This window comes from Nitrospirota bacterium (assembly GCA_035516965.1).
In the GTDB taxonomy this organism is placed as follows: domain Bacteria; phylum Nitrospirota; class UBA9217; order UBA9217; family UBA9217; genus MHEA01.
In genome coordinates, this window is the sequence record DATIZR010000080.1 from 1 (window position 1) to 46,059 (window position 46,059).

Here is a 46,059-nt window from a genome sequence, read left to right on the forward strand (position 1 = left end):
GAGGCCGCATATGACCGTCCCGTTCCTCCGGCGGAAAGAAGCTTCGAGGTTTTTCACTTCGCCCGTTCTTCGGAGGACCTCGACCAGCCTCATCCTGTCGTCGGGGTTTACCCATATGTTCAAGGCGACGGTCGTCTTGCCGACAACTTCCTTCTCGGCATATCCCAGGATGCGCGTGAATCCTTCATTGACGGTGACTAGTCCGCCATCGCTGTACCGGCTCATAATGATCGCATCGGGGCTTGTATGAAATACTTTCCGGAACCGTTCCTCGCTGACCCTCAGCGCCTCCTCCGCCCGCTTGCGCTCGGTGATATCGCGAATGACATGCAATACTTCGTCCTGGTCCAGAAAGACAATGCGGTCATCGTAGAATCGCGCTTCGCCGTGCACGTTTAGTTCGTACTCGAGCGTTCGCGGCTTGCCTGACGCGAACACCTGGCCCATGAGCTCGATCGCCCGGCCGGCGATCGGCGCGGGAAGAACATCCTGGATTTTTTCCCCCAGGAACACGTCGGGCGGAACGTACAATGTCGAAGCGTCGGAGCTGCGATAGTCCCGTATCGTACCCTCGCGGGATATGCGAAACAGCAGGTCGGGAAGCGCGTTGATCAGCATGCGATTTTCCGATTCGCTTCGTTTCAGCGACTCCTCGGCCCGCTTGCGTTCGGTGATGTCCTGAGTGATGGCCATGACGCGGGGAACACCGTTCAGGACGATTCTCTTCAGGGAGATGTCGCGCCAATACGTCCGCCCCTCCCGGTCGAGGTCCTTCCATTCGAAGCGCTGCGGGCCTTCCGCAGCGGCCTTGCGGACCCATCGCGCGACATCCCGGAGGGAATAAGGCTCCGGCAGCCAGTAGTCCATCGCCTTCAGCTCTTCGAAGGAGCTCAGACCGTAGTCCTCAACCGCTTTGCGGTTGGCCTCGATGAGTTCCCCGGTCTCACTGTTGTGAATGAGGAACGAGACAGCGGCGTTTTCGAAGAGCGCCCGGAACCGGGCCTCGCTTTCCGTGAGTCCCTTCATCCCTTATACCTTCTGTCCTCCGAGCCCGGGCTTGCCCAGCTTCCGCTCCACCTCTCGGCTCCGGAGCACGGCGCGCTTGACCTTGCCGCTCACGGTCTTGGGCAGTTCGTCCATGAACTCGATCTCGCGCGGATATTTGTAGGGCGCCGTCTTTGTCTTCACGAAGTCCTGGATCTCCCGGGCGAGGGCGTCCGACGCCTTGTACCCCGGCGCGAGCACGATGAACGTCTTGATGATCTCGCCGCGGATCGGGTCCGGGCTCGCGACCACGGCGTTCTCCGCCACTGCCGGGTGCTCCTGGATCACGCTCTCGACCTCGAAGGGGCCGATGCGGTAGCCCGATGCCTTGATGATGTCATCGCCCCTGCCGACGAACGTGAAGTAGCCCTCATCGTCCTTCGTCGCCTTGTCGCCGGTGCTGTACCAGCCGTGCTGGAAGACCTTCGCGTTCTCTTCAGGGTCCTCGAGGTACCCCTCGAAGATGCCCACGGGTCTCTTTTCGTTCACCCGGACACAGATGTATCCGACCTCTCCGGCAGGTAAGGGCCTGAAGTCCTCGTCCAGGATGTCGATGGTCAGGTCCGGCACCGGCCTGCCCATGGAGCCGGGCTTGACCCTGATGAAGGGATAGTTCGCAACGAGCACGGTGCTCTCGGTCTGGCCGTATCCCTCGCGGATGGTCCTCCCCGTTGCCTCCTCCCAGACCTTGATCACCTCGGGATTGAGGGGCTCGCCGGCCGACATGAAATTCCTCACGCCGGTGTAGTCATAGTTCGCGAGGTTCTCCAGGATCAGCATGCGGTAGACCGTGGGCGGTCCGCAAAAGGCCGTCACTCCCCTCGCGGTCAGCAGTTCGAGGGTCAGCTTCCCGTTGAACCTGCCCTCGGCGTTGTGAACGAACAGCGCCGCCCCGATGGCCCACTGGCCGTAGAGCCCCCAGGCCGATTTGGCCCAGCCCGTGTCCGAGACGACCCAGATCAGGTCCTTGTCTGTGAGCCCGTGCCACAGGCCAGCCGTCCGCAGATGGCCCAGCGGGTAGGAGCAGACATGGTGCACCATCTTGGGATATTTGGTCGTTCCCGACGTGAAGTAGATCAGGAAGGAATCAGTCGCCTTCGTCGGCTCTACATCGCTCCGCCTGAGTTCCGGAGACGCGTCCTGCATTTCTGTTTCGAAGTCGTGCCAGCCTTCCGCTCTGCCGTTCAGCAGGACCCGGTGCCGGAGGAACGGCGCGGCGATCTTCCGGGCGGCCTCGTCCACCTTGGCGTAGTTCGCCCGGTTCGTGATCACCACGTTCGCCCTGCCCTTCATGATCCGGTACTCGATGTCCGGGGGAAGCAGGATGACGGGGGCGGGCATGATCACGGCGCCCAGCTTGTGGCAGGCCACGAGAATGAAGTACCATTCAGGCACGCGGCCGAGCATGATGAAGACCCGGTCCCCCTTTCTGACGCCGATGCTCCTGAGCGCGTTCGCCGCCTGGTTCGAGAGCCGCGAGATGTCCCGGAAGGTGAACTCCTTCTGCTCCTTTCCGGAGGCATCGGTCCAGACCAGCGCCCGCTTGTCCGGGTCCTCAGCGTGCCTGTCGATCACGTCGAAGCCGAAGTTGAACTCCTCCGGCACGGTGATCGCGAACAGGGAGCGTGCATGATCGTAGTCACGTGCGACAAAAGAAAACATAGAGTCCCCCCTTGGTAGAATGAACTTTTGCTTCAGAGGCGTTGCTCCGCAGGCCGCTGCCCGCGGCTGCGGTTGCTGATGTTCCGCATGCACTCCCGTCTCAATCCGTCACCTTGTTCGTTTCTCGCAGCCGCAGCGCCATCTCGCGCAGCATCTCCACGACGAACTCGGGGTATTCGTTCATGAGACTGTTGATATTCTCGTTGTTCAGCGTCACGAGTTCCACGTCCTCGAGGGCTATTGCCGTCGCCACGCGAGGCGACGCGAGGAGGAACGAAAGCCCGCCAAAGCTCATGCCCTGCGATACGACGCCGATCTCGCGGTCGCCTTTCCGGATCGACACCTTCCCGTGCAGCACGGAATACATCTCGTTCCCGGCGTCCCCGTCCCGGAAAATGACGCTCCCCTTCTCAAAGCGCAGGAGAGAGCGGCTCACGACGCCGGCGGGGATGTTCTTCCTGCCTTCGATCAGGGACTTGATATGGACCGCATCGTCCCTGCCGAGGCTCGCGGCAATCTCCGCCCCGAACAGGAAGATGGCCAGCGATATGTAGATCCAGATGACGACCACGAAGAGCGACTTGAACGATCCAAAGGCGAACCCGTATCCCGGGTTGAAGGTGAGAAAGAGGTGAAATGCCGGCCGGAGAGCGAACCAGAACAGCGACGCGGCGAGGGCCCCGGCCAGGAGATGGAGGAACCGCGACCGCTTCGAGAAGATGAAGTAAAGGCTCAGAACGACACCGTTGACGGTGACGAAGAACGCGGTCTCCGCGAGGTAGCCCGGCACCAGCCGCAGATGACGGACCCGCTCCAGGAGCGTGAACACAAGGCCGGCCACGCTCACCGCGGCAAGTCCCACGAGGAATACCATGCTGACCGCGGCATCGAACAGTTTTTCCATCAGGAAGGGGCGGGAGGGCTTCTTGCGGAAGACCGTGCCGAGCGATACGCGCAGGTCCGCGACGAGAGGCGTCGTGCTCCAGAAGAGCACCAGGAGGTTCACGAGCCCGATCGTTCCCTTGTGGCTCGCAATGAAGTCCACTTCCCGCAGGATCACCTGGCTGTAGGCGGGAATGAGCTGCGTCATGAGATCGCTCGTCTCCTGCACCGCCCGCGCCGATGAGCCGATGGCGGCGCTGAGCATGAGGGTAAGCAGGAACAGCGCGGGTATGATCGCGAGCATCGCCGAGAATGCGAGCGACGACGCCAGGGTCAGGCCGTTGTTCCTCCCGAACGATGATGCTGCATCAGCAAGAACGACCCAGGTTTTCTTCAGAAGATCATCAGGCGCTGTTCTCATGTCGGACGCAGATCGGCTGCCCCTGCACAACGGTCGGAAATTGCCGCTCAACAGCCGGCGCAAAACAGTGCTGATCATTATAGAGGGTTAGGCCCGAAATAGCAAGGACGAGGCGGGATTGCCGTCTCGTGATATTGACCTTGACGGGGCGCCTGTTCTCATCTATCATTTTTCCTATGATTCGGCGCCGGCCCCGGTGCGGCAGTTCCTTTCTCGGGATCTGCCTGCCGGCCATGGCCCCTAAGCCTCCGCCCGGGACCGGGGAGACCGCCGAAACCAACCCGATGAAAATTATTTCAGCAGCAGGCACGGACAGAGGCAGGATACGGGAAAACAACGAGGACTCGGTGCTCGCCGAGGACGATATCGCGCTCTATGCCGTGGCCGACGGGATCGGAGGACACCGGGGTGGCGAAGTGGCGAGCCGCTTGGCAATTGAGACGCTCAGGATGATCGTCCGGGAAAGCGTCTCCCGCGGCTTCGACCCCGAAACGGCGGAGGCAACCCTGGACACCGCCTTCACGACCGCCAACGCGAGGATCGTTGAAACCGGCTCGCAGGACCCGTCTCTCGCGGGCATGGGAACAACGATGACGGCCCTGCTCATGACCGGGAAGAGGGCCTACGTCGCCCACCTCGGCGACAGCCGCGCCTATTTGCTGCGCGACGGAAGTCTCCGGCAGGTGACCGAGGACCATGCGGTCGTGGCGGAGCAGGTCCGGGCCGGGTTGATCACGCCGGAACAGGCGAGGCGAAGCCCGCTGCGTCACATCATCACTCGGGCGCTTGGGATCCAGCAGGAAGTGCACGTCGACCACCGGACGATCGAGCTCGGACCGGCTGACGTGTTCCTGCTCTGTACCGACGGGCTGACCGAGATGGTCGAGGGCCCGGAGATCGAAAGCATTCTGATCCGGGACAGCCCGGCTGAAGCGGTCGTAAAGTTGATCGCAGCTGCGAACGATTACGGCGGGGCGGACAATATAACCGTTGTGGTGGTCGCCAGGGGCGAGCTGCCGTGAGCAGAGGGAGAGGCGGGAAACCGGGTCGTTAATTCGTTACCTGGTCCCGGATGAAGGCCCTGATGAATTCGCGATCGGCATCGGATATCTCGATGAACTTCATGCCCATGCCGGGCTCTTTGAGCGGCCCGCCGGCCGAGGTGAAGGCATAGAGGACGCACGCCTGCACATTCACCTGCCGGCCCTGCATGAAGAACGTCACGGGAAGCACCGCTTTGAGCGGCCGCGGATGATAGGTCCTGATGAAGAGCCCGTTCTCGGAAAGGGCCGTGACGTAGTCACCACCGGGATCGGGGCTCCCGGCGGCAGCCTGGCCTCCGATGACGGCCTTGAAGCAGGTGTTGAGCCGGATGTAATGCCGGGGTGTCGCCTCGATCGCGTGCTGAACGGTCCGGTAGAGCGTGTTGGGGTCAACGGGCTTGCGGAGATAGGATGCGCAGCCGGCGACCATACAGAGCTCTTCGATCTTCGGGTCCTTCATCTGCGACAGGACGACGACGGGAACGTTCTTCGTACGAGGCGCCTGTTTGATCCTGTTCACGAACTCCATGCCGTTCATAGCAGGGAGCAGCATCTCGGTAACGACGAGCGAGGGCATGGCAATATCCATATACTGACCGGCCTCCTCCGCGGTTCCCGTCGTAAAAACGTTGTACTCGAGGCGCTGCAGCAGCATGCCCGTTTCGTAACGGTCCCGGGGATTACCGTCCACAACGACGAGAAAATTCTTTTTCCGCTCTACGCTGCCGCTTGCAGCTTCCTTACCCGCACCGTCCGCCATGATCTCAAGCCTTCCTTATCAAGTACGTACCGATCCCCAGTCGGGCGGCTTCGTACCGGAGCTTTCCGTGGGAGCGATATCGCGGGTCAGTTGTTCCCTGATGAACTGCCTGATCGATTCCCGGTCTGCGTCGGCAAGGTCGACGAATTTCATCCCCATGCCTGCCTCGAGGTAGGGTCCCGCGCCCTTGGGGAAGCTGTACAGAACGACCGCCCGCGCCCGGATCTCTGCATGCGGCAGGAAGATACGGACCGGCGTCAGCGCGCTTTGTGGCTGCGGATACCGCGTGCTGACATACATGCCGCCTTCCGAGATGGCGATGGCGAGCTCGTCCCGGGACGCGCCGCCCATCGGCGTCCCGTCTCCGACCGTCACCGCAAGCGAGGTCTTGAGCCTGATATGCGCACGAGGAATGGTTTCCGATACGGCCTGGAGCGTCCGGTAGAGCAGGTCAGGATCGACCGGCTTGAGGAGATACGCGGCACAGCCAAGCCGCATGCAGGCATCCTGCGTTTCGCGGTCGCGCTCGCCGGTGAGCATGACCACCGGGATGCTCCGGCGCAGGTGATCGTCCTTGATCCGCTTGAGCAGGTCGCTCCCCCGCATGCCGGGAAGCGCAGTCTCGGTCAGCACGATGGAGGGCAGGTGATCCTCCATCTTCCGGAGCGCATCTTCGGCGCTGCGCGCAGTCTCCACCCGGTACTCGAGACGCTTCAGCAGCATACCGATGGAAAAGAGCAGCGAGGCGCTGCCGTCCACAAGAAGAATCGTTCGGATCTCCCGGTCCATGTTCTAAGCGTTCCTGCCTTTCCCGGTCGGCCGTGGTCGCCGCACCGTTGCTCCCCGCAGCGGCCCACCGGCATCGCCGCAGGCGCTTCTGAAAGATATGAATCCCCCTACAAGATAACATCTCTGCGTTGTTTGTCAAGGCGGAACGGCGTGGCGGAAAAGCCGCCATCAGATCATGACCACGGGGTCGTGGCGTAGTCCTGAAGCGGTCCCGCGCCGCGGAGCATCGGGCGTACAGGGGCAAGGGGAAGAGTAAAGGTGAACGTGCTTCCCGAGCCATGCGCGCTGGTTGCCCAGATGGCTCCGCCATGATGTTCGACGATCTGGCGGGCTATCGAAAGCCCCAGGCCCGTTCCCTCGGTCTGGCTCATGAACTGGTCGCTGGACCGGTGGAACTTGTCGAAGATCAGCTTCAGCTCCCCGGGCGGGATGCCGCTGCCCGTATCGGAAACGGCCACGACAAGCTGTCGTTGCGGTGAGGGTTCAAGACGCCCCTCGACCGTGATCGTCCCGCCTGCGGGTGTAAACTTGACCGCGTTGGAAAGCAGGTTGGTCATGAGCTGGACAAGTCTGTCTACGTCGCCGTGAACCGGCGGCAGCGATTCATCAATGGACATCTTGAGCCGCAGCCCCTTGACCTGCACGAGCGGCAGGACGCCGTCGACCGACTTCTGCAGCACATCCTCAAGCGAAAGTTCTTCATCTCGCCAGTGAACCATCCCGGCCTCGATCCGTGACAGATCGAGGAGGTCGTTGATGAGCCTGCCCAGCCGTTCGCTCTCCTCGTTGATGACCTTCAGGAACTTGTGTTTCCGCTCCAACTCCATGGCGGGCTTCATGAGGATCAACTCGGCATTGGCCTTGATCGAGGTGAGCGGCGTGCGCAGCTCGTGGGACACGATGGACACGAAATCGGACTTGAGCTTGTCCAGGTTCTCCAGCTTCCGGTTCGCCTCCTTCAGCCCTTCTTCCGCCAGCTTACGGTTCGTGATGTCATGTGCGACATAGACGACCCCTATCGGCGTGTCATCCCGGCCGTCGGTCAGGAGCGAGGCCGAGACGTTCACTTCGTGCCGCTGCCCCTCCTGCCCCATCCAGACCATCTCCTGCGACGCGGCCCGTTCCCCGCGGCGGACCCTGTCCCGGAGCCCCGCGTTAACCGGCAGCAGCCCGGCGAGGTCCCTGCCGAGCAGGTCGCCCCTGCCGCGCCCGAGCATCACCTGGGCAGCCCGGTTCACGACGCGGATGCTGCCCTCCAGGTCCGCGACGATGACCGCGCCCTGCATGGTTTCCAGGATCTGCTTCGTGGCCAGTTCAGGCGTGATGTCCACCATGCGGTAGAGCACGATCACCCGTGTGACATAGATCATGTACAGGGCCACCGGCATATACCCGAAGGGGTACAAGGGGATGCCGAACTTGGGGATAAAATCGACGAATGCGGGGTATCCGATGAGTGCGGCGACCAGGAAGCCCCGCTGTCGCAGCCGGATATGCGGCTCCGTGCTGTTCCGGTAAGCGTGGATGAAGAGGATGAGGGAGCCGACGCCGACAGCGATCACATACGCGATGAACAGTATGCCGATGACGCCGTACGCCGGAGCCGGGCCCCAGGAATAGTGGTGCAGCCCCCCGATGAAATGATCCGACGTGATCAGGGCCGTGCAAAACAGCAGGGACAGGGCAACGCTTGCCCTGACGCACCCCCGGAGCTCCCGGCCGCGTCCTGCGATGGTCACGTTCAGGGCAAGCAGTGCAGCCGGGATGAACACGACGCCGATGTCGCCGACAAGAAACCACCACTGCACGAGATCGTCCCGTCGGCTTGCGTAGGCCATGCCGAATGACAGCAGCCAGAGGCTCTCGGTGAGCGTGAAGATCCAGTTCCGTACCGACACGCTTGATCCACGCTCCCGGACGAGGAAGAAGAAACCGAAGAAGAAGATCCCAACACCGACCGTGAGGACGGCAAAGGCGTGGCAAGTGAACTGGTACTGCGATGGCTCGAACACCGGCATCAGAGGTCTCCGGAGGTCCGGCGCGAAAAAGCCGTCGCTGGACATAATAACATATTGTAGCATATTTTTAACAAAAAGTAACAGTCGTGTCGTACTAATTTAGGCAATGGGAGATAGATGGAAACGGGGTGGGAGGGATAAGAACACGGAGATCATCCTCATGGAAGGTCCACCTTCTTTGCTACTGCATCCTGTTCATGCGGTCACGGCATTACATGAAGAAGTATACCAGAAGGGGCCATTACGCAAGGTTTGCACCAGACTGGGAAGTAAACGATTGAATATGCATTGCCCGTTGGGTAGCATGCGGTCTTCAAACTGTCGCTACTGCTTGCAAATGCTTGCCATTGTCGCGAAGGGCTCGAGCGGGTGACAGGTCGTTGCATTGCGGCAGAAGCGGAGGGCTGCGGCTTCCCGACGGCCCCCCGGCCGTTCACGCTTCCGACTTCTGGCCCACGAAATAATCGCTCTTTTCCCTGAACAGGACATTGAAGGTGGTGAGCGATCCGTAAATGCGGGTAATATATTGCTGCAGCTCGACCTTTTCAGTGTCCGTGAGCACCTTGTGGCCGTTGATCTGCGCCTCCATGACGCGCAGGCGGTCGCGGGCCATCACGATCTTATGGAAAAAGGTCTCGATGGGTAAGCTCTTCGCCGCCAGTTTCGGGTCCCCGGGCTTCAGGATCATTTCCCCGCCCTGCCATCGCGTGCCGAGGGCGATCCTCGGAAGCTCTTCGCGGCTGGCCTCGAGGGCAGCCAGCTTCATCATCTCGAAGGTGCTTCTCTCGATCTCGGACAGGGCCTGCAGTTCCTCCTCTGCGGCACGCTCCCGCTTATCAGGCCGTGGAAAATAGACGATGCAGTCCTGCCCGTCCGCCTCCTCGACGCGGCCTATCCCGAATTGTTCATGCCGCACCAGGTCTCCCTGCTTGAAATCTCCCATTGGTTCCTCCTCTCGCAGCCCCGACCGATCAACCTGTTCTCACGAGCACTGCCCGTTGATGCATGCATCAGTATGCACGTCGCGTTCAACTACTGCCCTCCCCATTTCTCAGAGAAGCAGATCTCCTGAAGCGGCTTCCGCGGAGGACCGTCCTTTTTCTCTTCCACCGGGTAGCCCAGCGGGAAGAGCCCCACGATCCTGATCGAAGCGGGGATGCCAAGGAGCGACTTCAACTTGTCCTCGTCATAAACGCCCACAAAGACCGTGCCCAATCCCTGCGCCCGCGCAGCCAGCATCAGGTTCTGGGAAGCGATCCCGGCATCGGTGAGATAATAGTTCTGGCCCCAGAGGACCCCTGACTGGGCCGGATCTGCACAGAGCACGATGACCGCCGGAACCTCGGCAAGCGCCCTCTTCGAGGGGTTCGCCTTGTAGCCCTTGGGCGAGAAGTAGGATTCAACGTAGGAGAGCTCGCTGATCTTTTCCTTCACGGCCTTGTCCTTCACGACGACGAGGCGCCAGCATTGATAGTTGGCCCACGATGGCGCCATGCGCACGGCTTCGAGCACGGCGGCGAGCTTCTCGTCCTCCACAGGCTTGTCAAAAAATTTTCTGACGCTTCTTCGCGTCTTGATGGCTTCGAACAGGTCCATTGTGGTCCTCCTCGCGTATGTCATGATAGCAGCCTTTTTTTATAGCGAGCGTACTATACCTGCGGATTTAGGCAATGCGTTTGCCGGCGGCTTCGATCGTGATCTGATAGCACCAATAAAAAAGGCGGCCAGTGATGTTCTGACAGCCTTATCGGGTCCGATTGTCCCGAGCGTGCGGCCCCTACCTGCCGTAAATGTGCACGACGTCCATTCTCCAAAAGCCCAAGCAACAGCTCCACTTTTCCAGATCGGCATAGTAGATCGTATCGATCCCCTCTTGTTTTGCAACTTCACCTAGTCCATTTTTCCCCAGTCGAACGCTTATGGTCGACATGAATGGGGTCTCCCCCTGAATAATATATCCGCGCGCCTTGGTCAGGCTTTCCCGGACCTCGGTAGGGTTTGGGTTTAAAGTGAGAGGCTCCACCGTATGACTGAACAGCAGAGCATTGGAGCATCCAATCAGGAGCATGCAGACTATCCAGATGAAGGATATGCGGCCGATGGTTTTCATCTCCGGCTCCTTCCTCAATCGCCGTAGACGATCGTAGTTGTTCGGGTATAGATGCCGAACAGGATACCTTCGAATTCCCTATCCATGTGTGTCAGCACGGTTACCCCGCCATTGTTCGCTGCAGCCGCGGCCCCCGCATTTCCCCAGGCTACTAGCCATAGCACGGAGTACATGGATGCCTCTCCCTGCTTATGACCGAGGTCCGTTTTATTGAGCTCAATACTTAAGGGCGTGGTGACATGCGTATAAATGCATCCCGACAGCATCAGAATGGAACAGATGATCACAGCAATAACGACGATCGGTTTCATAACTTCCTCCTCACGTGTGAATACAAACTGTCGATAGGGACGGCTCCTCCTGTTCGCCCATTCAGCGAATACGTGGTATTATACCACGAAGGGGAAACAATAAAACCGCGTTCTTTTCCAGCTTCACCATGCCGTTCGCCGCAAGAAAATGGGTCCGGGACGACTGAACTCCTGCTTCAGTTCGTTTTTTAGCGTGATATACTAACAGCGACGGGGTTCCCCGTACCTGAGAGAAGGAGCAAGCATGTCGGAACCGATCGTACTGCGATGCAAAGCCTGCCGCACGCTCAACCGGGTGCCAGCTGAAAAGCTTTCGTCAAACCCCATCTGCGGCCAGTGCAAAACGCCGCTCGAATTCCCCCGGCATCCGGTCACCGCCACGGCGGCGACGTTCGACCGCGAGATCTTTGACTGGCCGGGATATGTGCTCGTCGAGTTTTGGGCGAAATGGTGCGGCTACTGCCGCATGATCGAGCCGGTCGTGAACGACCTTGCGAGCTGGCGAGCCGGCCGCTTGAAAACGGTCAGGATCGATATTGACCTGGAGCCGGACCTCCAGAGGCGCTTCATGGTCAAGGCAACGCCGACCTTTATCCTGTTCAAGAACGGGACCCAGGTCGCGCGCATGGACGGCGCGCCCAAGGAAAAAATTGAACTCGTCCAGTGGGTCGACCAGCTGATGCGGTAGGGTCCGCGCACGGCGAACCTCCCCGGCGGGCCCGGAAGGCCCTAGCCCCGCGTCGTGATCTTCCGAATGCCGATCGGGTTCGGGGCCCGGCGCATATACCCCTTTTCCTGCGCGCGAATGTCGAGCGGCAGGCTGGCGATGTCTGCAATCTCGGCTGACCAGCGCGACAACATCGCCGCATCGATTATCTTCACATAGGATCGGCAATGATCGCAGGTCAAGATACTGAAACCGTCCTCGCCCTCGAAGCGGAAAACGCTCTGTTTTGACCCGTCTTCGGAAAGGCAGACCGGGCAACCGGTAGAGACGGCGTATCCCGTGGTCCTGCAGAACGAGCAGAAGGCTGTGCGCCGTCCGGCCTCCGTTGCCCCGGTTACGGCCGGACGGGCATGACAGACGGGGCATCTCCCCTCCTCCCAGACCCTTTCATCAAGGCGGGTCTTCCCCCGCAGGGCAAGAAACCAGGGCCTGCTCAGCAGATAGAGCATCATGAACAGGTCGTCCTCGTCATAGGGAAGCGAAAAGGCCGGGACCTCGCCATGCGGCAGTCTCGCGAAATCGATTTCCCCCACCTCCAGGGCCTGCAACAGCGGCGTAAGGACCCCTTCCGGCAGACCAAGCAGTGCTGAGAAACGCGCAAAGATGACGGGCGCCTGTTCGCGGGCATAGGCGCCCTGGTCCGCGCCCGCGGAGGCGGCCGTTCCGTTCACAGACGCGATGAATTCCAGTGTCTTTTCATAGAAGCGGAACGGGTCCGCGAGATGCGGCTTTTCCCGGATGATGTCCTCAATTTCCTTCATGAGTAAACTCCTCCGAGATAGATAGAAAACCTCCGGACATGATCAATACCTCGTACATGTTCAATTTACGATCTCCATTTTCCGGTCAGGGCTGTTCCCCGGTACCAGCCAGGTTTACGGTATCTTAGGGTATTCGAAGGGGGACGGCTCTCCGGAAAGGGCCTCAACGAGGAACGTTTTCAGAGAGCGCTTCTCCTTGTCCGTCAATCTCAGCGGCTTCAGCGCCGTGTTCCCCTTGCCTCCGCCCCTATCGAAAAAATCGATCACCTCGTCGAGCGACGCGAAGATGCCGTTGTGCATGTAGGGCCCGGTCGCGGCTATGTCAAGCAGCGTCGGCGTGCGGAAGGCCTTCCAGTCCTTCCGGTCCTTCGTGATGAGGTACCTGCCGGGGTCCTCGGTCAGCGTCCGGTAATCTTCGAAATGATAGACCTTCGCGACAAAGCGCCGGGTGACCGCGATCCGCGGGTCGGACTGGTGCTCGGGGTTCTCGGGCACCTGAAGAGCGTGAAACGCGTCGTCCGACAGGCTCACGCCAAAATGACAGTCGATGCATTTCCCTTTCTGTGTGAAGATCACCAGGCCTTTTTTCGCTTCATCCGAGAGCGCCTTCTTGTCCCCCTTCAGGAAGCGCTCCAGCGGGGTGTTCCGCGAGATGAGCGTCCGCTCGAATGCAGCGATTGCCATGGCCATTCGCTCCCGGCTGGGTTCGGCATTGAAGACCTTCCGGAAGGCCTCGACGTACTCCGGGACCGAGCGGATCACCTCCTCGGCGAAATCGAGGTTCCTGTTCATCTCGAAGGCCGACATCATCGGGAACAGCGCCTGGTCCTCCAGCGTGAGCGCCCTGCCGTCGTGGAACAGGTATTTCTGAAAGCCCACGTTCAGGAGCGTCGGCGCGTTCCGCCAGTTCCTGGTCGTGGGGTAGCTGAGCGAGATGTCGAGTCCGTCAGTGAAGGCGTGCTCCGGGTCGTGGCAGGTCACGCAGCTCATGGTCCCGTCACCGGAAAGCCGGCGGTCGAAGAACAGCTTCTTGCCCAGTTCGATCTTTTCCGGCGTCTGGGGGTTCTGCTCTGGCACCGGAACGGGTGTCATGGGAGCCAAAGCGCCGGCGGAAGCGGCCACGGAAATTGTCATCAACCCAACAAACGCTATTGCCGTCATTAAACGGTATAACATGTTCATCATTCTCCGCATCGTGACCTCTTGTCCCCTTGCCCCAGCCCTCTCCCCTTGGGAGATGAGGCTTTTGTTCCGACTCCGAACTCTCAACCCTTAACTCAATTCTTTCCCTTCAGTTCCTCGTCGATGAGCTTCTTAAAATACCCGAACGGCCGTTCACCCACGACTTCCCTGCCGTTGATGAAGAAGGTCGGCGTGTTGTACAGGTCCATCCTGACTGCCAGCGCCTTGTCACGCTCGATCTCGGACGCATGCTTTCGCTTGTCGAGGGAATCAGTGAACTTGACGACGTCCAGCCCGAGTTCCTTCGCGTATCCGATCAGGCTCGATCGGTCAAGCCTGGGCGAGCGCCTGATCAGGAGGTCATGCATCTCCCAGTACTTCCCCTGGTCCCGGGCCGCCAGCGACGCCTCCGCCGCGATGTGCGAGTAATCCCGGTACTGGTAGGGATAGTTCTTGATCACGAGCCTTATCCTGCCCTGATAGGTATCCATGATCTTCCTGACGGTCGGACCGGCCGCCACGCAGTGCGGTCACTGGAAGTCGATGAACTCGATGATGGTGACGGGAGCGCTGGCCGGACCGAGCGAGGGGGAGTCCTCGAGCGGTACGTCAAATCGTTTTTCCTGGGCTGCGGCGGTAACCGCGAAAAACGCCACGGCGAGGAACAGTGTGAGCTTTTTCATGTCTGCTCTACCTCCGGTTTTTATTTTAGCAGAAATTGCCCGAATCGGCGAAGAGCAAGAAAAAAAGCCCATGTGCTGTCTTGGCGACGGCACATGGGCTCCCGATTTCGGTCGAACAGAGCCTCTTCTTTCCGATCTCTCCTACACCCGGTTCTTGACGAGGCTATCGACGACACTCGGATCGGCAAGCGTCGAAGTATCGCCAAGTTCATCAACCTGGTTGTGCGCGATCTTCCGGAGGATGCGGCGCATGATCTTGCCGCTTCGGGTCTTCGGAAGTCCGGGTGCGAACTGGAGTTTATCCGGAGTGGCGATCGGTCCGATGACCGAGCGGACATGGCCGGAGAGGATCTTTTTCAGGTCATCGGACGGTTGCTGGCCGTCCTTCAGGGTCACGTACACGTAGATCCCTTCTCCCTTGATGTCATGCGGATACCCGACCACGGCGGCTTCGGCAACAGCAGGATGGCTCACCAGCGCGGACTCGACCTCTGCCGTGCCCAGCCGATGACCGGACACGTTGATAACGTCGTCTACGCGGCCCATCAGCCAGTAATCGCCGTCCTCGTCAAAACGCGCGCCGTCGCCCGTGAAGTACTTGCCCGGGAACCTGCTGAAGTAGACTTCCTTGATGCGCTTGTTCTCGGGATCACCGTAGGTGCCGCGGAGCATGCCCGGCCACGGCTTATTGATGCACAGGTAGCCGCCCTCGTTTGGCCCAGCCGGTGATCCGTCTTCTTTGACCACTTGCGGCACGAGCCCCGGAAATGGTTTCGTCGCCGATCCTGGCTTGGCGATTATGGCCCCCGGAAGCCCCGTAATCAGGATCCCGCCGGTTTCGGTCTGCCACCACGTATCCACGATGGGTACCTTTTCCTTGCCGATGTTTTTATGATACCACATCCATGCCTCGGGGTTGATCGGCTCTCCCACGGTGCCCAGGACCTTGATCGACGAAAGGTCGTGACTGGCCACCCACTTCTCGCCTTCTTTCATGAGCGCCCGGATGGCCGTCGGCGCTGTGTAGAAAATATTCACCCGGTGCTTGTCCACGATGTCCCAGAACCTGCCCGGGTTCGGGTAGGTCGGGATGCCTTCGAACATCAGGCTCGTTGCGCCTGCGGAGAGCGGGCCGTACACGATATAGCTGTGGCCGGTTACCCAGCCGATATCGGCTGTGCAGAAATGGATGTCCTCATCGTGATAGTCGAAGATCCACTTGAAGGTGAGGTTCGTATACAGCAGGTAGCCTGCCGTCGTGTGGAGAACGCCTTTCGGCTTGCCCGTGGAACCTGATGTATAGAGAATGAAGAGCGGGTCTTCCGCATCCATCTTCTCGGGCTCGCAGTACAGGCCGATGTCGGGAGCGTTCATTTCCTCGTGCCACCACGTGTCCCTGTTCGGCTCCATGCTGGTCTTCTTGGTCTTGGCATGCTGCACCACGATGACGTCCTTGACCTTGGGGCATTCGTTCAGGGCCTCGTCCGCGTTGGCTTTCATGGCCACGAAGCGGCCGCCGCGCACGCCTTCGTCGGCCGTGATGAGCATCGTGGACTCGCAGTCCTGAATGCGGTCCATGAGCGACTTTGCGGAAAACCCGCCGAAGACAATGCTATGGATCGCGCCGATCCGGGCGCAGGCAAGCATGGAGATCGGAAGCTCGGGGATCATGGGGAGATAGATCGTTACCCGGTCTCCCTTCTTGACGCCTTTTTTCTTCAGGACGTTTGCAAACTTGTTAACCTCGGTATACAGCTGCTGGTAGGTGTAGGTCCGGTACTCACCGCCGTCCGCCTCCCAGATGATGGCCGCCTTGTTGCGCGTCGGCGTGTTGATGTAGCGGTCCAGGCAATTCACCGAAACATTGAGCTTCCCTCCGACGAACCACTTGATGTAGGGCTTGTGGAAGTCGTAGTCCAGGACCTTGTCCCATTTCTTGAACCATGTCAGGTTTTGTTCGGCCATCTCGCCCCAGAACTTTTCCGGCTGATCGACCGACCTCCTGTAGATCGCCTCGTAATCCGTGATGCTTTTGATCCAAGCTTTTTTGCTGAATTCCTTGGACGGGGGGAACGTCCTCTTTTCCGTCGAGAGGACTTCGATTTTTTCCTTTCCCATTCTTTTTATCCTCCTCTTTCGATACCCGTGGTAGGGGCAACCCTCGTGGCTGCCCTTTAGACCGGGGCAGGCACGAAACCTGCCCCTACAACGGCTCTGCCCTGGAAACAAAAGAAGTGAACCGGTGAGCAGCATCGGCCGCTCACTGGTTCACTGTATGATCTTGAAGCCCGCAGCGCTGCGCTCGGTGCCGCTATTCCGCGCCGATGCCCACGTACTCCCTGACTCTCTCGCCGTCGAACTTCTCCTGAGCCTCCTTATCCGGCGACATGAGGGAGACGAGAATGCCGATCAGGAACGCGGCCCCCATGGAGAAGATGCCCGGATTCTTCATGGGGAAGATGGCCTTCGGCATGGTGGCGTTTGCGTCCTTTTTCTTCGCTGCCAGCGCGTCCTTCTCGGCAGTTTTCGCGGTCACGGACGCCTGGAGGTCTGCGTTCTTCTTCTCAGCAGCGGGTCTTTGCTTCTTGTTGAGCTTCGCGATCACATCGGCGCCAACCATCTGCTTCTGCAGGCCCGCGATCTGAGGGTCAATGGCGGCAGAGGCAGCATCGATCTCCTTGATCTGCGCGTTCACCTTTGCAACCTCGTCCTTCTTTACGATATCGATCCACACCGTCGGGCTCAATATGATAAGCACCGTCGCTATTATAAGGCCGGTATAGATGCTCATCACCGCCCCTCCCGTCGTGAACTTCTTCCACATGATCGACATGAGCAGTGCCGGGAAGTTCGCGCTCGCCGCGATGGCGAACGTCAGGCCGACCAGGAAGGCGACGTTCTGGCCCTTGAACAGGATGCCCAGAAGGATCGCGAAGGCACCGAGGCCTACGGTCGCGATCTTGGCGACCTTCACCTCTTCCTTCTCGTTCGCGACGCCGCGACGGATCACGCCCACGTACAAATCGTGGGAAAGGGCCGAAGCGCCGGCCAGCGTGAGCCCGGAGACCACGGCGAGGATCGTGGCAAAGGCCACGGCCGACAGGAAGCCCAGGAAGATGTTCCCTCCCAGCGCCTCGGCCAGGAGCGGGCCTGCCATGTTGCCGCCCTTGTCGATGCCCATGATCACCTTCTGGCCCACGAGCACAGCCGCGCCGAAGCCGATGGTCACGGTCAGGATATAGAAGTAGCCGATGAACCCGGTCGCGTAGAACACGGACTTGCGAGCCGCCTTTGCGTCAGGCACGGTGTAGAACCGCATCAGGATGTGCGGAAGACCGGCGGTGCCGAACATCAACGCAAGACCGAGGGAGAAGGCTTCCAGCGGGCTGGTGATCAGGCCTCCCGGCTCGAGAAACTTTTGCCCCGCCGGCGTGGCAGTAGACGCCTGGCGGAAGAGCTCGCCGTAGCTGAACCCGAACTTGGCGAGCGTCATGATCACGAGGATCGTGGCGCCTCCCAGCAGCAGGCCGGCCTTGATGATCTGGACCCATGTCGTCGCGATCATGCCGCCGAAGAGAACATAGGAGATCATGAGCGCGCCGGTTATGACGATCGCGAGCTCGAAGGGCAGGCCGAACATGAGCTTGATCAGGGTTCCGGCGCCCACCATCTGGGCGATCAGGTAGGTGAGGACGACGACGAGCGATCCCGCGGCTGCAGCGGCGCGAATGGGCCGCTGCCGGAGCCGGAACGCCACGACGTCGGCAAAGGTGTACTTGCCGAGGTTGCGGAGCGGCTCGGAGATCAGGAACATGATGATGGGCCATCCCACGAGCCAGCCCACGGAATAGATGAGGCCGTCATAGCCCTTGGTGGACACGAGGCCGGCGATGCCGAGAAACGATGCGGCGCTCATGTAGTCTCCCGCGAGGGCGAGCCCGTTCTGGAACCCGGTGATACTCCTGCCGGCCGCATAGAAATCTTTTGTGGTCCTTGTCCGTTTTGCCGCCCACCACGTTATCAACAGGGTGGAAACAACGAACGCGACAAAGAACATGATTGCAACGGGGTTAGCCTGTCCAATGATCGTCTGGTGCATGTTATCCTCCTACCTTTTCTACGACTCTTTTGACCATTTCGTCGTATTTCGCGTTTGCCCACCAGATGTAGATCCCGGTGAATACCCATGACAGCAGGATCGTCCCGACCGCGATCGGTATCCCGATCGTCGCCGCGCCGCCTTCACTCATCTTCTGCGAGAGAAAGCCCTTGCCTTCCGCGACGAGGTAGATGAACCCGAAATACAGCACCAGCTCCAGGATCGTCAGAATGAGCGAGATGGTGTCCTTCTGGCCGGTCAACCGCATGAAATCCGGGTCATTCAAGATGTCTTCTTTCTTCACCTTAGCCATGTTTCTTCCTCCCTTGCTAATAGAATGAGCATCACGATCTAAAAATTGCCGAATTCGTTCGTCAGTCTGAAGTTATCACCCCCCTTGAATGGCGTTCCTAATTGCAAAAGATCATCAATGTCAACGGCCCCGGACTCTGCTGCGAGCGGCAGGAACCGCTGAAAGAGCTGGGCCGTCGTAAAGGCGTCCATCATGGCGTTGTGAGCGTTGCCGACCGGGACGTCGAAGCATTTCGCCAGGTCATACAGCCGGTATCCGGCGAGCGGTGTGGCAAAACACTCGCGGGACTTGCTCCGCTTCCGCAGCCACTCGTACATGCTGAAGGTATCCACGGCCGGATTGGCCAGCTCTCTCCCGAGCGTCCTTTTCATCTCCCGGTTCAGAAAGGCAAGGTCTATGGAGATGAAATGGCCGACCAGGACATCGCTGCCGCAGAACTCGAGAAAAGCCCCCAGCGCAGCGTCGATGGCCGGCTGCGCCTCCAGGTCCGACGGGGTAATTTCATGAATGACCACGCTGTCGGACGTCAGCTTGCTTCCCGGGCTGACCAGTTGGTGGAACGCAGTGCCCAGTTCAATGACCCCGCCGGTCATGCGGACCGCGCCGAGTGAAACGATGGCGTCCCTTTTCTCATCCAGGCCGGTCAGCTCCGTGTCGATTACCACATAGCGGGACTCGGCGATCGCGGCATGCAGATCGATCCCGGGGAACTTCCGTTTCCTTCCGAATATGCTGAACAATGAAGAACCCCATTAGAAACCCGAGGCATCAACGGAGCAGCATCACGTTGTTCACCCTACGCTTCACCCCATGGGGGCTCACGTTACCAGATCAGCGACTTGTACCGCTCGATGATCGTGTCCTGGATCTTCGCGACCAGCTGGAACGCCTCCTTGATCGACCGTTTTTCCAGGTTGCTCAGCCGGTTCGGGTTGATGAAGTTGTCCGGCGTCTCGCCCGAGCTGATCTGAGCGTACTGATGATGGATGCGGAGCAGCATGATGAACTCGAAGGCCTGCTCGAGATCATCGGCATATTCCTGGACAATGGTGTGCTTCGTGCGCAGGACCTCGAGCCGCTCCAGCGTCGAGGTCTCGCGCACCCCGCGCTCAAGCGCAAAAAGCCTCAGAATGTCCACCAGCGGCGCGATGCCCTTGATCTTCAGGTTCAGCTCGTCCTTGTGCTCGCCGCCCTTCTCCACCACGAAGGACTTGAGGAAGCCGATGGGCGGCGAGTTCTTGATCGCCATGTTGGCGAGGTAGCCGAGGAACACCTTCTGGTCCTGCAGCACGGCATGCAGGTGGTCCCGCAGCTGCTCTGCCAAAAGCGCGTCACCGCACATGGGACGGAAGTCGAAAAAGGCCACGGAGTTGAGGACCGCCTCCGCCGTCGGCGTCGCGACCCAGGTCGAAAAATATTTTTTCCACGTCCTGACCGGCTGGTTCCACTGCGGGTTACTGGCCATGTAGTTGGCGGGGCACGGAGGGAACCCGCACTGCAGCAGTCCGTCGCGCACCTGCCCGGCAAAGGACGCGAAGTATTTCCGGGCCGTCTCGGCCTCGGCTTCCGTCGTCGGGTCGGCGTAGACTAGGGCGTTGTCCTGGTCGGTCTTGAACGTCTGCTCCTTGCGGCCCTCGCTCCCGAACACGATCCAGCAGAACGCGAGCGGCGGTCTCCCCATCTTCCGTTCGACGACCTCGATCACCTTGCGGACCAGCCGGTCATTGATCTCGGTGATCACCTTGGTGATATTGCTGGCCTTGCCGCCCTCCTTGAGCAGGAGTCCGACAATATTATTGATCTTCTTCGAGACCGGGACCAGCCCCTCGATGGTCTGCTGGCTCTCGATGTCCTTCGTGAGCGACAGCGGCGAGGTGCCCTGCAGGAGCATCAGGTCATGGTTCGTGACCACGCCGAAAAGCCTGCCGTCCTTGATGACCATGATGTGATGGATGTTGTACTTGAGCATCCGGAGAACGGCCTCGAAGCAGTAGTCGCGGGCATCGACGCGGATGAGGGTCGTCGTCATGATGCCCTTGACCGGCTCCTGTACGCTGCGGCCGCGGGCGACGACTTTTTCCCGGAGATCGCGGTCCGTTACGATGCCGGCGGGCAGATCGTTCCGGTCCACGATGATGAGAGAGCTGATACGGTTCTCGGTCATGATCTGGGCCGCTTCCCGGATCGGGGTGTCCTCTCCGGTCGAGACCACGTCCTTGATGGCCATGTCCCCGACCCGTGTCGTGAACAGCAGCCGGTCGCTCCCGCCGTAGAACATGCTTTTGTCCTGCATCTCCCGGTAGGTCCGGTCGATGTACTTCGTGATGTGCGACTTCAGGAAATATTCGGTAAAAACGAGGTTCGAGTCCAGGAGCTTCAGGACCATCTCCTGGCCGAGGAGATAACAGATCGTGTCTTCCACTGCCACGACATTGGAGCGGATGCGGTCCTTCCCGACCATGGACAGGAAGCCGAAGGTGTCTCCCTCCCCGCGGTAGTCGATGACCACCTCGTCGCCGTCCTCGGAGGTCATCGAGACCTTGACGCCGCCCTTCTTGATGATCCGGAGAGAATCGCTCGGCAGACCATCCTGTTTCAGGATCACCATGCCGCGCGGGTAGAACTCCATGGACAGGTTCCTGGCGACAGCCTGCAGGTTCTCTTCTTCAAGGAACTGGAAGGGAGGCACCTTACCGAGGAAGGCGATCACGTCTTCCATGATCAAATTGTGGTTGTTCGGCTTCACTGCCTGCTTCATGTATTCAGAATTAGCAAGATAAATACCAAGTTGCTAAAAAAACAGGCATCCCCGGCCAGAAGAGGGGCGGTTTGCGGAGTACAGGGACCGCTGAGCACAGGTATGAAACTCTGATAGAGGATCGCGGTCATCGAGGGCAGCCGACAAGGCCGGCACGTGACTTCATAAGTCTTGTTATTTCAATATTGTTTTGCCCTCTTTGTTGATGGAACCATTTAAGCGTCACAAAAGCACGGGATTTATGAAATCAGAATTTACAAAAAACTAAAGCTGCAGATATATACTTGAAAGAAATAAATTTCCTCCTCTCAGCCAAAGCGCAGCGTTCCTTATGCTATTTCTTTTCCGCATTGTAACCGACGGTAATCAGGCGTGTTACATGAAGATACTAAAAGTAACTATGATAAGATTCCAAATGGAGGAGAGATAGCCGCAGGCCATTGGTTATAGAAGGGTTACCATGCGTGCCTAAATGATGTGATAGAGGGGAGCAAGTTCGCAGAAGCTTGTCCGCCCGCTGCACCGAAGCCCGGCAATTCGCCTCTATCGCTGTGATCAACACCGCGGAGGATGCGGGGACTGCGGTCAGAGTTCCTGTCAGCCCGGAGCAGAATACCCCGAATGCGGCGGGGCAGTCACAGCGGTCACTGCGCGCCACGGTTCTTGAGAAGGGTTTCGATCTCCGCGATTTGTTCATTGAACATGCGGCACTCCCGCTCGAACTCTTCCTGCAGGTTCTGCGCTTTTTCCGCCCCGATGTGGACCGAGGTCTTGACGAACGTGAAGGTGTGCATGTCTTCCAGGTCGCAGAGATTGTCCTTGAGCTTCCTGAGTTCCGCTTCCAACTCTGCAGTCGTCCGTGTATCGAATGACTTATCCATGTCACGACTATAACCCTGATTTTCCTCTCCGTCAACAGAAGCGGGAGGGGGACGAGGACGCCCTCAGGTTCTGCCGCTCATGCATGCTTGAGCCGGAGCTATTTTCTTATTGACAATAAAGGACAATTTTATTATCTTTGAACTCCAAATCGAATTCCAGGAGGACACTTCGAACCATGTACATCGACCAGCCCTTGAGGCATTTTACGGACAAATTGGCGAGCAAGTCGCCCGAACCCGGCGGAGGCAGCGTGGCCGCGCTCACAGGCGCGCTTGGCGCCGCCCTCGTCAGCATGGTGGCCAACCTCACTCTCGGCAAGGAGAAATACAAGGACGTACAGCCCCGGATCGAAGCGCTGCTGAAAGAATCGGAAATGGTCAGGACCGGGATGCAGGACTTCATCCAGAAAGACACCGAGGCATACGGCGCCCTGTCCGAGGTGTATAAGATGCCGAAGAACACCGATGCGGAAAAGGCGGCCCGCGCGGTGAAGATGCAGGAAGCGCTCAAGAAAGCATGCCAGGTGCCCTTCGAGATCGGGCTCAAGGCGCTCGACGTGGCGAAACTGGCGGAACGTGCCGCGGATATCGGGAATGTGGGGGCCGTGAGCGACGCGGGCGTCGCGGTGCTCCTGGCCCAGGCCTGCGCCCAGAGCGCCGCGCTGAACGTGAAGATCAACGTGAACAGCATCAGGGACGATGCGTACAACAAAGAGACCTGGACGCGAATGCAGGACGTGCTCAGGCAGGTGGCCGCGCTCGAAAAGAGCGTAATGGAAACGACCTATCGGAAGATGGGTTAGGGCAATTGCGGCTTGTGGATTTCAGAGCGCGATATGAAAAATCGTCATTCCTGCGGAAGCAGGAACCTGGCATTTTCTGGGCGATCTCTGCGTCCTCTGCGGTAAATTCTTCTTAATAAGGGAGTCATTCATGCCGGCAAAACTGTTGACGGGAAAAGAAGTTGCACAGAAGATGGACCAGGACATCCAGAAGGAGGTCCAGGAGCTCAAGGCGAAGGGCGTCAATCCCGCGCTCAAGATCATGATCGTGGGCGACGCGGCGGATTCGCTGGCATACGCGAACAGCGCCAAGAAGATGGCCGAGAAGAACGGCATCGCCTGCGACATCGAGCAGCTGCCGGGCACGACGAGCCAGGACGGATTCGTGGGCGTCCTGAAACAGAGGAACGCGGACCGGAACATCCACGGCATCATCGTGATGAGGCCGTTCCCGAAGCAGATCAGGGAGGATGTGGTGAAGTACATCCTCTCGCCCGAAAAGGACGTGGACTGCTTCAACCCGGTCAATGCCGGCAAGATCATGGCAGGAGACATGACCGGCTTCCCGCCTGCCACACCCCAGGCGGTGATGGAGATCCTCCGCTTCTACCAGGTGCCGATGAGCGGCAGGGAGGCCGTGGTCATCGGCCGCTCCATGGTCGTGGGCAAGCCCCTGTCGATGCTGCTCCTCGGCGAGAACGCCACCGTGACCGTATGCCACTCGAAGACGCAGGACCTGCCCGGCGTTTGCCGGAGGGCGGACATTCTCGTGGCGGCCATCGGCAAGGCGAAAATGATAACGCCGGACTTTATCAAGCCCGGCGCGACCGTCATGGACGTGGGTATCAATGTGGAAGGCGACAAGCTCTTCGGCGATGTGGACACCGAGCCGGCAAAGGACGTGGCCGGAGCCATCACTCCCGTTCCCGGCGGGGTCGGCACCGTCACGACGCGCGTGCTGCTAAAGCATGTGGTGAAGGCCGCCAGGCTTCAGAATCCCTGACCTGACCGTACCTGTACCCTTCTCTCACGAAGAAACGCTCCCGGTCGTTTTGGGGGCGTTTCTCATTGTTCAATCCCCATCCGGCGATCGGCGGCCCGTAATCTCATTTCCCTCCACCACGTTGCCGACGACCCTGACCAGCTCGGCGATCCGGTAGGGCTTCTGTACGAAGCCGGCCGATCCCTGCTTCAGGAGCTCGTCGGCGTCCCGCTCATGGCTGTAGCCGCTTGACGCGATCACCTTCACCGCGGGATCGATCTCGCGGAGGCGGCGGAAAACTGCCCTGCCGTCCATGCCGGGCATGACCATGTCCAGGATCACCACGGCGATCTCCTGCGCCCGACTTTCATACATGCTGACAGCCTCGTCGCCCGAAGCCGCGGTCAGGACATGGTAACCATAGCGCCGCAGGATCTCTCTGGCAAGGTCCGTGATCGACGGCTCGTCGTCCACGACCAGCACGGTCTCGGTCCCCCTCCGCAGGTCGCCGATCTCTTTTTTCCCCGGTCGCGGCTCTCCCGCTGTGCTGGCGGGCAGATACACCAGAAAATCCGAGCCCGCGCCCGGTTCGCTGCGGACCTGGATGAACCCATTGTGCTTCCTGACGATGCCATAGGCAAGCGACAGCCCGAGGCCCGTCCCCCTGCTCTTCGTCGTAAAGAAGGGATCGAAGATGTGATCCCTCGTCTTTCGGTCCATGCCGACGCCGGTGTCGGACACCGTGACCAGCACGTAGTCGCCGGGAGTAGCCTCGACGTAGGACTGAACGTCCCTGACGTTGAGATGCTCGTTCCTTGTCGTGATCGTGAGCGTACCGCCATCGGGCATCGCGTCGCGGCCGTTGATGCACATGTTCAGGACCGCCTGCTGGATCTGGCCCGCGTCGCACAGCGCCGGGCGGAGGTCCTCGGAGGCCCTTACCTCGATGGCAATGTTCTTGCCGATGGTCCGGGAAAGGAGCGTCGCCACCTCGCGCACGACCGTGTTGACGTCATTCGGCCTCGGGTCATATTTCCCCCCCTTCGCGAAGGCGAGCAGCTGCTGGGTGAGCTCCGACGCGCGGAGCGACGCCGTTTCGATGATGGAAACATGCTCGTGCACGGGGTCGCCCTCGGGCAGGTCCGCTTTTGCCAGCGACGCATACCCGAGGATGGACGCCAGGAGGTTGTTGAAGTCGTGGGCGATGCCGCTCGCGAGCGTGCCGAGCGCTTCGAGCTTCTGCGACTGGAAGAGCTGCCCCTGGAGCTTTCTCTTTTCCTCGTCAGCTTGCCTGCGGTCCGTGATGTCGCGGATCACGGAGCGGCTCTTCACGAACCGCCCCTCCGCGTCCACGATGGCGGTGGCAGTCATCGTCACGGGCAGCAGCGACCCGTCCTTCCTCGCCATGGTGAGCTCGATGTTCGTGATCCGGCCCGATTGCTTGAATTCCGGGAACAGCTTGAGGCATATCGCGGCGCTCTCCTTTGACAGCAGGTCCTCGATGAACAGCTTTCCCACGACGTCCTCGCGGCTGTACCCGAGCATGTTCAGGAACGTCTGGTTGACCTCGACGATGAGACCGTTCCCCGCGAGGGAATAGTAGCCGTCGGGCGCGTTGTCGTAGAGATCGCGGTACTTCTCCTCGGATTCCTTCAGCTGCTGCTCGAGCAGCACGCGGTCCGTAACGTCGTTCAGGGTCTCGATCGCCCTGACGACTCTGCCGGCTCCGTCCAGGATGGGATAAGCGTGGCACTCGACATAGACGTTCCGGTCCTGGTCGTCATAGTGCGTATGGAGCGCCTGCGACGCCGCGCCCGTCTCGAACACGGCCTTGACCGGGCAATCGTGGCCCTGCCCGCTGCAGGGAGCGCTGAAGCGGTGGGAAACCTCAAAGCAGTGCCTGCCGACCACATCATTCGCCTTTTTCCCGACCTGTTCAAGGTAGCCCTTGTTCGCGATCAGGATGCGGTACTCCCGGTCCACGACCACCACGCCCGCGCCGATGCCCTCCAGGACGCTTGCGAGGAATTCCGCCGACCGGCGGGTCGCCTCCTGCAGATGGCGCTCCTCCGTTACGTCGCGTATCACTTCGATCATCCTGATCACCCTGCCGTCCTGATCGCGGACCGGCGATGCGGTCAGTTCGCAGATGATCTCCTTGTTGTCCCGGGTGAAGTGACGGTGGGTCGCGGTGATCGCTCTCCCCGATGCAAACACTTCGTGATGCTGGCATTGCCCGTCGGGCAGCCGGCAGGGAAAGCATTCGTGGTGGAGGACGGTGAAGCAGTTTTTTCCGATCAGGTCCTCGCGGGTGGCGCCCTGCATGGCGAGAAACGAATCATTTACCATGGCGATGGTACGGTCGCCGTCGATGATCATGATCGGGTCGAGGATGCTGTTGATGAGGTCCTGGGTATACTGGTCGCTGAACACTGGGAGCAGATCCTTAGGATGTATTCTCCGCCGCCTCCCGCCTGCTGCCGGGGACGGCAACAAGATTCTTGCATCCGCGTAGAGGAGGCACGGTAACACAATTTGCCCTGTTCTTCAAGAACATTTTGGGCCGTCGCCGCATCCCTGAGAGCGATGCTGACCGCCGGGGGGGTCAAGGGCGGTTCGGCCCTTGACAAAGAACGGGGCGTGGTTGGACGTAAAGACGGGCGGGTCGTTCCTCAGGATGGACGCCACCGCCGGATGCCGTCTGAATTCGCTTTCGAGGAACTGCCTCACCTGCTTCCGGCCCCATCCCGCCGGATGCCGGAAATCCGTATAGAGAGAAAGGTCCCCGTCCGAGAAGGGCGCTGTCTCGTACTGTGCCGCTTCGGCGCTGCCCGCGGGCATATTGAAGACGGCAAGGTTCAGGAAGGTGATCCCTGCCCGGTGACGGACAACGAACTCAAGGGTCCTCCGGGCTGCAGGTTCCGTTTCCGCAGGCGTGCCGAACAGAAGATAGGCGTACGTCGCGATCCCGGCTGCACGGAGGTTCTGCAGGACGCGCGACGCCGTTCCGAGGTCGATGCCTTTTTTCATCCTGTCGAGCACCTGCTGGTCGCCCGATTCCAGCCCCAGTTTCAGCATCCCGCAGCCCGAGCTCTTCAGGGACCTGCAAAAATCAGGGTCCGCGAGATCGCTCCCGATCCGCGCGAATGCATACCAGGGTACGCCGCGGCGCGTTTCCGCCAGCGCCCGCAGGAGCGCGGGACTGACCGCGTTATCGAGGAGATGAACCATGACCGGGTCCGTGTGCGCGAGCAGGATATCGAGCTGGGCAGAGACCGCGTCAGGTGAAAGAGGTATGTACGGATTGCCCTCAGCCGGCTCGGGGCAGAAGGAACAGCGGTTCCAGTAGCAACCCGCTGCGGCGGAAAAGGGCAGGACGAAACCCGGAGAAAGGTATTCCCGCACCGGCAGGGACCCATACTCCGGCGTGAAGAGGCTGCCGTGGCTGGCGTCGACGCCGAACAATTTGAGCAGGGCCGTCTCTCCGGGTCCTGCGATGAGATGGTCCACGAGACCAACAAAGGGGTTTTGCCAGCCCGGCCTTTTCATCCAGGAGGTGATGAGCCCGCCGCCTAGGACGATCCTCGCGTTGGGGACCTCCTTCCTGAGAAAGCCGATCATCGCGAACGTGCAGAGTGCCTGGCTCAGATAATTCAGGGAAAACCCTATCACCGGCCTGGAGCCTTCCCCCTGCTGCTGGCCGGGTCCGGCACGATGCTGTGCCGATTCACTGTCCGCAATGGCCTCTGGCAGCCGCTTCCGAAAATAGGGATAAAAGATGTTCCGCTCCGGATGCTCCGCAGCAACTAGCAGGTCACTGCTCCGTATTGGCGACAGGCGCTCGTCCTGATAGTCGGCCAGGCCGACCACCACCCCCTTGCCGGCGCCGGCAAGAGCAAGGACGCGATTGACATCGCTGACCGCCCGCGCATAGCGGTCGCGGGAGCGATAGGTTTGCGGGTCCCTGAGCGCGTCAACATTCCTTGACACCTGTTTCATCGCGCGGCGGGCCCAGGTATCGGACGCCGTCTTGGGCTGCTGCAAAAGCCACAGGAGACCTTCGAGGTTTGCGTCGAGAAGCTCGCAGGGAATGCCGTTCTGTCTCACGGCGCCGGCCAGCTTCGCAATGCCTGCCGGAGGCTCGCCGGGTTTCGCGGTGGGGGGAAAAACAAGAAGCATGGCACATTATGCCGGAGAAGCGGGGAAAATAGCAAGACCTCCTGCACAAATCACCCCCGGCGGCAAAGGGTTTGGCGAATTATGGTATAGTATACGGGACAAAGGGCAATGCGGAACGGCCGGATGACACTGAGGATCGTGAGGACTACCCAGATGATGACACTGCATTTCACCAGAACGAACGGGCCCGTTGACGAGGCCATCGAAAGGCTGATCAGCGCTGCGGGAGGCATCGACAGCCCCGAGTATGTCCGCGAGATGATCCTTGCGGCGCTTAAGGCGGGCCAGGAGGCAGAAGGGGATACGGCGGGCCTGAAGCTCATGAACAGCACGCTGAAGGAGATGCGGTTCACCGCAAAGGTCTTCGCCCCCTACCAGGCCACGCGCAAGGTCACCGTCTTCGGGTCGGCTCGCGTTGCCCCCGGGGAGCCGACGTACGAGATGGCCAGGCTCTTCGGGCAAAAACTGGCGGAAGCCGGCTACATGGTGATCACCGGCGGAGGCGCGGGCATCATGCAGGCGGCCCATGAAGGCGCCGGCCCGGAGTACTCCTTCGGCGTGAACATCCGGCTGCCCTTCGAACAGAGGCCCAACCCCGTCATCGAGGGCAACCCCCGCCTCATCACCTACAAGTATTTTTTCAACCGGAAGGTCGCGTTCCTTAAGGAGGCCGATGCGGTCGCCCTGTTCCCCGGCGGCTTCGGTACGCTCGACGAGGCCATGGAAACGCTCACGCTCGTGCAGACGGGCAAGCGCAATCCCCTGCCGCTGGTGCTCGTGGACGATCCCGGCGGCACCTACTGGTCTCAGCTGTTCAAGTTCATGAATGAGGAGCTGCTTTCGCGGGGATATGTGAGTCCCACGGATTTTTCGCTGTTCGAACAGGTCTGCTCTGTGGACGAAGCGATCGGGAAGATCATGGGTTTTTACCGGCGGTATCACAGCCTGCGGTATGTGGATGGAAAGCTGGTCATCCGGCTCGCGTCGGCGCTCGACGTTTCTACGGTCCAGGGGCTCAGGGAGCGGTTCCGGGATATTCTGCTGCCGGGGGGTGATATCGCTCCGTCGGTTGCGCTTCCGGCGGAGGTCGAGGACAATGATTTCATCGAACTGCCGAGGCTGGTTGTCGATTTCGACCGGCGGGACTTCGGCCGGCTCAAGAGCCTGATCGATGCAGTGAACGAACTTTCCTGATCAGGTCACCCTGGCATCCCGGAACGGCAATCAGCGGAAGGAGTGCGAGAACGGTCTCGTCGGGGATGCCGTGCTCAAACCGTCAATGGCACCCCGCACAGGACGAGGACGAGCATCCCCCGCATCCCGTGCCGCCCGAAGAGCTTGACGACGATGCGCTCGAGGATTTCCCCATCCCGAAGCGTGACATGAGCTTCTCTGCCTCGGGGGAGCCGCATTTTTCGCAGACGACCTCGGGGTTCGACCCGAAGACCAGCTTCTCGAAATCAGCGCCGCATGCGCTGCAGTGATATTCATAGATCGGCATTTTTAAACCTCGACTGGGAGACAGGGTGACAGGTCAAAAACCTGTGTAGTTCTTTCCTGCGTCTCCGTGTCCCCTGTCAGCTCTTCTTTTCCAGCTTCTTCCAGTCCGACAGGAACTTCCCGATCCCGATGTCCGTGAGCGGATGCTTCACGAGCTGATCGATCACGCTGAAGGGGATCGTGGCGATATGGGCGCCTGCCACGGCCGCGTCCACCACATGGAGCGGGTTCCTTATGCTGGCCACGATCACCTCGGTGCCATAGCCGAAATTCTCGTAGATAGCGAGGATCTGCCGGACAAGGTCCATGCCGTAGTGGCTGATGTCGTCGAGCCTGCCGACAAAGGGGCTGACGTAGGCGGCCCCCACCTTTGCCGCGAGCAGGGCCTGGGAGGGAGAGAACACCAGGGTCATGTTCACCCTGATGCCTTTTTGCGCCAGCAGCCTGGTCGCCTTGAGCCCTTCTTTCGTCATCGGCAGCTTCACGATGATGTTCTTGTGGATCGCCGCCAGTTCCACGCCTTCGGCCACCATCTTGTCAGCCTCGAGACTGACGGCCTCGGCGCTGATCGGACCGTCAACGATCGAGCAGATCTCGGCGATCACCTGCTTGAAGTCCCTGCCCTCCTTCGCGATGAGCGACGGGTTCGTGGTCACTCCATCGACCACGCCGAGGCTGGCGGCCTCGCGGATCTCTTTCACGTTCGCAGTATCGATAAAAAATTTCATGCTTTTCCCTTTCCGTTCCGGTGCTCCCCTGAAATCACGCAGGCCTGAGCCCGCCTCCGCTCCTCACTCGTCACTCCGAACTTGCAAGCGCCTCCTCGATCACCTGGACCGTATGAAGGACCGCGATGTCCGATCCGGCGCGCCTGAGCCCGTCGGCGATCTGCATGCGGCAGCCGGGGCACCCCGTGACCACTGCGTCCGCCCTCGTCGCGATGATGTCTCCGGCCTTCGCATCGGCGATGCCGTCGGAGATGCCGTGGTGCGTCAGCCGCATCACGCCGCCGAACCCGCAGCAGCGGTCCGGGTTCCTCATCTCGACGAGCCTGATCCCCGGGATGCTGCGCAGCAGCTCCCTTGCCGTCTTCGCAAGCCCCAGCCCTCTGCCCAGATGGCACGAGTCATGCCAGGTGATGGTCCTGTTCACGGGGCCTGCCGCGAAGCGTCCCCGCTGCGCGGCAAGGAAGCCATGCAGGTCCAGCACCAGGGGTACCGTTGCAGCGGGCCCGAGCAGTTTAGGGTATTCACGGGTAAAAGTCAAGGCGCAAGAGGCGCATGCCGTCACGATCGCGTCCGCCCGGACGGCCGCCAGCAGCGCGGCGTTCTTCGCCGCCAGTTCCCCGGCGGCCTTCCGGTCTCCCAGGGACAGCAGGGGCCTTCCGCAGCATTGCAGCCCGTCAGGAATGATTACCTGGTAGCCGATCCTGCTGAGGATACTGACCGCGGATTGCCCGAGGCCGGGCTGATGGTAATTGATCGCGCAGCCCGAAAAAAAAACGACCCTGCCTTTTCGTTCGCGTTCCTCCGCATCGGTCGATGCCTGAACTATGCGCCGGGGACGCGTTTGCTGTGGCCCTCCCCTGACTGACGCGACGCGGTAATGCAGCATGAGCGGCGCCAGACAGGCGGATGCGCGCAGGGCGTCCTCATTGCTCAGGATCCGGGTCAGCAGCGACTTCACGATGCCGGGCCCTCGTTCGTCCACGGCCTGCTCCCGGGCTGCCTGGATGATCGTCGTGACGGGGACCCCGCTCGGGCATGCGTCCTCACAGGCAAGGCAGCCCGTGCAGGTCTCCAGGCGGTCCCCGTAGACTTTTGAGACCGGCAGCCGTCCCTCGAGCACGGCACTGATCATCGCCATCCGGCCCCGCGGCGACCGGGACTCCTCCCGGTTCGCCAGGAAGGAGGGGCAGACCGCGCTGCACGATCCGCATCTGACACAGCGTGAAAGGTCCTGCCGGTGCCTGTCGAGGACTTGGCGCGAAGAGCCAGGTGCGTGTGGTTTGTTTCTCATGGCAGGATGGTCACGGGTGTGCCTAGGGACAGGACACTGTAGATCTCATCGACATCGGCGTTGTCGATCGCGATGCAGCCGTCGGTCCAGTTCATACCCGTCGAGAACCGGGGGGCGACAGCGCTGTCGAGGAGGCGTCCGTGGATGCCGATAGCGCCGCCGAGCCTGGTATCCCAGGGAGGCGGCTGCCGTTCCTCCTGCGCCTTCTTGATCAGGCGGTATTGCAGCGCAGTGATGAGCCCCTCCTGCAGGCCATGCTCGGCGTGTGACAGCCCCGGATAACTGAGGCCGATAAACTTGTAGAACCGCTTGCTGGGGTTCATGGTGCAGACGAAAAAATCTCCCTCCGGCGTGCGTTTGTCGCCGGCCTGACGCTTGTCCCCGTCCTGGAAGCCCTTGCCGAAGACCGCGCGATAGGTCTTGATTGGCCGGTCCCCCTTGTACAGCGTCAGGGTATATTGCGACTTCCAGATGACGATCCGGAGCGCCCCCGAGAGCGAGGAAACGAGGGAGGCAAAATTGGACGGCCGCGCCGCCGGCGCGTCAGGAGCCGGGGAAAGACAGCTGAGCAGCAGGAGCGAAAGGAGAAGCCTGAGGGAAAAGAGGATTTTTCTGCCGAGCCTTGCCATTGCCTGGTTCCGTCGATTATCCGCGGTGCGCCTCTTCATACCGCTGGGCGCATTCCTCGCTGCAAAAGAAGTGGATGGACTTTCCGATACGCCGGGTGACCGCCCGGTCCTTGATCACATAGGTCCTGCATTCCGGGTCCATGACCATGTCTTCACCCTGCTGCCGCTGCCCCGTCCGGCTGTTCTCCTCGTGATAGGCGATGAATGCCGAACGGAAGACCGCCTTGAGGGCGTAATAGACCAGGATTAAGGTGATAAGGATCAACAGTCCGCGCATCAGGGATGTCCCTTCTTCAGGGTTTTCCTGAATGTCATGATGTTGGCGCGCATATAGTCGGCCTGGGGATGGTTCGGCGCGAGCCGCAGCAGTTCTTCCCAGACGTGGATGGCCACCGGATAATTCTTGAAATCGTAGGCGTAGACGATGCCCATGTAAAAGCGGGCGTTGAGATGCCCGGGCTCGTACTCGAGCGCCTTCCGGTACTCCGCAAGCGCGCGATCGGGCATGCCGAGGCTCCGGTAGGCTACTCCCAGGTCCGTATGCACGTCGGCGTTCCGCGGGTCCAGCTTCAGAGCATGTTCATACTGCCCGATGGCCTCCTGCCATGCACCGCTGTCTGCGTAGGCATTGCCGAGGCCGACGATAGCGGGAAGATTATCGGGATCACCGGACAGGACCCCCCGGTATTCTTCGATCAGTCCGTAGTAGTAGGGTGTTTCGGATTTCGCGCCATGCTCCACGCCGGCCGGGATGTTCGGTTCGTGGCGTTCGTCAGTCCTGGAGCACGCGGTGAGCAGCACGACAACGGCTGCCGCGGCAACTGAGAGGGTTTTCTTCATCACGATATCGCAGGTCTTGCCAGCCGCCGTCCTCCTTGCCCGGCTGCGGCCGAAAGACCGGGGCTGTTCGTCATCGATCAATGCCGGAAGTGCCTCATGCCGGTCATCACCATGGCCAGTCCGTGTTCTTCGGCGGCCCTGATCACGTCCTCGTCCTTGAGGGAGCCGCCGGGCTGGATCACCGCCGTGATCCCCGCTTTCGCGGCCTCGTCAAGCCCGTCACGGAACGGAAAGAATGCGTCCGAAGCCAGCACTGTCCCCGTGAGCGGGGACTGCGCCTTCAGCACGGCAAGGCGGACCGAATCGAGGCGGCTCATCTGGCCCGCGCCGATCCCGACGGTCCTGTCCCTCGTCGTGAACACGATCGCGTTCGACTTCACGTGCTTGCAGACCTTCCAGGCAAAGGCGAGCGCCTGATATTCATCGTCCGTGGGTTTCCGCTTCGTGGCGACGGTAAGCTTCCGGACGTCGTCGATCCCGCCCAGGTCACGGTCCTGGTAGATGAGGCCGCCAACGACCTTCTTCAAGTCCATGCCCTCGGCCTGGCCTTTCACGGACGGCCCTATGTCAAGAAGACGCACGTCCTTTTTCTTCCTGAGCTCCTCGAGCGCATCCGGGGCGAACTCGGGCGCTACCACGACCTCGACAAACGTGGACGTCAGCTCCTTCGCGGTCTCGAAGTCCACCATGTGGTTGAAGGCGATCACGCCGCCGAAGGCCGAGACCGGGTCGCAGTCGCGCGCCCTGCGGTAGGCCTCGGCGGGCGCGGCCCCCGTTGCCGCGCCGCAGGGGTTGTTGTGCTTCACGATCACCGCCGCCGTTCCGTCAAACTCCTTCACGAGCTCCAGCGCACTGTTGGCATCGAGAAAGTTGTTGAAGGACATCTCCTTGCCGTGCAGCTGCCGCGCGCTCGACACGGAAGGCTCCTTCCTGCCGAACTCTCGGTAAAAGGCGCCTTCCTGATGCGGGTTCTCGCCATAGCGGAGGTTCTGCACCTTCTCGAACTGCAGTGTCAGGATGTTCGGGAATCGAGTTTTCTCTTCGGTCGGGACCTGGCTGTCGAGCCACGCGGAGATCGCGCTGTCGTATCTGGCCGTGTGAAGGAAGACCGTACGGCAGAGCTCGAAGCGCGTCCTTGCGGATACCTCGCCGGTCTTCTCGATCTCCGCCAGCACCCTGCCGTAGTCTCGCGGGGAACACACGACGGCGACGTCCGTATAATTCTTGGCAGCGGAGCGCAGCATGGTCGGTCCGCCGATGTCGATGTTCTCGATCGCATCCTCGAGCGTGCACCCCGCTTTCGCAACCGTCTGCTCGAAGGGGTAGAGGTTCACGACCACCAGGTCGATGGGCTGGATGCCGTGCTGCTGCATCTGCCTCGCGTGCTCGGGGTTGTTCCGCCTGCCCAGGATCCCGCCGTGCACCTTGGGGTGCAGGGTCTTGACCCTCCCGTCGAGCATCTCCGGGAAGCCGGTGAACTCCGAGACATCCTTGACCGGGACGCCCGCGTCGCGGAGCAGTTTGGCCGTGCCGCCCGTTGACAGGATCTCGATGCGGAGTTTCGCTATGCCGTTGGCGAACTCGATGATGCCTTCTTTGTGGGAAACACTGATCAGCGCGCGGCTAATTTTGCCCATGGAACTGCCTCCTGATGGGATTGTGGGGCGGGTATGAGCACAAAAATATTAACCGAAACGATGAGCGAAGTCAATGCATTAAAACCCCTTCGAGGACCCCTGAACGCCATTCCACGCTTTTTCGGCCGCTAAAGCGATGCGTCCTTCGAACTGGCACGGGCGCTTGAACGACGATAGCACCAAGGGAAGAACGAGCCCGGTCAACCCACGACGTTGTATTCACGGACACGGAACTTCGCACCCAGCCCCTCCGCGATCGCCCTGCAGGCCTCGACGTCCACCCCGGGAGCCGACACGACCGTGGCCGTCACATCGGGGATGTACTTCCGGGCTTCGCGGATGAAGTCCTTGACTGCTTCATAGGTTTCGATGCCGAACTGAGGCTGGCTTATCCTGCTGTACAGCTCGGCGTTCTGGGCGTTCAGGCTGATGCTCACGGCGTCGACAAGGCCGGCCAGCTCCGGAAGGACGTTTCTCCTGTGAATGAGGTTGGCGTGGCCGTTCGTATCGATCCGCACGCGTCCGCCGCGCCGTTTTACCTCGGCAGCCACGGCCTTCACGACGTCGAGCCGGAGAAGCGGCTCCCCGTATCCGCAGAACACGATCTCGGCGTAGCGCACAGGATCGCCGATCTCCCTGACCAGGTCTTCCACGGCCGGTTCGTCGCGCAGCCGGAGATTGTGCCCCTTCACGAAATCGGTATGATAGCGCACACAGAACGTGCAGGCCGCGGTGCAGCGGTTCGTGATATTGAGATAGAGCGAGTTCCGGATGGGGTACGTGATCCTGCCGCGCTCGGGCATCGCTCCGATGCCGAAGAGCTGCATTGCGTTGAAGCTCGTGATCCGGGCGACATCGTCGAAGGTGAGGCCCTTGATCCGTGCGATCTCCTCGGCGGTATGGCGGACAAAGGCCGGCTCGTTCCGCCTGCCGCGCACGGGCTGGGGCGCCAGGTACGGCGAGTCCGTCTCGATCAGCAGGTGCTCGATCGGGACCTGCCGCACGACCTCCCGCAGCGCTTCGGCCTTCGGGAACGTGACCGGCCCGGCGATGGAGATCGCAAACCCCATCTCGATCACCCTCTTCGCCATGGCGGCGTCTCCCGAGAAGCAGTGCATGACGCCGCCGAGGTCCGGCGACCATTCCTCGGAAAGGATCTGAAGCGCGTCCTCGTGGGCCTCGCGGTCATGGATGATCACGGGCAGGTCGAGTTCGCGCGCCTCACGCAGCATGTCCCGGAATTTCCGCTTCTGGTCGGAGCGCGGCGAGTGTTCGTAGTGGTAGTCGAGCCCGATCTCTCCGTAGGCGACGACCTTCTTGTGCTGGGCGAAGTGCCGGATGATCTCGTAGGCGGGGTGCAGGATGTCCTTGACTTCGTGGGGATGGATGCCGATGGCCGCGTAGATGAAGTCGTACTTGTCCGCGAGCAGGACCGCGTCCCGGCTGGACTCCACGGTCGTGCCGACGGTGACGATGTATTCCACGCCCGTTTCACGCGCGCGTTTGATCACGTCCTCACGATCGTCGTTGAACTCGCGCATTTCGAGGTGCGCGTGGGTGTCGATGAGCATGGCTTGAACCTTCGTCAGAAGTAAGGCGTGTGGAGTGAGATGGTGCCGGGTGTTTCCCTTGCCCCTTGCGCCTGACGCCTCACGGATTTTTATTTTACTCGTGACCCCGGCTTTGTTTCCCGGTCGAAGGTGGCCACGGCGAGCAGGTCGCCGCTGCTCGCGGCCAGCAGCATGCCCTGGGACTCGATGCCCATGAGCTTGGCGGGTTTCAAGTTCGCGACGATCACGACGGACTTTCCCAGCAACTCTTCCGGAGCATAGCTCTTGCCGATGCCGGCAACGACCTGGCGTGTTTCCGTGCCGATATCGACCCTGAGCCTCACGAGCTTCTCCGACTTTTCGACCCTCTCGGCCGAGACGATCCTGCCGACGCGCAGGTCGGCTTTCATGAAGTCCTCGATCCCGATCAAATCCGGTCTTGGCGGCGTCGGCTGCGGCGCTGCTGATCCTGTGTCCATTCTTTTCTTCCCTTCTTGCTTCCTGTCATCGTCAATTCGTGCTGATCTGCGGTCATTCTGTTTTTCCGTTTCGATCCGCGGGAAAAGCTGCGCGCCGGGCCGGACCGGTATGCCGGCCGCCAGTTTCCCCCATTGGCATTCATCGGCCATGCGGCAAGCGGCCAGCCGCCCATCGAGTCCGAGTGCGTCCCACACCTTCTGGGACGTCGACGGCATGACCGGATAGAGGTAGAGGGCGATCAGCCGGAGCGACTCGGAAAGATTGTAGAGAACGGTCCCCAGACGGTCCAGATCCCTGTTCTTTGCCAGGGTCCAGGGCGCGTTTTCCTCCACGTAGCGGTTCGCGCGGCTGACGAGCGCCCAGGCGTCCTGCAGGTACTTCATGAAGGCGAGCGCGCCAAGGTCTTCGGCGATCCTTGCCGGGATCGCGGCGGCGCTGTCGCGCAGCTCCCCGTCAAGAGGCTGACCGGTTCCCGCGTTCGGGATCCTCCCGTCGAAGTATTTGCCGATCATGGTCAGAACGCGGGAAAGCAGGTTCCCCAGGTCGTTCGCGAGCTCCGTGTTGAAGCGCGTGACAAAGGTCGCCATCGAGAAGTCACCGTCCAGCCCGAAGGGCACCTCGCGCAGCACGAAGTACCGGAAGGCGTCGGCGCCGTAGGCATCCACGACCCGGTTCGGGTCGATGACATTTCCGAGCGACTTCGACATCTTTTTGCCGTCCTGGGTCCACCACCCGTGGGCGAAAATGCTGCCCGGAAGCCGCAGCCCGAGCGCCATGAGCATCGTGGACCAGTAGACGCTGTGCGTGGTCAGGATGTCCTTGCCGACGAGATGGTGCTCCGCGGGCCACCAGAAGGCCTCTCGCTTCGCAGGATCGGCGGAGCCTTCAGCAGGCGGGCTCAGGTAGCGCGTGGCCGAAAAGTAGTTCACCAGCGCGTCGAACCAGACATAGGTCACGAAATCGCGGTCAAAGGGCAGCTCGATGCCCCAGGACAGCCTCGCCTTGGGGCGGGAGATGCACAGGTCTCCGAGCGTCTGCGACTTCAGAAACCCGAGCACCTCGTTCCGCCTGCTCTCGGGCCGGATATAGCTCGGGTTGGACTCGATATGGGCGATCAGACGTCCCTGATACCTGCTCATGAGGAAGAAATAGTTGTCCTCCGAGATCCGCTCCACGGGCCTGCCGCAATCGGGACACCTGCCTTCCACGATCTCCTTTTCGGTCCAGAACCGCTCGTCGGGCGTGCAGTACCAGCCCTCGTAGGTCCTCCGCTCGATCTCGCCCTTGTCATAGAGCTTCTGCAGCAGCTCCTGCACAACCGCGATGTGCTCCGGGTCGGTTGTGCGGATGAAGGCGTCGTTCGTGATCTCCAGCTTCTGCCAGAGGCGCCGGAAGTTCACCGTCATGCTGTCCGTATGGGCCTTCGGCGTCAGCCCCCGTTCTATAGCCGCTTTCTCCACCTTCTGGCCGTGCTCATCGGTCCCCGTCAGGAAGAAGACCGGCTCCCCGAGCAGACGGTGATACCGCGCGAGGGTGTCGGCGGCGATCGTCGTGTAGGCGTGGCCGATGTGCGGCACGTCATTGACGTAGTAGATGGGCGTCGTGATGTAGAATTTTTTCGACATGTGATCGTATCTTGAAAACACATCACCACGAAGATGGCTCGCTTCGTGGTTCATGGTTTACGTCGGCCTTCGCTGTTCAACCTTCACTGTTCACTATGCAATTGTCATTCGCTCTCAGGAACCGACTGGCCCCTGAGGCGGCCTGTTGTCTCCCGGCCCCTGTTTCTTATTCTTTTTGCGCCAGAACCTGCGCCTTTTTCTCTTGCCTGACTTCTCGCCTTCCTGTTGGAGCTGTTCAGTCTTCTGGTCCTGCTGCTGTTGTGGCTGCGGCTGCTGTTGCTGTCTCTGCTGTTTCTGCTGCTGTTTCTGCTGCCGTTCCTGTTTCGGCTGCTGTTGCCGCTGTCGCGCCTGATCGCCCTGGCCTGCCTGGGCTTTCTTTTCCTTTTCCTGGTACTTCTTCTTCTCGGGCCGGCCCCCGGCCTTCTGGCCCCCTTCCCGCTGCGCTTCTCTCCGCTGCTCCTGAGGCCGGCGCTCTTCCTGCCGTTTCTTCTCCTCGGCGGTCCGCTGGGCCGCAGCCTCCGTTCGCTCCTCGGCAAGGCGGCGGTCCTCTTCCTCCTTTTTGTCCTTCAGGGCCGACTGGCGCAGGTCCGCCGCGTCCTTCTTGATCGCTTCGTACATCTCGTATTCGTAGGAAAGACAGCACAGCAGCCTGCCGCAGACCCCCGAGATCTTGGCCGGGTTCAGCACCATCTCCTGCTTCTTGGCCATCCTGATGGAGACGGGCTCGAAGTTTTTCAGAAACGAGGAGCAGCAAAGCTCCCGCCCGCAGGGGCCGAACCCGCCTATCATGCGCGCCACATCGCGGACGCCGATCTGGCGCATCTCGATCCTGCTCTTGAGCTTGTAGGCCAGGTCTTTCACCAGTTCGCGGAAATCGACCCGGTTTTCCGAGACGAAATAGAAGGTGGCCCGGGAGGCGTCGAAGGAATACTCGACGCGGATCAGCTTCATCGGGAGCTCCCGTTCCGCGATCATGTCCTGGGCCATGGTGAAGGCCTCGGCCTCCCGCTCGCGGTTCTTCTGCTCCCGGGCTATGTCGGCTTCCGTTGCCTTGCGAAGCACCTTACGCGTTGCCTTGCCGTCCGGCGCCTTGGAAGATGCAATGGCGGCGTCCTCTTCCCCATCAATCTCGATCTCGATCCCCTCGGGAATCTCCATCTTGAACACGGAGGCCGGCGCTGAGGCGGCCGGCTCAGGGGAAGCGGGGGCCTCCGTTCTCCTGATGCGCACGACCGAGGCAATCCCCGGTCCCCGCTCGGAGTCGACAATGACCCGGTCACCCACGGCTACGGCAACGTCGGTCGCGTCGAAGTCGTACACTTTCCAGTTCTCCCGGAAACGGACCCCGGCAATTCGTATCGTCTTATCTTCAGTCTTTTCGGTCATTGATCAGAGGTCAGCCTTTTTTTCCCGAGTACTCGCTACCGCTGTTCGCGACGACGGTCATCACCGGCCCAGCTTCATGAAGAGGTTCTCAACGACGAGCTGCGCGCTCACCCGGCGATCGAGCAGGACGCGGCTTCCCGTCAAGAGGTCCATGTCCAGGAACATCCGCTGCAGCGGGAACTGTTCCGCCCTTTGTTCGTAAAGTATCTTTCCCCGGACATTCACGAGAAGCCTTTCGTCGCCCGTTTCGCGCAGCACCAGGGCGTCCCGGAGCTGCTCGATCCCCATGTCGATCATCCGTTCGAGCCCCTCCCGGTCCTTGGCAAGCGTTTCGGCCCGGGACAACAGCTCGACAGGACTCGTCTGAGCCAGGCCGGTCCACAACAGGGCCGCTTCCTCCCGGGCTGCCTTCTCCTGCTCCAGGTCCATCTCCAGCCCGCGCCCCATGCTGCCCTGTGCAAGCGCCGCGAGGAGCCAGGCATCCTCTTCGGAGAGCCCGCGCCGTTCGATCAGGGCATGGGCCAGCGTCTGCCGGGAAAGAGGCAGGAAACGGATCTCCTGGCACCGCGAGCGGATCGTCGGGAGCAGGCCCTGCGGCATCGACGTGACGAGGATGATCAGCGCATCTCCCGGCGGCTCCTCGAGCGTCTTGAGGAAGGCGTTGGCCGACGCGGCGTTCATCTCCTCGGCGCCGTCGATGATCAGTATTTTTTTCTCGCCTTCGAAAGGCTTGAGCGCAAGGTCCGACTGCAGTTCGCGGATGCGGTCGATCTTGATCTCCTCGCCTCCCGACTCCACCAGGTGAACGTCAGGATGTCCGCCGGACGCGATCTTGCGGCACGAAGGGCACTCCCCGCAACCGGTTCGGGGACCCGCCTTCCGGCAGTTCACAGCCGCCGCCAGTGCGAAGGCCGCCAGCTTCTTGCCGATGCCCGCCTGACCGGAAAAGATATAGGCGTGGGCAAGCGTATTGTTCGCCAGGGCCCGCGTGAGGATGTTTATCGGCCGCTCATGGCCGATGATCGTCGCAAACATCATAATGGGTTCATGCAAAGGGGAAATCGCAACTTTTACGTTGAACTACGATATTTCGCACTTTGCTCTCTTCAATTTCCAGACACCACGGCGTGGAAGCTACACGCTTCGAAGGCGCAACGCATCGTCCGCGATCTTCCGCACCTTGTTCTGGATCTCATCAGGCGTCTGTGATGCGTCGATCAGGCGAAAACGGCCAGGCTCCTGTTTTGCCCGGGTGAGGTACCCCTGCCGGACGCGCTCATGAAACGCGATGGCCTCATTTTCGAACCGCGCCTCCGACTCGAGCCCGCGGCTGCTGTTACGCCCCCGAGCCCGTGAGAGTCCAGCGACCGGGTCGATGTCGAGCAGGATCGTGAGATCAGGCGTTACGCCTTCCGACACGATGCGGTCGAGCCCCTGGATCAATTCCGGGTCCAGTCCCCGGCCGTACCCCTGATAGGCGAGCGTCGCATCGGAGAACCGGTCGCACAGGACCGTCTTCCCAGCCTCCAGTTCCGGCCTGATCAGTTCCTCCAGATGTTGCGCACGCGCCGCCGCATAGAGCAGCAGCTCCGCCCGCGGCACAAGCATGGTATTGGACGGATCAAGCAGGATCCTTCTCACCTGATCGCCGATTGCCGTTCCGCCCGGCTCCCGGGTGAGCGTCACGGACCTTTTGTGCGCGGTAAGATAGTTTGCGAGCAGGACGATCTGGGTGGACTTTCCGGAGCCCTCGATCCCCTCGAAGGTGATGAATATGCCCTTCATTTATTTGAGTTCCGCGGTCGCGTCACCTGCGGCCTTGAGGGCGGGGTTCGAGGTAAGGAGAATCACCTGGGTCCTTGCGCCGAGGCTGCGCAGGATCTGGCATGCCGCCTGTTGGCGCTCCGGGTCGAGGCACGAAAGCGGATCATCAAGGATCAGTGGCAGCCGCCGCTTTCCGGCTAGCGCTTCAACGAGCCCGGTTCTGAAACAGAAGTACACAAGGTCTCTCGTTCCATGGCTCAGTTCCGAAACGGTGATCAGCGAATCGTCCTTGGCGTGGATGACGGGACCCCCCTCCTGTCCCAGGTCGATCCGAATATATCTGCCCGCCGTTATCGAGGACAGGTTCCGCTGGGCGGCTGCCGCAACGGCGGGAATCAGGGTCTCCATCTCGAGCCCTCCGATCCGGCACGCGGCCTCCAACTCCGCGAGGAAACCGTTTCCCTGCACGGCCTGCGCCGGCGCGGCAAAACCGAAGTCCCCGGGAAGCTCCATGCCGGCCGCCTGACCTCCCCCGCCTCCGGACAATTCCGCTTCCAAGCGCTCGATGTCCTGGCGCAGGCTGTAAGCATCAATGGCGTACTGGGCCAGAGCGACCGCCGCCTGTTCAAGATCGCCCGCCTCCTGCTGCTGCCGCGCGTATTCCGCTTCGAGTTTCTCTCGCTCCTCTTCGCCGAACATCTGCCGCCGTTCAGCGTCGATTTCCTCGCGAAGCGTGTGAAAATAGCGGTAATTGTCTGCCTTTTCCTTCAGCTCGGCCGCGGTCGACGATCCCGTAGCCTTCATGCAGGCCCCGATCTGCGCTCCCCCCTGCTCAAAGCTCTTTTCAAGATCACGGAGCTCGGCCTGTAACGCCTCGACCTCCTTCACCAGCGTTTTCCGCTCGGCGGTCTGCCGGGAGCCCTTGTACCAGGCGACGGCGATTAGCGCCAGCGCAACAAGCACGCCGAGCGGGAAATAGTGCTTCTGCTCAGCGGTAAGGATGAACAGTCCGGCAACCACCGACAGGATGGCAAGCACGGCGCCCAGGAGGAAAAGCTTGTCCTTCACCAGGCTCATCTGCGGCATTGATGCGAGCTGCAGCTTCAGATCCTCGATGTCCTGGCTCAATTCGTCGGACTTGGCCATCTTCTGCCCCTGACGCTGTTCGTGTGCGTCAAGGAGTTCCATGAAGTCCCCGGGCAGTCCCTCACACCCCTTGAGTGCATCAAGATTCGCATCGATGTCGGCGGCGCGCCGGTCGATCTCGTCCAGCTTGTCAAGCCTCTTCTTGGTTTCCTCGATCTTCAGCTTTGCAGACTGAAACCGGTAGTCGGCGTCTGACGCTTCTTCCGACCTGCGGAGTGTTTCCCGCAGTTCGGCGAGCCGCGCTTCCTTCGCAGCGGCCCCCGAATCCCGCGCTGCAGCCGGATGGGAGGACGAGCGGCGCATGGCGGCAGGGAGGGCGGAAGCCTGCATGCTCCCCGCGTATTGGTCGCGCCGCAGCACGAACAGACGGCTGTATTCATCCTCAGAGATGCCGCCGGTCAGTCCAGCCATGAACCGGGTCGTGCTGTCCCAGTCCTTGTAGACCAGTGCGAAGTCCTTGGTGGCCGTGTTGTATTTGGAAAGGTTCACCGCGCGCTTGGAAAAATCCTCTATCACGCGGTAATATGCGCCGTCGTCGGCGTAGACCACCAGCGCGGCCCGTGACGCGTCGGGCGTGTACCGGGACACAAGGCCGTCGATGAGATCCGGGTGATTGCCCGGAAAGAGCAGGCGGAGCACGGCATCGGCGGACGAGGTCTTGCCCGATTCATTGCGAGCGGCTACGAAATTGAAGCCGCTCTGGAACCGGAGACGGGCGAGTTCGCGGATCCCCCGCACACCCTGCATCACGAGCTCGACAAGGAACATACGCGGTCCTTTCCTCAAACGATTCCATACTATAGCGCAAGTAGGAGAAAGTTGCAACTGCGAAAACCGGCCGCGTCAGAGCATTGCAAGCGCTTTCCGGAGCGCCTCGGCCTTCTGGAGCGTCTCGAAATATTCCCGTTCGGGGTCGGAATCGGCGACGATCCCGGCGCCGACCTGCACATGGACCATGCCGTTCCTGATCACAAAGGTCCTGATGATGATGTTCAGGTCCATGTCTCCGGTATTCGCGATGTACCCGATCGATCCGGTGTAGGGCCCGCGCGCGACCGGCTCGAGCTCGTCGATGATCTCCATGCACCGCACCTTGGGCACACCGGTGATCGTCCCGCCCGGGAACACTGCCCTGACCAGATCAAAAGCGTCCCGATCCGGGGCAAGCTCTCCCCGGACGTTCGAGACGATATGGATCACGTGGGAATAATCTTCGACGATCATGAGTTCGTCCACCCGAACCGTTCCATAGGTGCATACCCTGCCAAGGTCGTTCCGCTCCAGGTCGAGGAGCATGATGTGCTCGGCCCGCTCCTTCTCGTTCGACAGCAGCTCCTCGGTCAGATCCCGGTTCTCGACGCTGTTCGACCCGCGCCTCCGGGTCCCCGCGATGGGACGTGTATCCGCGGTCCCATTGTGCAGGCGAATGAGCCGTTCCGGCGATGAACTGACAAGCTGGAGATCGCCGAAATCGCAATAGGCCGCAAAGGGGGACGGATTGACGCTGCGCAGCGCCGCGTACAAGCGGAGTGGATCGATGTCGCCGGCGGGAGCGGAAAGGCGCTGCGACAAATTGGCCTGATAAATGTCGCCTGCAGCGATGTACTCCTTGCAACGCCTGACCATGGATTCGAATTCGGCCTTCGTCATGTTCGGCGTGAGCTCAAGGATCCGGTCGTTCCCGGTTCGTGATCCGGCATCGCCAGCGTGTGGCCTTTTCCCAAGCCGGGATTCCAGGACAAGGAGCCGATCAGCCGCCTCATCGTAGAGGCGCCCCCACTCTCCCGGTTCGGGCCGTCGGAACCCCATCTCCTGCCCGCGGGCTCCGGGGTTCACGATCACCCAGGACTTCCGCAGGACATGGTCAAAGGCGATCACCGCATCGACGAAGAGAAAGCATGCCTCGGGGATGCCCAGGTCGTCCACGGCAGCCCGCGGCACCTGCTCGAACTGGCGGACAAAATCATAGGAGAAGAACCCCACGGCTCCTCCGGTGAAAGGCGGCAGCCCGGGGATCCGCTCCGTCCGGTAGTTGGCGATCAGTTCTCGGAGCTTGGAGAGCGGTCTTCGGATCAGCGAGGCGCGCCTTCCGTACTTGCCCTTCGGTGTATCGGGGAGGCTCAGCTCCACGCTCTCGCCGCGGGACCGGAAGATCAGGTAGGGCTCTGCCGTTACGAAAGAATAGCGTCCGATCTTTTCGTCCATGCGGGCGCTCTCCAGGAGAACGGGGTTGCCTGCGGACCTCAAGATCGAAAGGGCATCGAGAGGCGTAATATCCTTATGCCCGATCTCGGCGTATAAAGGATGGATTGATCCCCGTTGCGCCGATTCAAGGAAGATTTTTTTTTGAGGAAAGATCTGTATCATAAGAAGTGGCGAAATTCTAAATACAATTGGTCGCCCGGTCAAGACAAATTTCGATAGAAAGAACTTGACATATCGCAGGATGTGCTATACTTCAATCAGAAAGTGGAATCAAGGTCTTTGAAATTGTCGATACCTATGGCGTTGCCGAATCAACACCAGAAGGTGTATGCAGGTTATCCCGTCGGCAGGGACTCACGCACAGGGAATTACGGAATGTCGAAACCGGCCTGCTGCCCGCAAGTTGAGCGGATAAGCTCCGGTCCTCTGCACAGGCAGCCGTAAGAACTGAAGAGCTGAATGCCCTGACCGAATGGGATGAATGGGATGCATCGAACACTGGCTTTGAAAGGTCCGTACTGCGGAGCTTTAGAAGCAAGGGGAAATTTCCCATTCATACCAAAGGAGCAACGGGAATAATAACTCTGCTGATTCGAAAAGCAACGCCATCTTATTTTCCGCACACCCGGATTTGCATTTATGATACTTCCGGGCAATCACGCAGTAATGTACCGAGATGCAAGAAAAGGCGTTGCAGGACCTCACCGTCAGGTGAGAGCGTATGTAATATCTGTTGAGGGCCTTTGACGCCGGGTTTTATGGTTCGGAGCAGAGGACATGCAGCCGCATGCTGCAGCACTCGCAGCTCCGGGCTATAAAAGACCGGAAAGCAAAGGTCCGAAAGCCCACAGGGAGAAGGTCTAAAGGCCAGCGAGTCAGACGTTCGCAGAA

Annotated in this window: 40 protein-coding genes and 1 pseudogene; 5 read left to right on the top strand and 36 right to left on the bottom strand. The window is 60.6% G+C overall.

All coding sequences use genetic code 11. The features are described 5' to 3' along the window. The 3 genes from VL197_12130 to VL197_12140 all read right to left on the bottom strand — a co-directional run. Positions 1-1,026 (bottom strand): PAS domain S-box protein (locus tag VL197_12130; protein HUJ18728.1); only part of this gene is annotated, 1,026 nt, incomplete at its 3' end. A gap of 3 nt (positions 1,027-1,029) precedes the next feature. Beyond that, positions 1,030-2,706, bottom strand: coding sequence for an AMP-binding protein (locus VL197_12135; GenBank protein ID HUJ18729.1), 1,677 nt, complete (start codon positions 2,704-2,706; stop codon positions 1,030-1,032). Between the two features lie 100 nt (positions 2,707-2,806). Then, complete coding sequence (locus tag VL197_12140; GenBank protein HUJ18730.1) at positions 2,807-4,009, bottom strand: YhjD/YihY/BrkB family envelope integrity protein; 1,203 nt, start codon at positions 4,007-4,009, stop codon at positions 2,807-2,809. A gap of 233 nt (positions 4,010-4,242) precedes the next feature. On the opposite strand from VL197_12140, the gene VL197_12145 reads away from it, so the two are divergent. After that, complete coding sequence (locus VL197_12145) at positions 4,243-5,031, top strand: Stp1/IreP family PP2C-type Ser/Thr phosphatase (GenBank protein ID HUJ18731.1); 789 nt, start codon at positions 4,243-4,245, stop codon at positions 5,029-5,031. 28 nt (positions 5,032-5,059) lie between these two features. Here VL197_12145 and VL197_12150 read toward each other — a convergent pair whose 3' ends face one another. The 7 genes from VL197_12150 to VL197_12180 all read right to left on the bottom strand — a co-directional run bounded on the left by VL197_12150 (position 5,060) and on the right by VL197_12180 (position 11,040). Continuing rightward, a complete protein-coding gene (locus VL197_12150; GenBank protein HUJ18732.1) occupies positions 5,060-5,812 on the bottom strand; it encodes a response regulator in 753 nt (250 codons plus the stop codon). A gap of 18 nt (positions 5,813-5,830) precedes the next feature. Continuing rightward, positions 5,831-6,601: a response regulator gene (locus VL197_12155; protein ID HUJ18733.1), complete on the bottom strand. Its 771-nt coding sequence runs from the start codon at positions 6,599-6,601 to the stop codon at positions 5,831-5,833. Positions 6,602-6,774: 173 nt separating this feature from the next. After that, positions 6,775-8,619, bottom strand: coding sequence for an ATP-binding protein (locus tag VL197_12160; GenBank protein HUJ18734.1), 1,845 nt, complete (start codon positions 8,617-8,619; stop codon positions 6,775-6,777). Between the two features lie 433 nt (positions 8,620-9,052). Beyond that, on the bottom strand, positions 9,053-9,562 hold the full coding sequence (locus VL197_12165) for a hypothetical protein (GenBank protein HUJ18735.1): 510 nt from the start codon (positions 9,560-9,562) through the stop codon (positions 9,053-9,055). A gap of 89 nt (positions 9,563-9,651) precedes the next feature. Then, positions 9,652-10,215: a nitroreductase family protein gene (locus VL197_12170; GenBank protein ID HUJ18736.1), complete on the bottom strand. Its 564-nt coding sequence runs from the start codon at positions 10,213-10,215 to the stop codon at positions 9,652-9,654. A gap of 181 nt (positions 10,216-10,396) precedes the next feature. Continuing rightward, entirely contained in the window at positions 10,397-10,729 is a 333-nt protein-coding gene (locus tag VL197_12175; GenBank protein ID HUJ18737.1) for a hypothetical protein, read from the bottom strand. 14 nt (positions 10,730-10,743) lie between these two features. Beyond that, positions 10,744-11,040 carry a TRL domain-containing protein gene (locus tag VL197_12180; protein HUJ18738.1) on the bottom strand — a complete coding sequence of 99 codons (297 nt, stop codon included), beginning with the start codon at positions 11,038-11,040 and terminating at the stop codon, positions 10,744-10,746. A gap of 244 nt (positions 11,041-11,284) precedes the next feature. Between VL197_12180 and VL197_12185 the strand changes: the two genes are divergently transcribed. Beyond that, positions 11,285-11,728: a thioredoxin domain-containing protein gene (locus VL197_12185; protein HUJ18739.1), complete on the top strand. Its 444-nt coding sequence runs from the start codon at positions 11,285-11,287 to the stop codon at positions 11,726-11,728. 41 nt (positions 11,729-11,769) lie between these two features. On the opposite strand, the gene VL197_12190 is transcribed toward VL197_12185, so the two are convergent. From VL197_12190 to VL197_12235, 10 genes and pseudogenes are all read right to left on the bottom strand, one after another. Further along, entirely contained in the window at positions 11,770-12,528 is a 759-nt protein-coding gene (locus VL197_12190; protein HUJ18740.1) for a formate dehydrogenase accessory protein FdhE, read from the bottom strand. Between the two features lie 114 nt (positions 12,529-12,642). Continuing rightward, positions 12,643-13,620 carry a cytochrome c peroxidase gene (locus tag VL197_12195; GenBank protein HUJ18741.1) on the bottom strand — a complete coding sequence of 326 codons (978 nt, stop codon included), beginning with the start codon at positions 13,618-13,620 and terminating at the stop codon, positions 12,643-12,645. Positions 13,621-13,805: 185 nt separating this feature from the next. Continuing rightward, positions 13,806-14,231, bottom strand: coding sequence for a thioredoxin domain-containing protein (locus VL197_12200; GenBank protein HUJ18742.1), 426 nt, complete (start codon positions 14,229-14,231; stop codon positions 13,806-13,808). A 9-nt stretch (positions 14,232-14,240) separates the two neighbouring features. Continuing rightward, entirely contained in the window at positions 14,241-14,393 is a 153-nt protein-coding gene (locus tag VL197_12205) for a hypothetical protein (protein ID HUJ18743.1), read from the bottom strand. A 141-nt stretch (positions 14,394-14,534) separates the two neighbouring features. Then, complete coding sequence (acs, locus tag VL197_12210; protein ID HUJ18744.1) at positions 14,535-16,511, bottom strand: acetate--CoA ligase; 1,977 nt, start codon at positions 16,509-16,511, stop codon at positions 14,535-14,537. Positions 16,512-17,109: 598 nt separating this feature from the next. Then, positions 17,110-18,492: pseudogene (locus tag VL197_12215) on the bottom strand (sodium/solute symporter). 1 nt (position 18,493) lies between these two features. Then, a complete protein-coding gene (locus tag VL197_12220; GenBank protein ID HUJ18745.1) occupies positions 18,494-18,805 on the bottom strand; it encodes a DUF485 domain-containing protein in 312 nt (103 codons plus the stop codon). 38 nt (positions 18,806-18,843) lie between these two features. Next, the gene (locus VL197_12225) at positions 18,844-19,545 is read right to left on the bottom strand and encodes a 3'-5' exonuclease (GenBank protein ID HUJ18746.1); all 702 of its coding nucleotides are present in this window, start codon (positions 19,543-19,545) and stop codon (positions 18,844-18,846) included. A gap of 83 nt (positions 19,546-19,628) precedes the next feature. Beyond that, positions 19,629-21,551 (bottom strand): DUF294 nucleotidyltransferase-like domain-containing protein, encoded by a 1,923-nt coding sequence (locus VL197_12230; protein ID HUJ18747.1) that lies wholly within the window; start codon positions 21,549-21,551, stop codon positions 19,629-19,631. 656 nt (positions 21,552-22,207) lie between these two features. Then, positions 22,208-22,444 (bottom strand): hypothetical protein, encoded by a 237-nt coding sequence (locus tag VL197_12235; protein ID HUJ18748.1) that lies wholly within the window; start codon positions 22,442-22,444, stop codon positions 22,208-22,210. Between the two features lie 176 nt (positions 22,445-22,620). Between VL197_12235 and VL197_12240 the strand changes: the two genes are divergently transcribed. Next, positions 22,621-23,247, top strand: a complete 627-nt coding sequence (locus VL197_12240; GenBank protein HUJ18749.1) for a cyclodeaminase/cyclohydrolase family protein — start codon at positions 22,621-22,623, stop codon at positions 23,245-23,247. Positions 23,248-23,377: 130 nt separating this feature from the next. After that, positions 23,378-24,229 (top strand): tetrahydrofolate dehydrogenase/cyclohydrolase catalytic domain-containing protein, encoded by an 852-nt coding sequence (locus tag VL197_12245; protein HUJ18750.1) that lies wholly within the window; start codon positions 23,378-23,380, stop codon positions 24,227-24,229. Positions 24,230-24,298: 69 nt separating this feature from the next. Here VL197_12245 and VL197_12250 read toward each other — a convergent pair whose 3' ends face one another. Both VL197_12250 and VL197_12255 read right to left on the bottom strand, forming a co-directional pair. Next, entirely contained in the window at positions 24,299-26,641 is a 2,343-nt protein-coding gene (locus VL197_12250; protein HUJ18751.1) for a PAS domain-containing protein, read from the bottom strand. A gap of 114 nt (positions 26,642-26,755) precedes the next feature. Continuing rightward, on the bottom strand, positions 26,756-28,387 hold the full coding sequence (locus VL197_12255) for a radical SAM protein (protein HUJ18752.1): 1,632 nt from the start codon (positions 28,385-28,387) through the stop codon (positions 26,756-26,758). A gap of 153 nt (positions 28,388-28,540) precedes the next feature. On the opposite strand from VL197_12255, the gene VL197_12260 reads away from it, so the two are divergent. Next, positions 28,541-29,581, top strand: a complete 1,041-nt coding sequence (locus VL197_12260; GenBank protein HUJ18753.1) for a TIGR00730 family Rossman fold protein — start codon at positions 28,541-28,543, stop codon at positions 29,579-29,581. Positions 29,582-29,663: 82 nt separating this feature from the next. Here VL197_12260 and VL197_12265 read toward each other — a convergent pair whose 3' ends face one another. From VL197_12265 to VL197_12330, 14 genes are all read right to left on the bottom strand, one after another. Further along, on the bottom strand, positions 29,664-29,888 hold the full coding sequence (locus VL197_12265) for a zinc ribbon domain-containing protein (protein ID HUJ18754.1): 225 nt from the start codon (positions 29,886-29,888) through the stop codon (positions 29,664-29,666). Between the two features lie 76 nt (positions 29,889-29,964). Then, entirely contained in the window at positions 29,965-30,615 is a 651-nt protein-coding gene (gene fsa, locus VL197_12270) for a fructose-6-phosphate aldolase (GenBank protein ID HUJ18755.1), read from the bottom strand. A gap of 70 nt (positions 30,616-30,685) precedes the next feature. After that, positions 30,686-31,906 (bottom strand): (Fe-S)-binding protein, encoded by a 1,221-nt coding sequence (locus VL197_12275; GenBank protein HUJ18756.1) that lies wholly within the window; start codon positions 31,904-31,906, stop codon positions 30,686-30,688. Further along, positions 31,903-32,574, bottom strand: coding sequence for a L,D-transpeptidase (locus VL197_12280; protein ID HUJ18757.1), 672 nt, complete (start codon positions 32,572-32,574; stop codon positions 31,903-31,905). Before VL197_12280 ends, VL197_12275 begins: the two co-directional genes overlap by 4 nt. Next, entirely contained in the window at positions 32,552-32,812 is a 261-nt protein-coding gene (locus tag VL197_12285) for a hypothetical protein (protein ID HUJ18758.1), read from the bottom strand. Before VL197_12285 ends, VL197_12280 begins: the two co-directional genes overlap by 23 nt. Beyond that, entirely contained in the window at positions 32,812-33,456 is a 645-nt protein-coding gene (locus VL197_12290; protein HUJ18759.1) for a tetratricopeptide repeat protein, read from the bottom strand. The genes VL197_12285 and VL197_12290 overlap by 1 nt, the downstream gene beginning before the upstream one ends. After that, positions 33,453-35,012 (bottom strand): bifunctional phosphoribosylaminoimidazolecarboxamide formyltransferase/IMP cyclohydrolase, encoded by a 1,560-nt coding sequence (gene purH / locus VL197_12295; GenBank protein ID HUJ18760.1) that lies wholly within the window; start codon positions 35,010-35,012, stop codon positions 33,453-33,455. The genes VL197_12290 and purH overlap by 4 nt, the downstream gene beginning before the upstream one ends. Positions 35,013-35,212: 200 nt before the next feature. Beyond that, on the bottom strand, positions 35,213-36,583 hold the full coding sequence (locus tag VL197_12300; protein HUJ18761.1) for a TatD family hydrolase: 1,371 nt from the start codon (positions 36,581-36,583) through the stop codon (positions 35,213-35,215). A gap of 89 nt (positions 36,584-36,672) precedes the next feature. Beyond that, positions 36,673-38,667 carry a methionine--tRNA ligase gene (metG, locus tag VL197_12305; protein HUJ18762.1) on the bottom strand — a complete coding sequence of 665 codons (1,995 nt, stop codon included), beginning with the start codon at positions 38,665-38,667 and terminating at the stop codon, positions 36,673-36,675. A 114-nt stretch (positions 38,668-38,781) separates the two neighbouring features. Continuing rightward, positions 38,782-40,053, bottom strand: coding sequence for a regulatory iron-sulfur-containing complex subunit RicT (gene ricT / locus VL197_12310; protein HUJ18763.1), 1,272 nt, complete (start codon positions 40,051-40,053; stop codon positions 38,782-38,784). 60 nt (positions 40,054-40,113) lie between these two features. Continuing rightward, on the bottom strand, positions 40,114-41,091 hold the full coding sequence (gene holB, locus VL197_12315) for a DNA polymerase III subunit delta' (protein ID HUJ18764.1): 978 nt from the start codon (positions 41,089-41,091) through the stop codon (positions 40,114-40,116). 96 nt (positions 41,092-41,187) lie between these two features. After that, positions 41,188-41,838 carry a dTMP kinase gene (tmk, locus tag VL197_12320; GenBank protein ID HUJ18765.1) on the bottom strand — a complete coding sequence of 217 codons (651 nt, stop codon included), beginning with the start codon at positions 41,836-41,838 and terminating at the stop codon, positions 41,188-41,190. Continuing rightward, a complete protein-coding gene (locus VL197_12325; GenBank protein ID HUJ18766.1) occupies positions 41,839-43,731 on the bottom strand; it encodes a hypothetical protein in 1,893 nt (630 codons plus the stop codon). 75 nt (positions 43,732-43,806) lie between these two features. Further along, the gene (locus VL197_12330) at positions 43,807-45,330 is read right to left on the bottom strand and encodes an anthranilate synthase component I family protein (protein ID HUJ18767.1); all 1,524 of its coding nucleotides are present in this window, start codon (positions 45,328-45,330) and stop codon (positions 43,807-43,809) included. Positions 45,331-46,059 lie beyond the last annotated feature (729 nt).

Excerpts from the sequence above, each read along its gene's own strand:
- VL197_12285 (HUJ18758.1), bottom strand. The coding sequence starts at position 32,812 with ATGCGCGGACTGTTGATCCTTATCACCTTAATCCTGGTCTATTACGCC.
- metG (HUJ18762.1), bottom strand. The coding sequence starts at position 38,667 with ATGTCGAAAAAATTCTACATCACGACGCCCATCTACTACGTCAATGAC.
- VL197_12155 (HUJ18733.1), bottom strand. The coding sequence starts at position 6,601 with ATGGACCGGGAGATCCGAACGATTCTTCTTGTGGACGGCAGCGCCTCG.
- VL197_12260 (HUJ18753.1), top strand. The coding sequence starts at position 28,541 with ATGATGACACTGCATTTCACCAGAACGAACGGGCCCGTTGACGAGGCC.
- VL197_12165 (HUJ18735.1), bottom strand. The coding sequence starts at position 9,562 with ATGGGAGATTTCAAGCAGGGAGACCTGGTGCGGCATGAACAATTCGGG.
- VL197_12175 (HUJ18737.1), bottom strand. The coding sequence starts at position 10,729 with ATGAAAACCATCGGCCGCATATCCTTCATCTGGATAGTCTGCATGCTC.
- purH (HUJ18760.1), bottom strand. The coding sequence starts at position 35,012 with ATGGGCAAAATTAGCCGCGCGCTGATCAGTGTTTCCCACAAAGAAGGC.
- VL197_12240 (HUJ18749.1), top strand. The coding sequence starts at position 22,621 with ATGTACATCGACCAGCCCTTGAGGCATTTTACGGACAAATTGGCGAGC.
- VL197_12195 (HUJ18741.1), bottom strand. The coding sequence starts at position 13,620 with ATGACACCCGTTCCGGTGCCAGAGCAGAACCCCCAGACGCCGGAAAAG.
- VL197_12280 (HUJ18757.1), bottom strand. The coding sequence starts at position 32,574 with ATGAAGAGGCGCACCGCGGATAATCGACGGAACCAGGCAATGGCAAGG.
- acs (HUJ18744.1), bottom strand. The coding sequence starts at position 16,511 with ATGGGAAAGGAAAAAATCGAAGTCCTCTCGACGGAAAAGAGGACGTTC.
- VL197_12265 (HUJ18754.1), bottom strand. The coding sequence starts at position 29,888 with ATGCCGATCTATGAATATCACTGCAGCGCATGCGGCGCTGATTTCGAG.
- VL197_12185 (HUJ18739.1), top strand. The coding sequence starts at position 11,285 with ATGTCGGAACCGATCGTACTGCGATGCAAAGCCTGCCGCACGCTCAAC.
- ricT (HUJ18763.1), bottom strand. The coding sequence starts at position 40,053 with ATGACCGAAAAGACTGAAGATAAGACGATACGAATTGCCGGGGTCCGT.
- VL197_12235 (HUJ18748.1), bottom strand. The coding sequence starts at position 22,444 with ATGGATAAGTCATTCGATACACGGACGACTGCAGAGTTGGAAGCGGAA.
- VL197_12325 (HUJ18766.1), bottom strand. The coding sequence starts at position 43,731 with ATGTTCCTTGTCGAGCTCGTGATGCAGGGTGTGCGGGGGATCCGCGAA.
- VL197_12245 (HUJ18750.1), top strand. The coding sequence starts at position 23,378 with ATGCCGGCAAAACTGTTGACGGGAAAAGAAGTTGCACAGAAGATGGAC.
- VL197_12160 (HUJ18734.1), bottom strand. The coding sequence starts at position 8,619 with ATGCCGGTGTTCGAGCCATCGCAGTACCAGTTCACTTGCCACGCCTTT.
- VL197_12300 (HUJ18761.1), bottom strand. The coding sequence starts at position 36,583 with ATGCTCATCGACACCCACGCGCACCTCGAAATGCGCGAGTTCAACGAC.
- VL197_12150 (HUJ18732.1), bottom strand. The coding sequence starts at position 5,812 with ATGGCGGACGGTGCGGGTAAGGAAGCTGCAAGCGGCAGCGTAGAGCGG.
- VL197_12180 (HUJ18738.1), bottom strand. The coding sequence starts at position 11,040 with ATGAAACCGATCGTCGTTATTGCTGTGATCATCTGTTCCATTCTGATG.
- VL197_12255 (HUJ18752.1), bottom strand. The coding sequence starts at position 28,387 with ATGCTTCTTGTTTTTCCCCCCACCGCGAAACCCGGCGAGCCTCCGGCA.
- VL197_12170 (HUJ18736.1), bottom strand. The coding sequence starts at position 10,215 with ATGGACCTGTTCGAAGCCATCAAGACGCGAAGAAGCGTCAGAAAATTT.
- tmk (HUJ18765.1), bottom strand. The coding sequence starts at position 41,838 with ATGAAGGGCATATTCATCACCTTCGAGGGGATCGAGGGCTCCGGAAAG.
- VL197_12220 (HUJ18745.1), bottom strand. The coding sequence starts at position 18,805 with ATGGCTAAGGTGAAGAAAGAAGACATCTTGAATGACCCGGATTTCATG.
- VL197_12275 (HUJ18756.1), bottom strand. The coding sequence starts at position 31,906 with ATGAGAAACAAACCACACGCACCTGGCTCTTCGCGCCAAGTCCTCGAC.
- VL197_12330 (HUJ18767.1), bottom strand. The coding sequence starts at position 45,330 with ATGATACAGATCTTTCCTCAAAAAAAAATCTTCCTTGAATCGGCGCAA.
- VL197_12135 (HUJ18729.1), bottom strand. The coding sequence starts at position 2,706 with ATGTTTTCTTTTGTCGCACGTGACTACGATCATGCACGCTCCCTGTTC.
- VL197_12190 (HUJ18740.1), bottom strand. The coding sequence starts at position 12,528 with ATGAAGGAAATTGAGGACATCATCCGGGAAAAGCCGCATCTCGCGGAC.
- VL197_12145 (HUJ18731.1), top strand. The coding sequence starts at position 4,243 with ATGGCCCCTAAGCCTCCGCCCGGGACCGGGGAGACCGCCGAAACCAAC.
- VL197_12205 (HUJ18743.1), bottom strand. The coding sequence starts at position 14,393 with ATGAAAAAGCTCACACTGTTCCTCGCCGTGGCGTTTTTCGCGGTTACC.
- VL197_12140 (HUJ18730.1), bottom strand. The coding sequence starts at position 4,009 with ATGAGAACAGCGCCTGATGATCTTCTGAAGAAAACCTGGGTCGTTCTT.
- fsa (HUJ18755.1), bottom strand. The coding sequence starts at position 30,615 with ATGAAATTTTTTATCGATACTGCGAACGTGAAAGAGATCCGCGAGGCC.
- holB (HUJ18764.1), bottom strand. The coding sequence starts at position 41,091 with ATGATGTTTGCGACGATCATCGGCCATGAGCGGCCGATAAACATCCTC.